The sequence below is a fragment of the Hymenobacter psychrotolerans DSM 18569 genome (assembly GCF_900142395.1).
Classification (GTDB): domain Bacteria; phylum Bacteroidota; class Bacteroidia; order Cytophagales; family Hymenobacteraceae; genus Hymenobacter; species Hymenobacter psychrotolerans.
Genome location: NZ_FRAS01000029.1, coordinates 1 through 41138, shown reverse-complemented (window position 1 = coordinate 41138; position 41138 = coordinate 1). Strand labels below are relative to the sequence as shown.

The 41138-nt window shown below is 62.1% G+C and carries 39 protein-coding genes and 1 pseudogene; 11 read left to right on the top strand and 29 right to left on the bottom strand.

Annotated elements, in window-relative coordinates; translation table 11 throughout:
* The 10 genes from BUE15_RS22665 to BUE15_RS22405 all read right to left on the bottom strand — a co-directional run.
* Nucleotides 1–228 (bottom strand): transposase (locus BUE15_RS22665; protein WP_139252429.1); only part of this gene is annotated, 228 nt, incomplete at its 3' end.
* A gap of 23 nt (nucleotides 229–251) precedes the next feature.
* On the bottom strand, nucleotides 252–449 hold the full coding sequence (locus BUE15_RS18830) for an isoaspartyl peptidase/L-asparaginase (protein ID WP_073288444.1): 198 nt from the start codon (nucleotides 447–449) through the stop codon (nucleotides 252–254).
* Nucleotides 450–640: 191 nt separating this feature from the next.
* Nucleotides 641–2623 carry an AAA domain-containing protein gene (locus tag BUE15_RS18825; RefSeq protein WP_084549182.1) on the bottom strand — a complete coding sequence of 661 codons (1983 nt, stop codon included), beginning with the start codon at nucleotides 2621–2623 and terminating at the stop codon, nucleotides 641–643.
* 71 nt (nucleotides 2624–2694) lie between these two features.
* Nucleotides 2695–3027 carry a DUF433 domain-containing protein gene (locus BUE15_RS18820; RefSeq protein WP_073288442.1) on the bottom strand — a complete coding sequence of 111 codons (333 nt, stop codon included), beginning with the start codon at nucleotides 3025–3027 and terminating at the stop codon, nucleotides 2695–2697.
* Nucleotides 3028–3287: 260 nt separating this feature from the next.
* Nucleotides 3288–3767: a cupin domain-containing protein gene (locus tag BUE15_RS18815; protein WP_073288440.1), complete on the bottom strand. Its 480-nt coding sequence runs from the start codon at nucleotides 3765–3767 to the stop codon at nucleotides 3288–3290.
* A gap of 7 nt (nucleotides 3768–3774) precedes the next feature.
* A complete protein-coding gene (locus BUE15_RS18810; protein WP_073288438.1) occupies nucleotides 3775–4206 on the bottom strand; it encodes a DUF1810 domain-containing protein in 432 nt (143 codons plus the stop codon).
* Between the two features lie 161 nt (nucleotides 4207–4367).
* Nucleotides 4368–5483 carry a VWA domain-containing protein gene (locus BUE15_RS18805; protein WP_073288436.1) on the bottom strand — a complete coding sequence of 372 codons (1116 nt, stop codon included), beginning with the start codon at nucleotides 5481–5483 and terminating at the stop codon, nucleotides 4368–4370.
* 11 nt (nucleotides 5484–5494) lie between these two features.
* Nucleotides 5495–5851: an Imm51 family immunity protein gene (locus BUE15_RS18800; RefSeq protein ID WP_073288435.1), complete on the bottom strand. Its 357-nt coding sequence runs from the start codon at nucleotides 5849–5851 to the stop codon at nucleotides 5495–5497.
* Nucleotides 5852–5890: 39 nt separating this feature from the next.
* A complete protein-coding gene (locus BUE15_RS22660; protein WP_396276182.1) occupies nucleotides 5891–6229 on the bottom strand; it encodes a sensor histidine kinase in 339 nt (112 codons plus the stop codon).
* A 998-nt stretch (nucleotides 6230–7227) separates the two neighbouring features.
* On the bottom strand, nucleotides 7228–8097 hold the full coding sequence (locus tag BUE15_RS22405) for a tetratricopeptide repeat protein (RefSeq protein ID WP_073288432.1): 870 nt from the start codon (nucleotides 8095–8097) through the stop codon (nucleotides 7228–7230).
* A gap of 234 nt (nucleotides 8098–8331) precedes the next feature.
* Between BUE15_RS22405 and BUE15_RS18785 the strand changes: the two genes are divergently transcribed.
* Nucleotides 8332–10935, top strand: a complete 2604-nt coding sequence (locus BUE15_RS18785) for a M1 family aminopeptidase (RefSeq protein WP_073288431.1) — start codon at nucleotides 8332–8334, stop codon at nucleotides 10933–10935.
* A 116-nt stretch (nucleotides 10936–11051) separates the two neighbouring features.
* On the opposite strand, the gene BUE15_RS18780 is transcribed toward BUE15_RS18785, so the two are convergent.
* The 8 genes from BUE15_RS18780 to BUE15_RS18745 all read right to left on the bottom strand — a co-directional run bounded on the left by BUE15_RS18780 (nucleotide 11052) and on the right by BUE15_RS18745 (nucleotide 19866).
* On the bottom strand, nucleotides 11052–13352 hold the full coding sequence (locus BUE15_RS18780) for a DUF5682 family protein (RefSeq protein WP_073288430.1): 2301 nt from the start codon (nucleotides 13350–13352) through the stop codon (nucleotides 11052–11054).
* Nucleotides 13353–13374: 22 nt separating this feature from the next.
* Nucleotides 13375–14073 carry a DUF1963 domain-containing protein gene (locus tag BUE15_RS18775; protein WP_073288429.1) on the bottom strand — a complete coding sequence of 233 codons (699 nt, stop codon included), beginning with the start codon at nucleotides 14071–14073 and terminating at the stop codon, nucleotides 13375–13377.
* Nucleotides 14070–14399 (bottom strand): hypothetical protein, encoded by a 330-nt coding sequence (locus tag BUE15_RS18770; RefSeq protein WP_073288427.1) that lies wholly within the window; start codon nucleotides 14397–14399, stop codon nucleotides 14070–14072. The genes BUE15_RS18775 and BUE15_RS18770 overlap by 4 nt, the downstream gene beginning before the upstream one ends.
* Nucleotides 14399–15499: an ATP-binding protein gene (locus BUE15_RS18765; RefSeq protein ID WP_073288426.1), complete on the bottom strand. Its 1101-nt coding sequence runs from the start codon at nucleotides 15497–15499 to the stop codon at nucleotides 14399–14401. Before BUE15_RS18765 ends, BUE15_RS18770 begins: the two co-directional genes overlap by 1 nt.
* A gap of 216 nt (nucleotides 15500–15715) precedes the next feature.
* Nucleotides 15716–17305, bottom strand: a complete 1590-nt coding sequence (locus BUE15_RS18760; protein ID WP_073288424.1) for a DUF5691 domain-containing protein — start codon at nucleotides 17303–17305, stop codon at nucleotides 15716–15718.
* A gap of 3 nt (nucleotides 17306–17308) precedes the next feature.
* Nucleotides 17309–18706, bottom strand: a complete 1398-nt coding sequence (locus tag BUE15_RS18755; RefSeq protein ID WP_073288422.1) for a hypothetical protein — start codon at nucleotides 18704–18706, stop codon at nucleotides 17309–17311.
* A 57-nt stretch (nucleotides 18707–18763) separates the two neighbouring features.
* Nucleotides 18764–19114 (bottom strand): hypothetical protein, encoded by a 351-nt coding sequence (locus BUE15_RS18750; protein WP_073288420.1) that lies wholly within the window; start codon nucleotides 19112–19114, stop codon nucleotides 18764–18766.
* Nucleotides 19115–19266: 152 nt separating this feature from the next.
* Nucleotides 19267–19866 (bottom strand): hypothetical protein, encoded by a 600-nt coding sequence (locus BUE15_RS18745; protein WP_073288418.1) that lies wholly within the window; start codon nucleotides 19864–19866, stop codon nucleotides 19267–19269.
* Between the two features lie 56 nt (nucleotides 19867–19922).
* On the opposite strand from BUE15_RS18745, the gene BUE15_RS18740 reads away from it, so the two are divergent.
* Nucleotides 19923–20414, top strand: coding sequence for a hypothetical protein (locus BUE15_RS18740; RefSeq protein WP_139252426.1), 492 nt, complete (start codon nucleotides 19923–19925; stop codon nucleotides 20412–20414).
* A gap of 77 nt (nucleotides 20415–20491) precedes the next feature.
* On the opposite strand, the gene BUE15_RS18735 is transcribed toward BUE15_RS18740, so the two are convergent.
* Nucleotides 20492–22792, bottom strand: a complete 2301-nt coding sequence (locus tag BUE15_RS18735) for an efflux RND transporter permease subunit (RefSeq protein WP_073288417.1) — start codon at nucleotides 22790–22792, stop codon at nucleotides 20492–20494.
* A gap of 163 nt (nucleotides 22793–22955) precedes the next feature.
* Between BUE15_RS18735 and BUE15_RS18730 the strand changes: the two genes are divergently transcribed.
* The 6 genes from BUE15_RS18730 to BUE15_RS21780 all read left to right on the top strand — a co-directional run bounded on the left by BUE15_RS18730 (nucleotide 22956) and on the right by BUE15_RS21780 (nucleotide 26466).
* The gene (locus tag BUE15_RS18730; protein ID WP_073288415.1) at nucleotides 22956–23195 is read left to right on the top strand and encodes a hypothetical protein; all 240 of its coding nucleotides are present in this window, start codon (nucleotides 22956–22958) and stop codon (nucleotides 23193–23195) included.
* A gap of 77 nt (nucleotides 23196–23272) precedes the next feature.
* Nucleotides 23273–23731, top strand: coding sequence for a DUF4265 domain-containing protein (locus BUE15_RS18725; RefSeq protein WP_084549179.1), 459 nt, complete (start codon nucleotides 23273–23275; stop codon nucleotides 23729–23731).
* 7 nt (nucleotides 23732–23738) lie between these two features.
* Nucleotides 23739–24314 (top strand): TonB family protein, encoded by a 576-nt coding sequence (locus BUE15_RS18720; RefSeq protein WP_073288413.1) that lies wholly within the window; start codon nucleotides 23739–23741, stop codon nucleotides 24312–24314.
* A 500-nt stretch (nucleotides 24315–24814) separates the two neighbouring features.
* A complete protein-coding gene (locus BUE15_RS18710; protein ID WP_073288411.1) occupies nucleotides 24815–25609 on the top strand; it encodes a thymidylate synthase in 795 nt (264 codons plus the stop codon).
* A gap of 176 nt (nucleotides 25610–25785) precedes the next feature.
* The gene (locus BUE15_RS18705) at nucleotides 25786–26160 is read left to right on the top strand and encodes an energy transducer TonB (RefSeq protein ID WP_170865316.1); all 375 of its coding nucleotides are present in this window, start codon (nucleotides 25786–25788) and stop codon (nucleotides 26158–26160) included.
* Nucleotides 26161–26262: 102 nt separating this feature from the next.
* Nucleotides 26263–26466, top strand: a complete 204-nt coding sequence (locus BUE15_RS21780; protein ID WP_139252425.1) for a hypothetical protein — start codon at nucleotides 26263–26265, stop codon at nucleotides 26464–26466.
* On the opposite strand, the gene BUE15_RS18700 is transcribed toward BUE15_RS21780, so the two are convergent.
* The 3 genes from BUE15_RS18700 to BUE15_RS18690 all read right to left on the bottom strand — a co-directional run bounded on the left by BUE15_RS18700 (nucleotide 26463) and on the right by BUE15_RS18690 (nucleotide 29016).
* Nucleotides 26463–27287: an aminotransferase class IV gene (locus tag BUE15_RS18700; protein WP_073288407.1), complete on the bottom strand. Its 825-nt coding sequence runs from the start codon at nucleotides 27285–27287 to the stop codon at nucleotides 26463–26465. The two genes, BUE15_RS21780 and BUE15_RS18700, sit on opposite strands and share 4 nt — an antisense overlap.
* A 91-nt stretch (nucleotides 27288–27378) precedes the next feature.
* On the bottom strand, nucleotides 27379–28518 hold the full coding sequence (gene dprA / locus BUE15_RS18695) for a DNA-processing protein DprA (protein ID WP_073288405.1): 1140 nt from the start codon (nucleotides 28516–28518) through the stop codon (nucleotides 27379–27381).
* A 132-nt stretch (nucleotides 28519–28650) separates the two neighbouring features.
* Nucleotides 28651–29016 (bottom strand): MerR family transcriptional regulator, encoded by a 366-nt coding sequence (locus BUE15_RS18690; RefSeq protein ID WP_073288403.1) that lies wholly within the window; start codon nucleotides 29014–29016, stop codon nucleotides 28651–28653.
* A 245-nt stretch (nucleotides 29017–29261) separates the two neighbouring features.
* Here BUE15_RS18690 and alaS point away from each other — a divergent pair, with 245 nt between their 5' ends.
* From alaS to BUE15_RS18675, 3 genes are all read left to right on the top strand, one after another.
* Complete coding sequence (alaS, locus tag BUE15_RS18685) at nucleotides 29262–31946, top strand: alanine--tRNA ligase (RefSeq protein ID WP_073288401.1); 2685 nt, start codon at nucleotides 29262–29264, stop codon at nucleotides 31944–31946.
* A gap of 345 nt (nucleotides 31947–32291) precedes the next feature.
* Nucleotides 32292–33749, top strand: a complete 1458-nt coding sequence (gatB, locus tag BUE15_RS18680; RefSeq protein ID WP_073288399.1) for an Asp-tRNA(Asn)/Glu-tRNA(Gln) amidotransferase subunit GatB — start codon at nucleotides 32292–32294, stop codon at nucleotides 33747–33749.
* 267 nt (nucleotides 33750–34016) lie between these two features.
* Nucleotides 34017–35162 carry a TlpA disulfide reductase family protein gene (locus BUE15_RS18675; protein WP_073288446.1) on the top strand — a complete coding sequence of 382 codons (1146 nt, stop codon included), beginning with the start codon at nucleotides 34017–34019 and terminating at the stop codon, nucleotides 35160–35162.
* 3 nt (nucleotides 35163–35165) lie between these two features.
* Here BUE15_RS18675 and BUE15_RS18670 read toward each other — a convergent pair whose 3' ends face one another.
* From BUE15_RS18670 to BUE15_RS22100, 7 genes and pseudogenes are all read right to left on the bottom strand, one after another.
* Nucleotides 35166–35531 (bottom strand): hypothetical protein, encoded by a 366-nt coding sequence (locus BUE15_RS18670; protein ID WP_073288397.1) that lies wholly within the window; start codon nucleotides 35529–35531, stop codon nucleotides 35166–35168.
* 40 nt (nucleotides 35532–35571) lie between these two features.
* A complete protein-coding gene (locus tag BUE15_RS18665; RefSeq protein WP_073288395.1) occupies nucleotides 35572–37353 on the bottom strand; it encodes a HAMP domain-containing sensor histidine kinase in 1782 nt (593 codons plus the stop codon).
* A gap of 37 nt (nucleotides 37354–37390) precedes the next feature.
* Entirely contained in the window at nucleotides 37391–38566 is a 1176-nt protein-coding gene (locus tag BUE15_RS18660; RefSeq protein WP_073288394.1) for a histidine kinase, read from the bottom strand.
* A gap of 32 nt (nucleotides 38567–38598) precedes the next feature.
* Entirely contained in the window at nucleotides 38599–39708 is a 1110-nt protein-coding gene (locus tag BUE15_RS18655; protein WP_073288392.1) for a porin, read from the bottom strand.
* A gap of 268 nt (nucleotides 39709–39976) precedes the next feature.
* Nucleotides 39977–40537 carry a potassium-transporting ATPase subunit KdpC gene (gene kdpC, locus BUE15_RS18650; protein ID WP_073288390.1) on the bottom strand — a complete coding sequence of 187 codons (561 nt, stop codon included), beginning with the start codon at nucleotides 40535–40537 and terminating at the stop codon, nucleotides 39977–39979.
* Between the two features lie 155 nt (nucleotides 40538–40692).
* Nucleotides 40693–40857: pseudogene (locus tag BUE15_RS22105) on the bottom strand (HAD-IC family P-type ATPase); the annotation flags it as partial.
* 5 nt (nucleotides 40858–40862) lie between these two features.
* Nucleotides 40863–41018 (bottom strand): hypothetical protein, encoded by a 156-nt coding sequence (locus BUE15_RS22100; RefSeq protein ID WP_170865158.1) that lies wholly within the window; start codon nucleotides 41016–41018, stop codon nucleotides 40863–40865.
* Nucleotides 41019–41138: the final 120 nt, after the last annotated feature.

Genomic DNA, 41138 nt, shown 5'->3' with positions numbered 1-41138 from the left:
CTGCCAAGTGCCATCGGCGGTCCACTTGCCGAAATAATAGTACACCGTAGGCCAGGGAGGAAAGTCTGCCGGCACGTCGCGCCACACACAACCGTTTTTGAGCACGTAGAAGATGCCATTCACCACCGCGCGCAGCGGCCACTTACTCGTGCGCTGCACCACGAATAAGGGCGCTAACTTCCTCCACTGACGCTCCGTTAAGTCTGAACTATACCGCTTCTGCTGCATCAAGCAAAGCTAATCCCAGCTGATTAACTTAAACAGCTTCTTAGATGTTCGCATATCTCTGACTTACCACGCCGGAAGCAGCGGCAGCCGTGCAGCACTTCCCAGCCGGCCTGCAGGGCCTGCGCTAGGCCTTCGCGCTGGGCAGCTTCCTCCTCTGCCGATAGCTCGCTGGGGTCCATCGTGACGGCCCCGCCGTGGATGACAATAGCATATTTTTTCATAAGTAAGCGGGTTGGGAAAAGGCTGACTACCGATAATACGGACGCAGAAAAGCCCCGTTTTTGAAGACGGGGCTTTTCCGTGTTTGTACGCTACGAGTATAAATACGGAGTCAACGGCAGTGCGCCAGCCGCCCGGGCCACCGGGTGCATTGGCGCTGAACCGGAACCGTTCGGTTGGTTTCCGGAAGACGCTACTGCAGCTCCCAGGCCGTGCGGTAGGCCCCGATGCTTTCCACGTAGTCGAGGAAGGCCTTGTAGAACGGGTGCCCGCCCAGCGTGCTGGAGTCGCCGACGAGCAGCAGCTTGCGCCGGGCGCGGGTCATGCCCACGTTCATGCGGCGCACATCCGACAGAAAGCCGATTTCGCCCTGCGGATTGCTGCGCGTGAGGCTGATGGCAATAATGTCGCGCTCCTGGCCCTGAAACGAATCTACGGTGCCGATGCTGAGCATGCGGTGCTCCATCAGGCCCACCAGCTCGTCGTTGTCTTCTACGGCGTCCTTGAGGTAGTTGATCTGGGCGCGGTAGGGGGCAATAACGCCGATGGTGAGCAGGTCTTCGGTGTGCTCGGCCTGGTCGTAGGGCTCCAGCAGCTGCGCGAGGCGCTTGAGCAGCAGGTCGGCTTCCTCCGGGTTGGCGGTGGAGCGGCTTTCCTCAATAGTCAGCTCCTGGAAGCCAAAGCCGGCCGTATCCAGGAACTCCACGGCCATATCCGGGGCGAAGCGCAGGTCGTAGTCGGGCAGGTCGGCGTGGGCCACGGTGGGGGCGGCTTTCAGGCGGCCTTCGTAGAACTGCTCCGAGCTGAACGCCATAATCTGCTCGTGCATGCGGTACTGCACTTCCAGCATGCGGGCCGTATCGGGCTGGCGCCGGATGCACTTCTCGAACAGCGTTTCGCGCAGGCCCTGGGCAGCGGCTTTTTCGCTTTTCACGGTGGGCGGCAGCTGCTGATGGTCGCCGGCCAGCACCACGCGGTTGGCTTTGGTTATCGGAATCCAGCAGCCCGGCTCCAGCGCCTGCGCAGCCTCATCAATAAATACGGTTTCGTAGGTGAGGTGGCGGATGGCGCGGTTGCTGGCGCCCACCAGCGTGCAGGTAATGACCTGTACTTTGTCGAGCAGGTCTTCGGTGATGTAGCGTTCCAGGTTGTCGGAGTCCTGCAGCATCAGGTGGGCCTGCTCCTTCAGGTGCCGCCGCTGCTCCCGTTCTTCCCAGCCAAAGTGCCGCTTGAACTTGCTGGCCTGCTCGCGGTACTGCTCGGCGGTCTGGCGCATGCTTTTCAGCTCGGGGTAGCTCCTGTGGGCCATAATCTGGGCATCGAGCGTGTGCTCCAGCAGCAGATCCGACACGCGCGACGGGTTGCCCATCCGAATGACGTTCACGCCGCGCTCGGCCAGCTTTTCGGTGAGCAGATCCACGGCCGTATTGGAGGGGGCGCACACCAGCACCCGCCGCTCCCGCCGGATGGTTTCCAGAATGGCCTGCACCAGCGTAGTGGTTTTGCCGGTGCCGGGCGGGCCATGAATGATGGCCACATCCTGGGCCGCCAGTACGTGCCGCACCGCCGACAACTGGCTGTCGTTGAGAGGAGAAGGATAGTAGAGCTGCACTTCCGCCTCGGGCTTGTAGCGGGCCGGTTTGGCGCCCAGCAGCACGTCGCGCAGCTCGGCCAGCCGCGAGTCGAAGGCGCCCATCACCTTGCCCAGGGCGTACTCCATCTCACGGTAGCTCACCTCATCAAAGGTCAGGTCTACGCCCAGCTTGCCCTCGTCGACCCAGTCGGGTAGGTCTTCCTTGGTGGTGGCCAGCAGGATTTTGTTGCGCTTGACGCTGGTAATGACGCCGTTGAGCGTGGGGCGGTCGGAGCCGCCGCGGCCGGGAATATTGCCGAACAGGGCCGCGTTTTTGCCCACCTGAAACAGGTGCAGCCCGCTGGCACCGGCCGGGCGCTCCAGCTCCAGCACCAGCTTGCCGCCGAAGCCAATGTCTTCCTTCGTGATTTTGACCGGGTACCAGGTGAGGCCCCGCTTCTGGCGCTCGGCAATGGTAGCCTGCGCGCTTTTGATTTTGAATTGTTCGAGGTCCTCCTGCTGCTCAAGCTTCATGAGGGCCTGCACCTTGCGCAGCTCTTTTTCCAGGGCGTAAGGTTCGGTATAGGTAGGTTGTTCTGCCAACTGATGGGTTCTTTTGCGAATCGTTGGTAACAACGAAACCGGGGAAAAGGTGGCCGAAGGTCGGGAGGAAACTATGAAAAATACTCTTTGAATAGTCTGTCTGCTCTCTTCCAGTTGTCTTGCTCTTCGCCGTCAACCTCGCCTTCCTGCTGAACCCGTAGTGTGCAGTTATGGCAGAATTTTATAGGCTTGTCCCTAACGCATTGCAATGTTCGGCAATAATGCAGTGCTTGTCTGGCCTGTTGCAGCGTGATTTCATAATCCTGTAAAGCTTCGTAGATGGTTGAATTTATGTCTACTTGGCTCACAATGTCGCCAACTGCTAACCTCCTGCCTTCTAATCTTGGCTGGCCCCAGAGTATATTTTCAGTAATAACTATCTCAGGAAATTGCTTGTAATCCATAGAATTCCATGCCTGTTCAAATTCTTCTCTTGTGATTTCACAGGGAGTAAAGCCTTCGTCAAGTGGTGCATCGGAAAGCCCTCCCAATTTATCCTCCGCGTATTCTGTATCATATTTTAATACTTGGCCATTTTCAAAGAGTTGGAGTTGTCTGGTATCCCGTAATTGGTTATCGGCTTCAAAGTAGAAACAGGAGAAGCCCTAAGTATTAGTGAGTTCATCTCCGGTAGTTTCCTGCCAATGCCGTTTATAGTATTTCATTACAGCCTCGTAAACCGCTCCACCACCTCCGCCGCTTGCGGAAACTCCCGCAGCAACGCGGCCCGCTCGGCCAGCTCAAAATCGGCGAAATCGAAGCCGGGGGCCACGGTGCAGCTGACGAGGCCGTAGCCGGGGCGCTTGAGCTGGGCCGCAAACCACACGCCCGCCGGAACGACGGCCTGGGGCAGCTCGCCGGCGGCAAAGTCGGGGCCGAGGGTGAGGCGGGTGGGCTGGCCGGGCGTGAGCAGGATGATTTCCAGCGCCTGCCCCTGATGGAAAAACCACAGCTCATCGGACTTGATGCGGTGGAAGTGCGACTTGTCCTCGTTTTCGAGCAGGTAGTAGATGGCCGTGCTGACGCTGCGGGTGTGGCCCTCGGTGGTGGTCAGGGTGTGGGCGGAGCGGTAGGTTTCCCGGTAGTAGCCGCCTTCGGGGTGGGGCAATAGCTGCAGGTCACGGATAATGTCGGAAGCCGTCATAGTAAAGCTATGGGTGCTGTTGCAGGAGCTGCAGGGTTTTCTCGTCCGGCGCGCCGCCGAAAAACTTGTCCAGCACTCGCTGAAAAACCGGATTGGCGCCTTTCTGTGCGGCAAACAGGGTCATGGACGACCGTAACTTCATGTCATCCGGGCTGCCCATGATGCGAGTGGCGTCGGTACTGTCCAGCTCCAACAATGCCGCGCTAATTTCCACCAAGCGCGGGCCCAGCACCGGGTGCTGCACATACGCCGCAGCTTCCTGCTGGCCCTGGATGGCGTAGAAGCGGGCGGTTTCGCTGTTGCCCAGGCCCTGAATCTGAGGGAAAATATACCACATCCAGTGGCTGCGCTTACGGCCCGCCTGAATTTCGGCCAGGGCCGTAGCGTAGTCGCGCTGTTGGGCATCAAGGAAGCGCTGCAGGTTTGGAGATTGGGGCATATAGTGCAGGATTGAGCGTTGGGATAACCTTGTACGTCATTTCGAGCGTCGCCGCAGCATTCGTTTAGCGGAAAGTTGAATGGCGGCCGTTTGTACGTTTTCTGCTGGGTGCTTCACCTTGAAGGTGTCCGGCACCGGGAGGGTGCTGGGCAGGGGCGCCGCTACACCTGCAGCTTCTGGCCCTGAATGGCCGCCGCCATCAGCCCCGGAAACTGGCCCGGCGTGCAGGCAAACGAAGGAATATCGAGAGCCGCAAACTGCTCGGCCACGCGCCTGTCGAAGCTGGGGGCGCCGTCGTCGGCCAGGGCCAGCAGGGCCACCACCGTGACGCCGGCGGCGCGCAGGGCGGCGGCTTTCCTGAGCATTTCCCGCTCGTTGCCGCCCTCGTACAGGTCGCTGATGAGCACCAGAATGGTATCGGTGGGGCGAGTGATGAGCTGCTGGCAGTAGCCCAGAGCCAGGTTGATGTCGGTGCCGCCGCCGAGCTGCACGCCGAACAGCAAATCCACCGGGTCCTGCAAATCCTCCGAGAGGTTTACCACGCTGGTATCAAACACCACCATGTGCGTTTTCACGGCCTTGATGGAGGCCAGCACCGCCCCAAACACGCCCGCATACACCACCGACGAAGCCATGGAGCCGCTTTGGTCCACGCACAGCACGATTTCCTTGAGCGCCTGCCCGCGCCGCCCGAAGCCCACCAGCCGCTCCGGAATGATGGTGCGCTGCTCGGGCTGATAGTGCCTGAGGTTGACACGGATGGTAGCGGCCCAGTCGATTTCGCGGTAGCGGGGGCGGGGGTTGCGCACGGCCCGGCTGAGGGCGCCCTGCACCGCCTGCCGCAGCGGGTTCGAGAGTTTCTGCTCCAGCTCCTTCACCACCTTGCCCACCACCTCACGGGCCGTGTGCTTCACCTTCTGCGGCATCACCCGGCTCAAGGACAGCAGCGTGCCCACCAAATGCACGTCGGCCTGCACCGTGCGCAGGATTTCGGGCTCCATCAGCAGCTGCTGCAAGCCCAGGCGGTCCATGGCGTCGCGCTGCATCACGGCCACTACTTCGGAGGGGAAGTAGGTGCGGATGTCGCCCAGCCAGCGGCTCACGCGCGGCGCGGAGCCACCCAGCCCCGCCTTGCGCTCAGGCTGCTGGTCGTAGAGGGCCGTTAGCACGTCGTCCATGCCTTTATAGTCGGCGTCGAAGGAAATCTGGTTCTGGGCGTCGGCTTCGGAGCCCAGCACCAGCTTCCAGCGGGTGGCGTTGTCGGTAGCGGGTTTCATGGGGCAGTTAGTTACTCGAAAAAGTCGCCGGGGTCGGCTTGGCTGAGGTACTTGTTGAGGCTGCCCAGGTCACCGAAAATGGGCTGAATCAGGCGCAGAAACTGCGCGGTGGTGGCGGGGCCGTCGGTGAAGACCAGGAAAACTTCGCCTTCACCGGCCATTTCCAGGTGGTCCAGCAGCTCGGGGGCGTATTCTTCCAGAATGGTTTCGATGTGCTCGGCCCAGCTGGCGCCGTTGCCGCTGTAGCCGTACTTCTCGAACACGTTGTAATAGTCGTCCATCTCCGACAGATTCACCAAAATGCGCTGCTGGTGCTCTGGTGTGGGCTCGGGTAGGTCGGAAACGATAAAAGGGAAGGTAGAACTCATGCGGGCAAGGTAGGGCAAAATACCCGCTGGTAGGGCTGGCTACGCCCCCAGCGTCATCACAAATTCGGTGAATTCGCCCGGCTGGCTTTGCACCTGCAGCTGGCCGCCGTGGCCTTTCTGGATGATGTCGTGGCTGAGCGAGAGGCCCAGGCCGGTGCCTTCGCCGGCGGGCTTGGTGGTGAAGAAGGGCTGGAAAATCTGCTGCTGTACTTCCTCGCTCATGCCCAGGCCGTTGTCGCGCACCCGTATTTCAATAGCGTCGCCCACCTGCCGGGTCCGGACTTCTACCTGCGGCGTGTAGCCCGATTCGGTGGTATTGGCGCGCTGCTGCACCGCATAAAAGGCATTGATAAGCAGGTTCAGCAGGGCCCGGCCCATATCCTGCGGCGCCACTTCCAGCAGCGGCAGCTCGGGGGCCAGGTCGAGAGTCAGGGTGGCTTGAAAACCAGGGTGCTGCGCCTGCAGGCCCTGGTAGGCCAGGTGAGCCTGCTCCGTTACCAGCGCGTTCAGGTCGGTGGGGTGGCGGGGGCCGGTGCCGGCGCGCGAGTGGGCCAGCATGTCGCGGATGATGGACGAGGCGCGGGTGCCGTGCTGGCTGATTTCCTGCAAGTTCTGCTTGAGGCCCGCCATAATATCGTACTCCAGCCCGGCGGGTGCGTGCTGGTCCATCCTCTCCAGCATGGTAGTACTGACGTCGGCAAAGCGCTTCATAAAGTGCAGCGGATTCTGCAGCTCGTGCGCTATGCCCGCCGACACTTCTCCCACAAACGCCCATTTTTCGGCCGCTACCAGCTGCTGCTGCGTGGCCCGCAGCTGCGCCAGCGTGCGCCGGTTGAGGCGCAGCTGCCAGTAGAGCACTCCGCCCAGGCCGGCCAGCAACACCAGCGCCCCCGCCGCTCCGCCCGGCAGCAGGTTGCGGTGGCGCAGGCGCAGATCCTGCACGGCCTGCGCCTGTTGTAGCCTGGTAATCTGGGTGCTTTGGGCCTGCTCCAGCCGTTCGCCTTCGTACTGAGCCACGTAGAAACGCCCCTGGCTGCGTACCAGCGAGTCGGTGAGGGCCAGGTAGACGCGCGTGTACTGCTGGGCCTGCTCCGGCTGCCGGCGGGCGTCGTAGAACCGGATAAGCTCCTGCAGCAGCTTGGGACGCAGCATATTCAGGTTGCTGGCCGCGGCTTTTTGCAGGGCTGTGCGCCAGTGAGCTTCGGCCGGCGTATACTGCTGCCGGGCCACGTAGTAGCGGGCCCAGGCCTCGTCAAGCATAAACTCGCCGGGCCGCCCCGAAATGTCCAGGTGCAGCGAATCGGCGAGCTGCTGGCTGCGGCGCAGCAGCGGATACGCCTGCGCCAAGTGGCCCTGCTGCAGCAATACGGCGCTTTTCAGCACCAGCGCATAGGCCATATAGGTGGGCCGGTTGGCAGAGTCGCGGTAGGCCGCCTGCAGGGCCAGCTCGGCGTAGCGCAGGGCGTGAGCTGACTGCCCCAGCTGCTGGTGCAGCCTGGATAGGGCGTTGAGAATATAGACTTCCTGCAAGCCCTTGAGCTGGTAGTGGCGGAGGAGCTGGTCGGCCTGCTGCAGGTAGCGAATGGCTTTGCATGGTTGCCCCATTCGGCATAGGTGCTGCCGGCCACCATCAGCTCATTGGCGTAGAGCCGGCGGTCGAAGTGCCGGAACAGGTCGGCGGCGTGCAGGTAGCAGCTAATGGCCTGGTTGAAGTCGCCGGGGTGGCGGTAGCTGCCGCCCAGCACCAGGTAGCAGGCCGCCGTATTTTCGCGGTAGTTGCGGAGGCGGTAGTAGGCCAGCTGCTGCCGGAAATACGCCAGCCGGGCCTCCGACTGGTGCATGCGGTTGTAGAGCGGAGCCAGGTCGAAGAGGCTGACGGCCTGGTGCAGCTCGGCCATGGCCCGGGCGTCGGTGCCGCCCTGCACCCAGAGCCCAAGGCCGGTGCGCAGGTGGCGGTAGGGCCGGGCATCGAGGAGCGGCAGCCGCTGGTTGAGGGCCAGCAGCTCATCCAGCAGGGGCAGGGCCTGCTGCCGGCGCTGGGCGTCGCTGAGCTCCGTGATGTCGAGCAGCTGGGCCAGGGTGCGCAGGCGGGCCGTATCGGTGGGCTGCTGCGGCAGGGTGCGGCGCAGCGAGTCGTAGTTGGTGTTCCAGTAGTTGCGAGGAAGCGCCCGCGCCGGACGGCTGCTTAGCAGCCCGCCTAGCAGCAGCAGTACGCTTAATAATAGCCTCGCCTGGAAAAAGTACACAAAAAGGAAATAAGGGATGAGACGCTGGCGACGGAACGCCAACAAGTGGCATAGGCTGCTCAGTGGTTGCGCCTGACTGGGTTAACCATCAAAAATACGGAAGCAGGACAGAAGAACGGAATCCTTGTCAGAAAGAATTGCCCGCCGCGCCTTTCAAAAGAGTTCAACTTCTCTGATTAGCCTGCTGCGGCCGGTAGTTGGCCGGCGCCGTTTTTCGCCCGACCTTGCCGGGGCATGACTACTTCGGCCTTTTGCGCGCACGGCGCCCGTTTTTCGTTGTGGCTGGCGCTGCTGGCCTGTACCAAGCCTTTGGCAGTGCCGGGCAGCAGCCCACCGCCCGCTGCACCCGTGGCCGGCGTGGCCGTGGTACCGGGCGTGAGCCGGGAGCTGGCCGACGACCGGGCCCGCCGCATCTCCCGGCTCGGCTACCAGCTGGCGCTGGCCGTACCGCCCCAGAAAACCGAGCCTATTGCCGCCTCAGAAGTCATTCGGTTTCATTTATCGGATGCCAGCCAGCCGGTGCAGCTTGATTTCAAGGAGCAAGCCGACCACTTGAAAAGCGTAGCCGTCAACGGAAAGGCTGTGGCCATTGATTTTCGGGCGGAGCATCTGGTGCTGCCCGCCGCCAGCCTGAAACCGGGCGCGAATGAGGTTGAAATCAGCTTCGTGGCCGGCAACCAGAGCCTCAACCGCAACGACGACTACCTGTACACGCTGCTCGTGCCCGACCGTGCCCGCACGGTTTTTCCAGTGTTCGACCAGCCCAACCTCAAGGCCTCGTTCACGCTCAGCCTCACGCTCCCGAAAACCTGGCAGGCCCTGGCCAACGGCCCCTTGCAGGATTCCACCGGTGCGGCTGCCAGCAAAACGTACCGCTTCGCGCCCTCGGACACCATCAGCACCTACCTGTTCTCGTTTGCAGCCGGCGAGTTCACGCGTGTTTCCCGGACTATGGCGGGCCGCCAGATGCAGTTTCTGCACCGCGAAACCGACAAGCACAAGCTGAAGCTGAGTCTGGGCCCCATCTTCCGGATTCACGCCGACGCGCTGCAGTTTCTGGAGCAGTACACCGGCATTCCGTACCCGTTCCGCAAGTTCGATTTTGTGGCGCTGCCTGATTTTCAGTACGGCGGCATGGAGCACGTGGGCGCTATCGACTACAAGGCCAGCACGCTGTTTCTGGACGAAGGCGCGACGCAGGACCAGAAAATAGCCCGCTCCAACCTCATCAGCCACGAAACCGCCCACATGTGGTTCGGCGACCTGGTGACCATGCAGTGGTTCAACGACGTGTGGATGAAGGAGGTATTTGCCAACTTCATGGCCGACAAAATCACGCAGGTGGCCGTGGCGGGCTCCAACTACGACCTCAAGTTCGTGGTGGACCACTACTCCGCCGCCTACGGCGTAGACCGCACCGCCGGCGCCAACCCTATCCGGCAGGAGCTTGATAATCTGCAGGATGCCGGCTCGCTCTACGGCAACATCATCTACCACAAAGCGCCCATCATGATGCGGCAGCTGGAGCTGCTGATGGGAGAGGAGCCGTTCCGCCAGGGCCTGCAGGAGTACCTGCGCAAGTACGCCTACGGCAACGCCACCTGGCCCGACCTCATTGCCATACTCGACGCCCGCACCCCCGCCGACCTGCAGGCCTGGAACCAGGTGTGGGTAAACCAGCCCGGCCGCCCCGTGTTCAGCTACCGCCGCGGCGGGCACGATGGGCAGACTATCCTGGAAATAACGCAGCAAGCCGAGGATGGCTCCGCCCGCCTGTGGCCCCAGGAATTTACGGTGCTGCTGGAGTTTGAGGATGGGCGCACGCAGGAGAGAACCGTGAAAATGACCGAACGGGAAGAGACGCTGAAGGTGTCGGGCAACCCCCGGCGCATTGTGTTCAATTCCACCGGCATTGGCTACGGCGTGTTCCCGGTTGCGGTGCCGTCGGCCGCGGAGCTGGCGAGCTTGCAGAGCCCCGTAACCCGTGCTGCCGCCTACGTGAACCTCTACGAAAACATGCTCAACGGCCGCACCCTCGCGCCGCGCCAGTTGCTGGACTTATACCGCCGAGTGCTGCCCCAGGAGCCGGAGGAACTGAACATCAAGCTGCTGACCGGCCAGACTACCGACATTTTCTGGAAACTGCTCACGCCCGCGCAACGCCTGGTCCTGGCGCCGGCCCTGGAAAAAGAGTTGTGGGCGGCTATGCAGCAAAATCCGGCGCCCAACTCCAGGAAGCTGCTGTTCAAAGCCTACCAGTCGGTGGCCCTGACCACGGAAGCGCAAACCCGGCTCTACAGCATCTGGCGCAAGCAGCAGGCCCCCGCTGGCATCAAGCTCACCGAAGACGACTACACTGCGCTGGCTTTGGCCCTGGCCGTGCGCGACTACCCGGCCGCCCAGCCCATCCTACCCGCGCAGCTGGCCCGCATCCTAAACCCCGACCGCCAAAAGCGCCTGCAGTTCCTGCTGCCCGCCCTGGCCCCCGACGTAGCCACCCGCGACGCCTTTTTCGCCTCGCTCAAGGATGAAAAGAACCGCGAAAAAGAGGCCTGGGTGGTGTCGGCGCTGGGGTATCTGCACCATCCGCTGCGCGCCGCCACCTCCGAGAAGTACCTGCCCGCAAGCCTGGCGCTGCTCGAAGAAATCCAGCAGACCGGCGACATTTTCTTCCCGTACTCCTGGCTGCAGGCCACGCTCGGTTCCTGCCAAACGCCCACTGCCGCCCGCACCGTGCGCGAATTCCTGGCCGCGCACCCGCAGTACAACCCCAAGCTGCGCGCCAAGCTCCTGCAAGCCGCCGACGACCTGTTCCGCGCCGAAAAGCTGGTGAAGTAGCAACGTTGTTGCCACGTACACCAAAAAACGGCTGTCATCCTGAGCTTGCGAAGGACCTTCTATCGTTCTGCGGATAGAAGGTCCTTCGCAAGCTCAGGATGACAGGTTGTCGAATTTTAAACACCCAGCAATTCCCGCAGCACTGGCAACACCCGCCGGCCCCGTTCCAAGTCGAAGTCCTCCGCCACAGCCAGTGCAGCTACCGGCTGGCCACCCTGCACGGCCAAGTCGAGTAGCTGGCGGCGTTCGGGCAGGCTGAAATCGGTGAAGGCGCGGCGTAGCAGGGGCACGATTTCGCGGAAGGTGGCTTCGGGCAGCTCCCCGAGCCAGTCGTTGAGCAGGTCGAACAGAGGGCGGTGGTGGAGCAGGAGCAACCCACTGCCGCTGAGGAAGCCCTCTATCCAGGCGGTGGCGTAGTCGGTGGGCTGGGCGGGAGCCAGGGCCAGGCCGAGGGCCGTGGCGGCTTCGTCCGGAACCAGTTGGTGGGCATCGAACAGCAAGCGCCCGGCGGCTCCGGCCAGTAGCCCCGAGGAGGCCGGATTGCGCAGCACCACGGCCAGGGCCGCGTACCAATCGGCTTCCTGAGCTTCATCCTGCAGCAGCCGAATGGCCTGGTGGGTGCCTTCGATGTGAGGCAGCAGCTGGCGGGCGGCGTCGTAGTCGAGGCCCGTGCAGGCCTGGGGCAGCCCGATGCACAGGCGCGGCACGAGGTGGTGCACCACGGTGGCTACCTGGGCGGTTTCGGTGCGGCGCACGTTGCCGTAGCGTAGCACATTCACCAGCGGGGGCAGGGCGGCCAAAAGGTGCGTTACGTCGCGGGTGCCGGCCGAAAGGGTTTCCAGCCGGGCCACCAGCGCCCCGATGGCCGGGCCAAGGTCGGCTTGCAGGGCTTCTTCCAGCAGCTGGCTCACGGCTTCCAGATCAGGCGCTTCGGCGGCGCGGGCGGCGGCTTTGGCGGCGGCAGCGGCCAACACGGTGTTGCCCAGGCGGCCGGCATCCAGCACGTTGAGGGCGTATTCGGGCTGCCACTGCAGCTCCCACAGCTCGTGGAAGGTGCCGGCTTTGCCCTGCGCCCGGCGCGGCTCGCCCCAGCGGATATCCAGCAGGCGCAGGCGGTGCAGCAGGTGGCTGCGGCTCAGGTCCAGCTCCTTGCGCAAATCCAGGTCGAGGGTTTTGGCGGTGGCTTCGGGCTTGAGACGGGTGGCTTTCTGCTGGAGCTGCAAATCCTGCTGCAACGGCGTGGCGGGCTGCTCAGGCGGTACCGCGCCCAGCCGCTCCCCAATCACTAGCTCCCGCTGCACCATATCCAGGGCCTCAGCGTAGCCCCCACCCAAAATGGCCACGGCGGCTTCCTGCAGCTCCTCGATGCCCGGCAGCTCCCGGCCGCGCACCACGGCCAGGGTTTCGGCCAGGCGCACGCCCTCAATGGCGTGGGCGGCGGAGGCGTCCAGGTCGCGGGTGCGCAGCAGGCGGGCGGCGCGCACCATCCAGTGCGTCACCACCTCGGCGCGAGGCACTGTAAACAGCAATTCGTACCAGGCCGGCGACAACACGCCCGCCCCGTAGCCCGAGGCGTAGGACAGCCGCTCAAACGTCCAGGGAATCCAGGTAGCGGCGGTGGGTACTTTCCTGAGGCCCTTGAGGCGGGCTTTGTCTTCCTTCTTGAGCAGCTCGGGCCGCAACACTGGGGCGTGCCAGGCCCCGCACACCACGGCCACGCGCTGGTAGCCTTGTTGCAGAGTCGCACGCAGGGTTTCGCGCATAAAAGCCTCCCGGAGCAGGGTTTCCTCGGTTTCGGGCAGGTCCAACTCCTCCCGCAGGGCCGTCATCATGTCCAGCACCACCGCGAAGGTATCGGCGTGACCGGGGGCATGTTCCAGGCGCAGCTCCCACCACCGCTCCCCGTCGGCGTACCCGTCCAGTTCGGCGAGGTAGGAAATGGGGTCGGATTTGGGTGAGGGCAGAGGCTGTTCGGCTGGTTTCAGGGTATCGAGCGGTTCGGCTTCGGGCTCCGACGACTGGGCTTCAAGGGATGCTTCCGTTGCGGGGGGCTCATCGGGAGCTGCTGCCGCTGGGGTTTCTATGGCTTGCTCCTGAGCAAAGCGCATGCTCGCCGGCAAATCAAAGCAGCGCAGGTGGGCGCCGTGGCGGTAGCACCACTGCATGGCCTGCCACTCCGGCGAAAACTCGGCAAAGGGTAGAAACGAGGCCTGCTGGTGCTGCTTGGGGTTGTACACGAGCAGGGCCACCGGCGGCACCATCTCGGGGTGCGTGGCTGCGGCCAGCGCCGCTTCGGCATCGGCGGGGCACTCCAGCAGCACAATGTCGGGCTGGTAGGCGTCGAGGGCGTGCACGAGGCTGGCGGCGCTGCCGGGCCCGTGGTGGCGGATACCGAAAAGGCGGAGGTCGGTGGGCATGAACGATTTTGAAATTAAGTAGCTATGATTGGCCCCAAGAAAATTCGCAATTATCGAAAATTAGATTTCGCAAATCCTCCCGCTCAATTAGCACACTTAACACGCCCTCTTCTGTAAAGTCTTCGCCAATTTGCAAAAGAAGTGTTTTAGAGGAAAAAGCTATTTCTTCGATTTCCTCTTGTTGCAATTGACAATGTGTATAAATTCCGAAAATCTTCGATTTTTCGCTTCCAGCGAAATAGCCCCATCCGGTATCATCTTCATCTTCGATTGATGATGGGTCAAATCTTTCGGACATAGTTTCAGTCTCAGTGCTGAAATTGGTGATTAATTTACCATTCCAGAAACATTCTTCGTGTTCCTTAATTGTTCGGACCAAATTAGCATTAGCAGAAATTGTATGAACAACTTTTCCTTTTTCGAGGTCGGTAAAAAACAGCAATTGCCCGTTCTTGGGTAATAGCCCGGTGGGGTCAAGTGGCGAAATTGCTGCTAAATCAAGTTGGCAGGCAAAGTATAAGTCAGGCGGGTATTCCATCCCTGCAGGTAAATCAACAACTGGTCCGCCAATACGAGACTGACCTAGTGAGATACTTACTTTTGGATGAGGTACAAAATTCTGCTGCTGTAATATAGACGGGATACTTACAGAGGCTGGATAATAATCAACAGAATCTGGACGCAAGCGGATGATTTCAAACGGTGATTCAAGACTTTTCATACTTGGCTTTTGTAATGGTTTTTCAAGCGAATTTCAATAATGCGTTTGACCTCCGTGTCGTCAGCCACGAGCAGAATATCATGCAGTGCCTCAGCGGAAATAGCCTCTGCAGCATGAATCAATGACCATTCTATTCCATGTGCCGATGTATCGCGCGGCGCCCCCAGATTGATTAGGGTTAGAGAATGACTTGGTTCCAGTGGCTCAGAAAGTTGCTGCACGAGCTCATCAAATTCCTCCAAGGGAAAGTCGTCAACGGCAGGCGTACTATCGTCAGGCAATGAGCCTAGATTGCGCAAACGGGCGATGATAGTGGCGTTATCCATTATTCCACCACCTCCCGGCAGGCGCGGTACAGGTCTTTCCAGCCGTCCCGCTCTTTTACCACGGTTTCGAGGTATTCGAGCCAGACGGTGCGGTCCTGCACGGGGTCTTTCACCACGGCGCCGGTGAGGCCGGCGGCCAGGTCGTGGGCGCGCAGGCTGCCGTCGCCAAAGTAGGCGGCCAGGGCCAGGCCACTGTTCATCACCGAAATGGCCTCGCCGGTGCTGAGCGTGCCGCTGGGGCTCTTGAGCTTAGTTTTGCCGTTCTCCGTCACGCCCGAGCGCAACTCCCGGAAGATGGTGACGAGGCGGCTGATCTGCTCCAGAGCCGGCGCTTCCACGGGCAGCTGCAGCGCCTTGCCCTGCTTTTCCACCCGCGTCTGCACGATGCGCACTTCCTCCTCCGCGGAGGTCGGCAGGGGCAGCACCACCGTGTTGAAGCGGCGGCGCAGGGCGCTGCTCAGCTCGTTCACGCCCTTGTCCCGGTCGTTGGCGGTGGCAATGACGTTGAAGCCGCTGGTGGCCTGCACTTCCGTGGACAGCTCCGGGATGGGCAGCACCTTTTCCGAGAGCATGGTGATGAGCGTATCCTGCACGTCGGAGGGGATGCGGGTGAGTTCTTCGAGGCGCACCAAGCGGCCTTCCTGCATGCCTTTGAACAGGGGCGAGGGCACCAGCGCGCCCAAAGAAGGCCCTTCGGCAATGAGGCGGGCGTAGTTCCAGGAGTAGCGGATGGCATCCTCAGAAGTGCCCGCCGTGCCCTGCACCAGCAAATCCGACCGGCCGCTGATAGCCGCCGTCAGGTGCTCGGAAACCCAGCTTTTGGCCGTGCCCGGCACGCCCAGCAGCAGCAGGGCGCGGTCGGTGGCCAGGGTGGCCACCGCAATTTCCATCAGCCGCCGCTGCCCGATGTACTTGGGCTCGATTTCAAACCCGTTGTCCAGCTTGCCGCCCAGCAGGTAGGTGACGGTCGCCCAGGGCGAGAGGTGCCAGTTCGGGGGCTTGGGCCGGTCGTGGTCGGCGGCGCGCAGAGCGGCCAGCTCTTCGGCGTATACATCCTCGGCGTGCGGGCGCAGAATGGTGGTAGGAGCAGTGGTGGACATGTTGGAGTGGGGCCTCACCCCCCGGCCCCCTCTCCCGTGGAGAGGGGGAGCCTGACGACTTGTGCTACGCAGCACTTTCGGCTCGCGCCTCAAGTACTGCTACCGGGAAGATGGATGGTGAAAGGTGGAAAATTAGTGGTTTGTAAAGTAGATAGTATGTAGTGTTGCCTGCCGGTCGGATACCTACAGCATCGGACCGGCAGACGACGGCAGGCCCTAGCCAGGGGCGGGCGGTTCGTGGAGGGCCTCGGCCAGCTGCTGGCGGAAGTGCAGGGTGTTGAGCAGGCGGGCGAGGCTGTTGTGCAGGTAGGGTACGTCCTGGAGCAGGGGTTGCAGGGCCTCGGCGCAGAGGCCGTATTGCGCTGCCGGGACTACGCGGGCCATGTGCTCCAGCAGCTGGGAGGCGGCGTACTGAATGCGGTACAGCTCGGTGGGCTGCCGCAGGGCCCGGCGCAGCAGCTCCACCACCCGGCGCGTGAGGGTTTCGGGCCAGGGCGCGGGGACCAGCTGCAACAGGTGCTGCCAGGGCGCATCGGTGGAGAAGTGCGGGGTGGCGTTGAGCAGCGGCAGCACCAGCTCGGTGAGCTGGGCGGGCGGCAGCACGGCCGCCAGCCGGGCTACTGGCAGGCCGGGCGCTTTTTTGCGCGGCTGCGCGTGCAGCCACTCCAACAAGGCGCGGGCCCACCCCGCATCCTGGTGCAGTACCGCCGCCTCCGACCAGGCCGTGAGCAGCAACTCCGCCCACTCCGTGTCGGCGGCCAGGTCGATGATTTTGGCGGGAGTGAGGCTCCAGTGCTCGGCCCAGCGCTGGGGCGGAATCAGGGCCAGTAGCTGCCCGAGTAGCGCGGCTTTTTCGCCGGGGAAGCGGCTGTCTTTCTGCTCGATACCGTCGAGGAGCCAGGTTTTGTCCCAGTCGGAGGCCGGTAGCTCTACCAGCAGTTTCTTGCTCAGGAGGTTGCTCTTGAGGCGCACTAGCAACTCGGCGCGCTGCCATAGTCGCTCCAGTACCGCGCTGTCGGGCAGACGCACCAGCAGGGGCAGCACCGTTTGGCGTACTTCTTTGCTTTTGGCGGCGAGGTACTGCGTCAGCAAAGCGGCATCATCGGTGGAAAGCTGTTCCTGCAAGGTTTCCAGCAACTGGGCCTGATGCCTGGCGGGTTCCTGGGGCAATACCGCGGCCAGCAACTCCCGAGCCTGGGTCGGGGCCCGGCGGCGCAGGGTTTCCAGGTAGATAGTGCGCTGCGCGATGGTGCCGGTTTCCCAGGCGGTTTCCTCGGTGGCCTGCTCCGAAGCGGCCAGAAATATTTGCCAGGCCGGATTTTGGACAGCCAGCCAGGCGCCGCGCTGCCCCAGCACGGCGGCCGCGGGCCGGTGCAGCGCGGAGCGGGTGCGGGCGTATTCCAGCAGCGTTACCAACAGCTGGTGCGGCACCCGGCGTTGGTTCTCGGCCAGGGCTACCAGGAACTCCGGCAGCAGCTCCGGATACTGGCCCTCCAGCAATTGTTGCAGCAGCTGTGCCCCGCTAACTCCCAACGCCGCCTGCGTTTCGGGAGCGGCGGGGGGTATGGTAGCGGCAGTAGCGGCAGCAGGCTGGTAGCCGGCCTTGCGGATGGTGCTGAGTACGCCGGCAGACAATAACGCCTGCTTTTCGCGGTGGTCGGGCGCGTCTTCGGGGAGGGTGAAGCCGGGCACGGCGGGTAGCTCGTCGGGGCTTTGGCGGGTGCCGAGCAGGGCCACGCGCTGCAGGCGTTGCCAGTCGGCAGCGGGGCGTAGGGCGGTTTCCGGGGTGGGGTGGGTTTCGGGCATCAGCTAGGCAGTTTGTAGTTCAGCCACCGTATCCCAGCCCACCAGAGGGCGCAACCCCTGGCCGGTCCATTCGCCAAAAACCGTGAGCGGGAAGCCCCCGCTGATGGCGCGCAAGTCCCAGCCAAACTGGTCGTCGCAGAGCAGGCGGAGTTCGGTGGGGTTGCTGGTTGGTGAACCGGCGCCCGCCATGTCCGACGCATCGGTTTCAGCCGGAAACTGCAGCAACCAGCCTTCGGCGGCGGGCGTGGGCACGCCGCCGCTGAGCAAAGCCGGCCACTCGCGCAGCCAGGGCTGCCGGGCCAGGGCCGTGGCGTAGTCTTCCAGCAGCTGGCCGGGGCCGATGCTGCCGGTGGGTACCGGGTTGCCGGGCTGAACACCTTTGAACGTAAGCTGCCCCGGAATGGCCCGCAGGGGCAGCAAACCCGGATAAAACGTCAGCTCACCGGTATAGGAGCCATCGGGCACCAGCGGCGTGGCGAAGGGCTGGCCGCCGAAGGAAAACTCCACGACCAGGGCCATCCGGCTGGTTTGCTGGCCCCGCAACCAGGCGCGGCGCACGGTCAGGCGGTCTTCTTCGGTGGTGGTCAGGTCCAGCACGCGCCATTCATCCAGCACGGCGGGCTGGGTGGCCTGCACGTCTTCTTTTTTGAGATTCACGCCCACCAGCTGCAGCACTTCCTGGCGGGCATTTTCGCTCAGCTCGGGCAGGCGCTGGAAGGCCCGCACCAGCAGATATAGCTCCCCCAGCCGGGCCAGCAGCCGGGCGGGCCAGTCGGCACCCTGGTGGCGGAAGGCAGGCAGCTCGCGCACCACCGTGGCCAGGCCGGGCAGCTGGTTGTCGACGAGGCGGGCGGCCTGATTTTCCCAGAAGCTGCGGGGCTGCTGGTCGGTAGCGGCCAAACCGGCCCGCACGACGTCTACCAGCCAGGTTTCCAGCTCCTGCGCCCCGCGCTGCATGCGGCTCTGGCGCTGGGCCTCGCGCTTCTGGCGGGCAACTGCGGCGGCGGCTTCGGTGGCTTCCGAGTCGGCCGCCGCCGCCGTTTCAACGGCTTTGGCTACTTGCTTCTCCTGGGTTTGCTGACGCTTTTCCAGCCACTCGTGCAGCCACTCGGGTGGGGTGGTGCCGCTGAGCAGCTGGGGCTGGCGGGCCAGCAGCAGGAGCAGGCCCGCGCCGTGCTTGCAGGGAAATACGCGGCTGGGGCAGCTGCACTTAAAGGCCGGGGCGGTCAGGTCGATGCCGGTTTGGTAGGGTTTGCTGCCGCTGCCTTTGCACTCGCCCCAGGCGGCGGTGTCGGTCTGGCCCAGGTTGCCCCACTTGGCAGGGGCGGCCAGTTCCTGGCCCCGTTTCAGGGTGCCGGAGTCGGTGATGAGGGCGCGGGCCTGTTCTTCGGTCCAGGTCAAAACGGTGTCACGGTTAGATTGGCCGGAGCAGGCCGGTTACCGGGGCAAAGTAGGGGTTCAGACCGGAAATACCGCGTTACATTTCGGGCATTCCAGCAGCGTGGTGCCCGCATACACCACTCTTTTCCACCACGCCACCCGCGCCAGCGGCTCCGCTCCCTCGGCCCGGCAACGCGGGCAGCGCACGGCTTTGGGGGCAGTGCGCTCTGCCTCAAAGGCTTCCACCGTGGCTTGCGCCATCGGTACGTCGGCCTCCTCAATCAGCAGCTGGTAGTACATCCCGTCGCCGAACGGGAAGGAAGGCGGCCCGCAGGTTTTCACCAGTGCGTCTACCTCCATATCCTTCAGCTGATTGTACAGCTCCACCGCCTCGGCGTAGGTCAGAAACTGGGCGGCGGGAATGAGCATGGAGGGAGGGAATAAGTGGCCGCCGGTTGGACGCCTCCGGCGTCCGACCGGTTTCCGAGCGCACCGCGTGGGGAGGATCTGGCTTGAAACCGCCGGTTGTCAGCACGAAGACAACCGGTCGGACACCTCCGGCGTCGGACCGGGACTAGGGACTACTTTCGCCGCTTGGCTGTGGTGCTGTGCTGGCCGCGCAGCTTGAGCACGTACACCAGCAGGCCTGCCGACAACACGGCCAGACCGGCGGCCAGCAGCTCGCGGGAGGTGCGGGCGGCGGTGGCTTCGTCGGCGGTGGCTTGCAGGTCCTGGAGCTTCTTGGTGCGCTGCCGGTCCCGCTCCTGGAGGTTGGCAATCTGGTTTTCCAGGTCGTGGAACCGCTCCCGGGTACTGCTCTGGTCGGTTTGGGCCACGGTGGCCAGCTGCTTCACCTGCTGGTTTTCGGCCACTACGGCGGCGGTTTTGCGGAGGGTACCGGCCTGCACGGCCCGCACAATTTCAGTGTCCTTGCGGATGATGCCTTTCAGGGCGTCTATTACTTCCTGCAGGTCTTTTTTGCTGGGTTTATTGGCCAGAAAGGCATTGCGCTGGGCAGCGGCAGCCTCATACTGCTGCACCATTTGCTGGCGCTCCTGAATCAGGCGGGGCAGCGGGTCGTTGTCAGGGGTAGCAGCGGCGGGCGTCTGGGCGAAGGCTGAGCAGGAAAGCAGCGTCAGGCCGATACACAGGGGCAACTGGAAAAAGCGGGTGGGCAGCAAGGCAGAAAAATTGGGTAGTGAGAGGAAATGGATGGTAAATAGTGTATCTCGGGGCTATGAAACGAATATTCTATCTGTTAAGTCTATCCGCGGTGCTGGCCACGCCGGCCTGCAAGACCGCCAAACCGACGTCCGGCACCAATGAAAAGCCGAACATCACGGGTTCCACCAACTTGCCGCAAAGCTACTACGACAATGCGCGCCAAACCGTAGCCCCGGCTTCCGGCCTGGCCGTAGCCACCGACCCGGAATACGGCGTAACGCAGCAAAAACCCATTTGCGTGGGTGGCAAAACCGACTCGGGCGCCCGCAACCAGCAGCGCTACCTGAACGCCCTGCGCGGCCCCGGCGGCGAAGAAATCAGCTACCGGCGGCGCGGAAGCTGCTGCGCTTTCAAAACGCCTAACGGTATTATCGGCGGAATGGGCATGCTGGATGTGTACGAGGTAAGCTGGGCCGGGAGTGCCAAGCCCATGCTACTCTACCTCAATTTCTACGACGACGGGCCGCTGCTGGCTCCGGTAGGCCTCACGCTTGCCCAACCCTGATCAGCCACGAGCCAGCAACAAAAACGGCCGGCCTGCTTGTGGAAGAGCAGGCCGGTCGTTTTTGTCCGGAGGTAGTTCTACCCGCCCAGTGCCGGCACTGGCTGCCGGATTTCTTTGGGCTTGTGGCGGTAGAAGGCCAGAATCAGAATCGGCAGCAACGTCAGCTCGGCTACTACCCCGAACAGCAGCGTCAGGCCGATGAGCAGGCCCACGTAGAACGTGCCATCAAACGAGGAGAAAATCAGCGTCGAGAAGCCACCCACCAGAATCAGGGAGGTGACGATGACAGCTTTGCCGGCCATCAGGTAGGTTTTGCGCACGGCTTTGAACAGGCTGGGCTCCTGGAGCAGCACCAGCTTCAGCTTGCTGATGAAGTGAATGGTATCATCGACGGCAATACCGAAGGCAATGGTGAAGATGATGCTGGTGCTCACCTTCATGCTCACGCCGGCCGCGCCCATCACGCCCGCCACAATCAGGATAGGCACCAGGTTCGGGATAAGCACCACCAGCGTCATGCGCAGGCTGCGGAACAGCAGCAGCACAATCAGCGTCACCATCACAATGTCGATGCTCATGCCCGTAATCATGTTGCGGGTGAGGGTTTCGTTGTTTTTGTCGATAAGGTTGGCCGAGCCGGTGAGGCGGGTCTGCAGCACCGTGCTGTCCACGGAAGTGCGCAGAAACCGCCGCAAATCGGCATTAAGCGCATCAGCCCGGATGCTGCCCACATCGGGCATGCGGCCCGTCAGGCGGCCTTCCGTGCCATTGGGCAATGCCAGCGCCCGAAACTCCTGCTTCTTGCGAAACAGCTTCACCTTGCGCGTCAGGCGCGCCAGCTCGGCCTCCGAGTCAGGCAAACGGTACTCTTCCAGCAGGCCGCCATTCAGAGCTTTGCGCACCGATTTGATGATGGTAACCGGCGAAGCCACGAAGTTCAGGCCGTAGGTCTGTTGCAGGTAGCCTTCAATTTTCTCGGTCTGCCGCAGCACGTCCAGGTCGTAAATCGTGCGGCCGGCTCCGGGCTTCAAATCCAGCTCAAAGGGCCGCACGCCGGCAAAATGCTGCTCGAAAAACCTGAAATCCAGCTTCACCGGGTCGTTCTGGGACAGGTCATCCAGCAGGGCCGAGTTGATGCGGATGCGCGAGGCCGAGGCCACCGACAGCACCAGCACCAGCCCGCTGATGGCCACCACCCAGTGCCGCCGCGCCAGCACCGTCCGGAACAGGCGGCCCAGCACGCCGTCCCAGCTGCGGCCGGTTTCGCGCGGAATGCGCAGCTGAGGCTTGCGCAGCAGCAACAGCATGGCCGGCAGCAGCGTGAAGCTGAGCGCAAACGTGAGCAGCACCGCAATGCCCGTAAACAGCCCGAAGTTGTAAATCGGCCGGATGGTGCTGGTCATCAGCGTGAAGAAGCCGATGCTGGTGGTGAGGGCGGAAAGTCCCGAGCCGAAGCCCGATTCCTTTAGCGCAATCAGCAGCGAATCCCGCTTGCTGGCCCCGTAGCCCAGCTCCGTGACGTAGCGCGTGATGATGTGGATGGTATCCGACATGCCCACCACGAACAGCATCACCGGCAGCAGCGCCGTCATCAGGTCAATACTCACCCCGAAAGCCGACATCACGCCCAGCCCCCACAGAATCGAGCCCAGCACCACCACCAGCGGCAGCACCACGCCCCACCACGTCCGGAACGTGAGCCACAGCAGCCCCGTCACCAGCACCACCGAGAGGCTCATAAACACGGCCAGCTCCACCTGCAGCCGGTCCACGAACACCGACTGGGCCACCATTTTGCCGGCCATGTGGTACTCGTTTTCCGCGAAGCCCTGCCGCGTCAGCTCGGTACGCACGGCCGCCAGCAGCGAGTCGCCCGGGGGCTTGCTGAGGTTGGGTGAGGTCTGGAACAGGATGGTGGCCGCCCGGGCGTCCCGCGAAATCAGGTTGCCCACGAGGCCCGGCGTGCGAAACACCAGCGCCGAGTCCTGGGCGCGCCGCGCCGGCTCCTGCGGGTGCAGGTAGGGTACGTTGAACACGCCCAGCCCTTCCACCACCGGGTTAGTGGCGTTGGTCGGCGAAGACACCTGCGTGACGTGCCGCCGGCCCTGGATGAACCGTGTCAGCGAATCGACGCGGGTCAGGAATCGGGGCTCGAACACGGTCTGGCCGGCCGGGGCCTCCAGGCCCAGCAGCACGTAGTCGTTGTCGTTGCCGAAGCGCCCGGAGTACGCCATGTAGTAGTCCAGGTCCGGGTCGCCGGCGGGGTAGAAGTCGTTGAAGTTGTAGTTGAAGCGCAGCTGCGCCACGAAAAACACGGCCAGAGCCGACAGCAGCCCAAGAGCCAGTAAGGTAAAATGCGCGAGACGTCGGAGGGGCATAGAGAAACGGTAGCGGCCACCGGGGCCGGGCTGAGGCGGCCGGGAGGAAATTTCAGGCCGGCAACTGCCGAAGCTTCTGTTACATTTCCTACCTTAGGGGCGGCGCCAAGCCAACCACTGTTTTCCCGCTTTTGTTTCCTCTGGTTTCATCTTCTACCTGCCCATGAAAAACGCCCTGCTCGCCCTCGCCCTGTTTGCCTTCGTTGGTTCCGCCTCCGCCCATGAAGGCGACAAAGCTGCCAAGAAAGGCAAGTCCAAAGAAGCCTGCTCCACCGAAATGAAGGCCAACTGCGCCAAGGAAGGCAACACGGCCGGGACGCCTTCGTGCTGCATGAAGAAAGGCGCCAAAACCGCTGCCGCTACGCCCGCCACTCCGGCGGCTCCGGCCGTGAAGACGATGTAAGAATCTTATACTTGACACGGAAAACACCCTAGAAGCTTACGTTTCTGGGGTGTTTTTTATTTTCAGTCAGTAAAGGCATGAGCTTAATAGAAACCACAACTGCTGTCAAAGTAGTTTTTAGGTTCTTCAACACTGTACTTGATGAGGAGTACGTTGAAAGTATGTGGGCGCAAGTAGTTGCTCAAGAGCAGGGGCACTATCGGTTAGATAATATCCCTTTTTTTGTCACGAGTTATGCTTTGGGTGATGTAGTGCTGGCTGAAGACGAAGATGGCGAATTAGTAGTGCAGAGCCTTGTCGAAGAGTCTGGCAATACGACAGTACAGATTGTTGTTATGCAGGCAGATACAAGTGGCAGCATACAGCAGCGCTTGGAGGAGCTAGGCTGCAGTTGGGAGAGGAGCCATCTGCCTGATTACTTTTCCTTTAATGTGCCTTCAAAGGTCAGGTATAGTCCTATTAAAAGATACTTGAAAAAGGCCGAAAAACGGGGCTTATTAGGTTTTAGAGAAGCCTGCTTGGCACACACCACATAACCAAGCTATGCTAACCAAGATGCTGATGAAGCTTGGAGTGATATCATTCCTGCTGCTTACCGCTGAAGAGAAGGCCCGGGCGCAGGCTACGTACAACCGCTGGGAGGCAAGTCCAGTAGTTCCCTCACAGCCTCATGTCACCGTTGCCCAACGCGGGCCACAGGTCATGCGAGCAAAAATTCGGCAGGATTCGCTGAATCGTCTACAGGCGTTGCGCCGGGATTCAATACGCATTGCCATTTCTGCTACCGGAGTGCCCCTTCTGCAACGTGGTATCGGGCAACGCATCAAGGAGAGCAGAACGATTCCGGAAGACAACAGCTATTATGATTATTTAAGAAAAACCATTCGCTACCCAGCTCAGGCGCTTCGGGCACAAGTAGAAGGAAAAATTACAATGCGCCTGACCATTAATGCAGCCGGCCAGGTAAGCAGCTTAAGCGAGGTAGAAAATACAATACCTGCAGGAGCAACAGGACGGGATGAGATGGTGCAGCAGGCTGCGGTACTGCTACGCCAACTGCGCTTTCAACCCGGGACAACCACTCAGGAGGAACTTACGATTACATACCAATTCCTGTAATTCCAGACACATGCCGGTTATTGAAATTCTGACCCTCATCAACGCTCCGCAGGAACGCTGCTTCCAACTAGCTTTGAGCGTTGATTTGCACCCCATATCAGCCGGCCAAACCAAGGAAGAGCTTATAGGAGACATTTATAGTGGTATTCTGCAACTTGGTGACTCCGTTACGTTTCGGGCCCGACGTTTCGGCGTGTGGCAGACGCTTACGAGCATCACTTCCTGCCAGTTGAATCAGGCACCATTATGCGGGACGTATTCCAGTTTGCATCTCCGCTGGGTTGGTTAGGCCAGCTAGTCGATGCATTGGTGCTGAAACGCTACCTGCGGGGTTTTCTGGAAGAGCGGGGACGTGTAGTAAAGCACTATGCCGAAACAGAGGCTTGGCGGGAAGTCCTGCCAGAAAGCACCGAATTGCCCTCGTTCTAGCCACAACTTTGCGCCTACGGCTACCGGAGTTTCTTTACTTTTGGCGTCTGTTTCGACCAGCTTTTCTCCCCATGCACCAGTACCACACCCTGCTCCAGCACATTCTCGATAACGGCACCCGGAAAACCGACCGTACCGGCACCGGCACGCTCTCGGTGTTCGGCTACCAGATGCGGTTTGACTTGCAGCAGGGTTTCCCGCTGGTGACCACCAAGAAAGTGCACCTGAAAAGCATCATCCATGAGCTGCTGTGGTTTCTGCGCGGCGACACCAGCAACCAGTCGCTGGAGGATGTGGGCGTAACTATCTGGCGGGAGTGGGCCGACGAAAACGGCGAGCTGGGGCCCATCTACGGCAAGCAGTGGCGCAGCTGGCAGGCTCCCGACGGCCAGAGCATCGACCAGATTGCCCAGATGGTGCAGCTGCTGCGCACCCAGCCCGATTCGCGCCGCATGGTGGTATCGGCCTGGAACGTGGCCGAGCTGCCGCAGATGCGCCTGACACCCTGCCACGCGCTGTTTCAGTTCTACGTGGCCGATGGCAAGCTCAGCTGCCAGCTCTACCAGCGCTCCGCCGACGTGTTCCTGGGCGTGCCCTTCAACATTGCCAGCTACGCCCTTCTCACGCTTATGATGGCGCAGGTAACCGGCCTGGAACCCGGCGAGTTCATCTGGACCGGCGGCGACACCCACCTCTACAGCAACCACCTGGAGCAGGCCCGTTTGCAGCTCACCCGGGAGCCCCGCCCGCTGCCACAGATGCGCCTGAACCCCGCAGTAGAGGACATTTTCGCGTTTCAGTACAACGACTTCACGCTCGAAAACTACGAGCCCTGGCCCGCCATTAAGGCGCCGGTTGCGGTATAGCCGAAGCCAGGCGGCCGGCCATCGGTAGAGCAGGCGTATACTGCTTCACAATGAATAAGAGGGCCGCGCTGCTTTTTGGGTTGGCTTGTGTGGCAGGGCGGCCTGCCAGTGCCCAGAGTGCGGTATACAACCGGTGGGAAGCCCGGCCAGCGGCTCCGGTCAAGCCAAAGCCGCCGGTGCCGCCGCCCGCCGCGCTACGGCTGCAGCGGGGTATCGGGGAGCGGCTGGCCAGCCAGCGCCGCCTGCCCGTCGATTCGCTGTTCTTCCGCTACATGTGGGGCAAAATCAAATACCCAAGCGCGGCACTACGGGCCGGGCTGGAAGGCCAGGTTTCCGTGCGGCTCACCATTGCGGCTGATGGTACCGTGGCTGATGCGCAGGGGGCTGGCACCCGTTTGATGCCGCTGTTTGGAGAAATCACCCCGCAGGCAAAGGCAGAAGCGGAGGCCCAGCTGCTACAGGAAGCGCGCCGCGTCCCGAGTGGATTGCTGTTTGAGCCGGCGGCGGCCAGCACCAAGGAAACGCTTACCGTAAACTACCTCATCCGGTAGCGCAGCGGGCTGCTGTTGCACTTACGAGAGAATAAATGTTCTTAGTATAATTTAATTGTACTTCATAAAATCCAAATAAAAAGCAGTGCCGTATGTGCCTGCATGACAGTAACTGCCCTTATCAGTCCGCCGTCCAGCTCTCTGTCTCGGCAGCACCGCGCCTGGATTGCGCTTTATTCGCTGGATTCCTATCACCGCAAGCGGGAGGAGGTTTTGCGCCTCAACGACGTCACGGAAGAGGATTTGCAGGAGTTTGAGGAAAGCTGGCTGAAGCTGCGGTGCCGGCCGGTCGGTCTGGCTCGCTAAGGAAGCCGTTCAGCCCGCCGCAACTCTACCAGCAGCGGGTGTTCAGCGGCATAGCGAGTTGCGCCGAGGTGCCGCACCGCTTTGATACCCGCCACATTGGCGGTGAATACTGCCTCCGCCGCCAGCAATCCGGCTGGCTCGGTCAGCACTTCGTAGGCCGCCAGGCCTTGCTGCCGGGCCACCTGCAGCAGGTGGGCGCGCCGTACGCCGGCCACGCAGCCGGTTTCCAGGGAAGGAGTGAAAAGCTGCCCATCCCGGAGCCAGAAAACCGCCGCCGCCACACTTTCCGCCACGTGGCCGGCCGCGTCCAGCAGCAGCAGCTCGTCAAGGTTGCGGTGTTGCCGTTCGCGCGCCGCCAGCACGTAAGTCAGGGCGTTGGGGCCTTTGCAGAAGGACACCGGTGAGGCCTGCGTCCGTACCGTTTCGGCAAAGCCACAGGAAGTCACTGCCGTTTCGGTTTCGTGGAATGGCCGGCTGGTGGCCAGCCATTCCACGGCCTCGGTTTCGGGAGTGTAGAGGCCGCCACCGCCGCGCCAGAGCTGCAGCCGCACGCGGTATTCCGCCGAAATAGAAGTCTGAGTAGCTACGAGCTGGCCCAGCGTAGCCATAAGCGCCCCGGCGGTGGCCAGTGCTGCCGGCAGCTCCAGGCCCAGGGCAGCGGCCGCCTGCTGCATGCGGGCCAGATGCTGCGGCAGGTAGCGCACTGCGCCGGCTGCCCACACCATCGTCTCAAAGAACCCATCATTGAAAAACAGGCCCCGGTTGGGCAGCGGCAACGCAAAATCGGCTTCAGGAAGTAGCTGGCCGTTGTGGAGAAGCATAGGTGGTGGTTGTCGGGTGCTGGTTGCTGGTTGTCAGCTGTTAGTTATTATCGGTCTGACAATCAGCAACCAACAACTGACAATAAAAAAGCTAAACAAGCACAAACCGTTTGCCCGGCAGCGCCTTCACTAAGCTCCGGAACTCCAGGCCCAGCAGCAGCGACGCGGTGGTGTGAATGGGCAGCTGGGCTTTCCAGGCCAGATTGTCGAGGTGCTCTTCGCGGCCCGGCGCGGCCTGCAGCACCGTCACCAGCTGAAACTCCTCGGGGCTGAAATCCAGCGCATCGTAAGTGGCGGGGCTTTTAGGCTTGCCGGACAGGTGCAGGGCCAGGTCCCAGTTGAGCAGCTGCTCCACGTCCTGCGGCTCGGAGTAGAGCGCGGCGCGGTTTGCTTTGATCAGCTCGTGGCAACCTTCTGAAGCCGGGGAGCCCAGCGGCCCGGGCACGGCCAGCACGTCCCGGTCGTAGCCCTGGGCCAGGTCGGCCGTTATCAGGGCGCCGCCTTTGCGGGCTGCTTCTACCACTACCGTGCCGTCGCAGAGGCCGGCAATAATGCGGTTACGCGCGGGAAAATTGTACTTGTCGGGGGGCGTGCCGAAGGCGAATTCCGTGAGCAGACCGCCCTGGGTGAGCATTTTTTCGGCGGTTTTGCGGTGGGCGTGGGGGTAGAGCACATCCAGGCCCGTGGCCATCACGCCCACGGTTTCCAGCCCATGCTGCAGCGCGGCCCGGTGCGCGGCAATATCAATGCCGTACGCCAGTCCGCTCACTATCAAAGGCCGGTGCGACGCCACGCCCTGCACCAGCCGCTCGGTTTGCTCGCGGCCGTAGTCGGTGGCCTGCCGGGTGCCCACAATGGCCAGGGTTTTGGCCTGGTTCAGGTCGGCGGTGCCCTGGTAGTAAAGCAGAGTGGGCGCGTCGGGGAGCTGCTTGAGGCGCGCCGGAAACTGCTTGCTGGTGTAGAAGAGCAGCTGCACGCCTTCCTTCTCGGCTTTTCGCAGGCTGTCCTCCGCCTGCTTCAGCGCTTTGGTTCGCTCCCCGCCGGTCAGGATGGCCTCCGTAGCCGGCCCGATGCCCGGAATCTTGCGCAGCTTGCCCGGCGGCAGGTGCAGCACGTTTTTGGCCGAGCCGCCGTAGCTCATCAGCTGCCGCGTCAGCTGCGGCCCGATGTTGGGGAAAAGCGTCAGGGCGACTTCGTGGAGGAGGGTATCGTCGGGGGTAGAAATAGACATAGCGTAGTATTAAGTTAAATCGTCACCCTGAGTGCAGCGAAGGACCTTATCACGTCTGGGCTACTATCGAACAGCTACTGTTCTGACGTGATAAGGTCCTTCGCTGCGCTCAGGATGACGGGTCGAATAAAATTACCCCTCCTGCTGCGCCTTACCAATGGCGTCGAGTTCCTTTTTCATGGTCACCATGAACTTGCGGATTTTCTCCAGGCTCTGAATCACGTCGATTTTTTCTTTGAGCTGCGGGCCTTTCTGCTTGAGCAGCTCACGAGCGCCGGGAATGGTGTAGCCGCGCTCCTTCACCAGGTGGTAAATCGTGCGGAAAATATCCACGTCCTGGGGCGTGTAGAGGCGGTTGCCCTTTTTGCTTTTGCGCGGGCGCAGCTCCTCAAACTCGGTTTCCCAGAACCGAATCAGGGATGGGGCCACATTGAACTGCGCGGCTACTTCGCCAATGGTGAAGTACTGCTTCTCGATGTCGCGCTCTTTGTAGGGCATGTTATAGAACTCAGAACTGAGAGGATAGAGCAAAGAAGGCCATAGCAGTGAAAAGAGAAGCGCTGAAAAAGAATCTAAGCTCTAGCTTCTCATTTCTCACTTCTATAAAGTCGGCTAACTTTGCCCGAAGCGCTTTTCCGCCGGAAAGGCGAAAAGTAACCAAAATACCGGCCGCCGCCAATTTGGGGCAGCCCTGTTTCCACCGATTCCTATCAACTCCCGGGTTCAGGCCTGGTGTTCCGCTTATGTCACTCCCTACCGCCAGCCACGTCCGCCAGCAGTTCCTGGATTTCTTCGCCTCCAAAGGCCACCACATCGTGCCCTCGGCGCCCATTGTGGTGAAGGACGACCCCACGCTGCTGTTCATTAACAGCGGCATGGCCCCGTTCAAGGACTACTTCCTCGGCAACAAGCCCGCGCCCTTCAAGCGCATTGCCGACACCCAGAAGTGCCTGCGCGTATCGGGCAAGCACAACGACCTGGAAGAGGTGGGCTACGATACCTACCACCACACCATGTTCGAGATGCTCGGCAACTGGTCGTTTGGGGATTATTTCAAGAAGGACGCCATTGCCTGGGCCTGGGAGCTGCTCACGGAAGTATATAAGCTGCCGAAAGACCGCCTCTACGTGACGTATTTTGAGGGCGACGCCGGCGACAAGCTGGCGGCTGACACCGAGACGCAGGAGCTGTGGCGCCAGTACACCACCGACGACCGGATTCTGCCCGGCAACAAGAAGGACAACTTCTGGGAAATGGGCGATACGGGTCCTTGCGGCCCCTGCACCGAAATCCACATCGACCTGCGCGACGAGGCGGAAGTAGCCCAGAAATCGGGCCGCGAGCTGGTAAACGCCGACCACCCGCAGGTGGTGGAAGTGTGGAACAACGTGTTCATGGAGTTTCAGCGCCTCGCCGACAAGAGCCTGGTGAAGCTGCCCGCCCAGCACGTGGATACCGGTATGGGCTTCGAGCGCCTGATGATGGCCGTATCGGGCGTGAAGTCGAACTACGACACCGACGTATTCCAGCCGCTCATCCAGTTCATTGCCAATGAGGTAGGCATCAAGTACCACGGCACGGCCCCGGCCACCGTGAACGACCAGCCCGCCACCGAAAACGAGAAAACGGACATTGCCATCCGCGTTATCGCCGACCACATCCGCACCATCAGCTTCACCATTGCCGACGGCCAGCTGCCCTCGAACGTGAAGGCCGGCTACGTGATTCGCCGGATTCTGCGCCGCGCCGTGCGCTATGCCTTCTCGTCCTTGAACCAGAAGCAGCCCTTCCTCTATAAGCTGGTGCCCGTGCTGGCCGAGCAGATGGCCGGTATTTTCCCGGAGCTGAAAGCGCAGCAGCAATTCGTGCAGCGCGTGATTGAGGAAGAGGAAATTGCCTTCCTGAAAACGCTGGAAAACGGCCTGCGCCGCCTCGAAACGCTGGAAGAGGGGTTCCGCCAGAACGGCAACCGCATCGACGGCAAAACGGCTTTCGAGCTGTCCGATACATTCGGTTTCCCGCTGGACCTCACCGCTCTCATTGCCCGCGAAAAGGGCCTGACGGTGGACGAGGAAGGCTTCAAGAAGGAGCTGGATGCTCAGAAAAACCGCAGCCGCAACGCCCAGGAGGCCGAGCAGAGCGACTGGACCATCGTAAAAGAATCGGAAGAGCAGCCCGCTTTCGTCGGCTACGACCAGGAGGAGGCGCCGGCCCGCATCCTGCGCTACCGCCGCACCGACCGCAAAGGCAAAACCGAGTACCAGGTCGTGCTCGACCAGACGCCGTTCTACGCCGAATCGGGCGGGCAGATTGGTGACACGGGCTACCTGGAGTCGCCGCTGAGCAAGGTGCGCGTGCTGGACACCAGGAAGGAAAACGACCTGATTGTGCACACCGTGCTGGAGCTGCCGCAGGATGTGGAAGGCGAGTTTCTGGCCCGCTACGACCACGCCCGCCGCGCCCAGATTCAGCGCAACCACACGGCCACGCACCTGCTGCAGGCCGCGCTGCGCGAAGTAGTCGGCTCGCACGTGGCTCAGAAAGGCTCGTTGGTGAACGAAAAGCTGCTGCGCTTCGATTTCAGCCACTTCACCAAAGTAACCGACGACCAGCTGCGGCAGGTGGAAACGCTGGTAAATGCCCGCATCCGCCAGCAGATTCCGCTGGATGAGCGCCGCAACGTGCCCATTGATGAGGCCAAAAACCTGGGCGCTACCGCGCTGTTCGGCGAGAAATACGGCGAGTTTGTGCGCGTCATCACCTTCGACCGGGACTTCTCGGTGGAACTGTGCGGCGGCACCCACGTGCGGACCACCGGCGACATTGGCTTCTTCAAAATCACCTCGGAAAGCGCGGTAGGAGCCGGCGTGCGCCGCATTGAGGCCGTCACGGCCGAAGCGGCTGAAGCCTTCGTGAACCAGCAGCTGGATTTGCTGGCGCAGGTACGCGAGGCCCTCGGCAACCCGCAGCACCTCATTCCGGGCATCGAGAAGCAGACCGAGGAAATTGCCACCCTGCGCAAGCAGATCGAGCAGTTTGCCCAGCAAAGCATCAACCAGCAGAAAGACCAGCTGGTAGGGCAGGTGAAGCCCCTAGGCGGCGTGAGCTTCCTGGCGGCCCAGGTGCAGGCCACTTCCGCCGACGCTCTCAAAACCCTAGCCTTCAACCTGCGCCAGTCGGTGCCCAACCTGGTAGCGGTACTCGGCGCCGAAATCGACGGCAAGCCGCAGTTGGCCGTCATGCTCGATGATGAGTTGGCCAAAGGCGGCAAGCTAAACGCCTCTACTCTGGTGCGCGAGCTGGCCAAGGAAATCCAGGGCGGCGGCGGCGGTCAGCCGTTCTTCGCCACGGCCGGCGGCAAGAATGCGGCCGGTTTGGGTGCCGCTATAAGCAAAGCCGAGGAGCTGATCAGCAAAAGCTTAGCGTAATACTTGGCGGTATTTTCGAACTTGAGGCGAGCCTGCTTGTAGGCTCGCCTCTTTTTTATGCCCTTATGGAACCGCGCACAATTACGGAAGTCATTGCGGCCCTCGACGACATTGTGCGGCACTGCCAGCAGCGGCGCGACCGGGCCGGCTACTCGCCTGATTGACACCACTGTAGTCCGTTAGGGAAGAGGAGTGAGGGCCCCACTGATCAGAGCTGGATCTTCCGCCCGGTTGCTGCGGCTCACTGCCGGGGGCCGAAAAGCTATTGAGGCTTCGGGCGGGCAACTTTTCTCAGGCAGATAGTTTTAACTTGCAGCCCCGGCGGCCAACCCGCCTGATTTTTCTATGGACGACAACATCAAAGCCAACTACCAGCCTGTCATCGGCCTTGAGGTGCACGCGCAGCTGCTCACACGCAGCAAAATGTACTCTTCCGACGAAAACGAGTACGGCGCGCTTCCCAATAACAACCTGAGTGTCATTACGCTGGGCCACCCCGGCACGCTGCCGCGCGTGAATTACTCGGCCGTGGAGTTTGCCATGAAGATGGGCCTGGCTACCAACTGCCAGATCCGGCGCGACAACCTGTTTGCCCGCAAAAACTACTTCTACCCTGACCTTCCCAAGGGCTACCAGATTACGCAGGACAAAACCCCGATCTGCACCGGCGGCCATGTGGAAATCCGCCTTTCCGACGGTTCCACCAAGAAAATCGGCATCACCCGCATCCACATGGAAGAGGACGCGGGCAAGAGCATGCACCTGGCCGGCGAAGTGGAAACCCTCGTGGACCTGAACCGGGCCGGTGTACCGCTGATTGAAATCGTGTCGGAGCCCGACATCCGCAACGCGGAGGAAGCCTACGCCTACCTGGCCGAAATCAAGAAGCTGGTGGAGTACCTGGGCATCTGCGACGGCAACATGGAAGAAGGCTCGCTGCGCTGCGACGCCAATATTTCGGTGATGCGGCGCGGCGCCGACAAGTTCGGCACCAAGGTGGAGGTGAAGAACATGAACTCCTTCCGCAACGTGCAGCGCGCCATCGAGTACGAAATCGAGCGGCAGATTCAGCTGGTAGAAGCCGGTGAAATCATCGACAGCGAAACCCGCGGCTTTGATGCGCAGACCGGCACCACCAACGGCCAGCGCAGCAAGGAAACCATGAACGACTACCGGTATTTCCCGGAGCCCGACCTGCCGCCCGTCATCATTGATGATGCCTGGCTGCACCGGGTGCAGAGCGAGTTGCCGGCCCTGCCGCAGCAGCTCTACGCCCGTTTCACCGGCGAGCTGGGCCTTTCCGACTACGACGCCACGGTGCTGACGGCCGAGAAAGAGCTGGCCTTGTATTTCGACGAGTTGACTCGCCTCACGCCCAACGCCAAAGCCGCCGCCAACTGGGTGACGGGCCCCGTAAAAGCCTACCTCAACGAGCGGGCCCTCACCCTCGACCAGTTCCCGCTGAGCCCCCGGCACCTGGCCGACATCATTCAGCTCATCGACGACAACAAGGTGGGCCACTCGGTAGCCAGCAAGCAGCTGTTCCCGTACCTGCTCGACAACCCCACGCAAACTGCCGCCGCCGCGGCCGAAGCGCAGGGCTTGTTGCAGCAATCCGATGCCGGGGCGCTGGAAGCCATGGTGCAGCAGGTGCTGGATGCCAATCCGGGCAAGGTGGCCGAGTACCGCGCGGGCAAAAAGAGCCTCACGGGCATGTTTATGGGCGAGCTGATGAAGCTGACCGGCGGCAAGGCCGACCCCAAGCTGGCCAACCAGCTCCTGCGCCAGAAGCTCGACGCCTAGCCACCAACCATAAGCGGTAATGACCCTAAGGTCGTTCTGAGGCATGAAAACGCAGCAGGACGACCTTTTTGCCGAATAGTTTCTAGCAGCCGCACGCTAGAGCCGGCCCTCCGTCGTTAGCGGCAGCGAACCAGCCCGGCGGCGGCGCTGTTCTGAGGCCCGGGCCGGGGGATGTTCCCAAATCCGGCCGAAATCGGCAACTTGCAGCCGCAACCCTCGTCTTTTGCGAAACCAACGCCGGCAGGCCTGCCGGCTTTCCTCCTGAATATGTTGAAAATGAAAAGTCTGCTGTTTGTTGGGGCTGTGCTGGGCATGGCCAATGCCTGCACCAAAAACACGACGCCTACTACCACCGGAGCCGCCGGCGACGCGGGCTACCAGCTTAGCGGCCAGCTGACTAACGCCCCGGCCGGCACCAAAGTGTATCTGGCCGAGTTGGGCGAAACGCAGTTCATCTCGCGCGATACGGCCTCCCTCGACGACAAAGGGCAGTTCCGCTTTACGGGCACCGTGCCCGAAGCCGGCCTCTATCAGGTGAAAACCTCCGACCAGAGCCAGGTGCTGCTGGCCCTGAGCAACGGCAGCAAAGTGGAGCTCAGCGGCGACGCCCAGAAACTGGCCGAAACTTACACCGTGAAAGGCTCCAAAGACTCCGAATTGCTGCAGCAGCTGAACCGCACCATGCAGCAGTCGAAGGAGCAGATGGGCCGGCTGGAGCAGCGCTACAACCAGAACGCGCAGGCCGGCCGTGCCGACTCGATGCAGGCGCTGGAAAAGCAGTTCTACGCTGCCCAGGCCCGCAGCACCAACAGTGTGAAGGCGCTGGTGAAGCAGAACCCCAAGTCGGTGGTGTCGGCCTTCGTGGTGGCCAACCTGATTAACCCGGAGGAGCAGTTCGGCTTCGCCGACTCGATGGCCACGCAGTTCAAAACCACACTGCCCGACTCGCGCTATACCAGGGCGCTGGTCGCCAAGATAGAGCCTATGCGCGCCACTGCCGTGGGTTCGGCCGCGCCGGAAATCAATCTGGCTGCGCCCGATGGCAAAGCCGTAGCTCTGAGCAGCCTGCGCGGCAAGTACGTGCTGATTGACTTCTGGGCCAGCTGGTGCGGCCCCTGCCGCCGCGAAAACCCCAACGTGGTGAAAGCCTACAACAAGTACAAAGGCAAGGGCTTCGAAATCTACGGCGTGAGCTTCGACCAGGACCGCGACAAGTGGCTCAAAGCTATTCAGGCCGACGGCCTCACCTGGAAGCACGTTTCGGACCTGAAAGGCTGGGAAAGCGCCGCCGGCCAGACGTACAGCATCAAGTCCATCCCGGCCTCCATTCTCCTCGACCCACAGGGCCGCATTATCGGTAAAAACCTGCGTGGCGAGGCTCTGGAAGCCAAGCTGGCTTCGGTGCTGAAGTAAGCACTAATATTTCCACAAAAAAGGCCGGCCCCACATGGAGCCGGCCTTTTTTTGTGGGTAGTGACTATATAAAAACATCCGCTGCATCGGCTGCCAGAGTTGCTTTTTGCGGCCGGCGTCGTATTCGAGCATCTTGATTTCGCTGGCCCCGAGGAAGGCGGTATTGCCGTAGAGCAGCACCGGCTCATAGGGTTGGGTGGTGTAGACGGCCAACTCGAGCAGGTTTTTGCCGAACGCCAGGAACTGCCGGGCCGCCAGTGTCTGGCGCAGGCTGCAGAGGGCCACCGGAAACTTCTCGTGCTCCACGTTCACCAGCACCACGTCTTCCATCACCAGCCGGATGGCCTTGAGGATGTTGTTGAGGAACACGTTGCGGGGCAGCTTTTTGAAAAGAAGGCCGCCCAGGCGGCTATACTGTGGGCAGGGTGAAGTGGAATGTGCTGCCGGAGCCCGGCTCGCTTTCCACCCACAGCCGGCCGCCCTGGGTGGTGATGAACTCGCGTGCGATGCTCAGACCCAGGCCGGAGCCGCCGCGGTAGCCGGTTTTGTCGGGAATCTGGGCAAAGCGCTGGAAGATCCGGTCGTGATGGTCGGCCGCTATGCCGGGCCCGTGGTCCTGCACGCTCACCTGTACGAAGGCGCCGGCCGGGGCGGCGCGCACGGTCAAGGCCTCGCCCACCGGCGAGTAGCGGATGGCGTTGGCCAGCAGGTTGATGAGCACCCAGGTAGTTTTTTCCACGTCGGCGCGGGCAGCGGGTAGGTTGGTGGGCAGCAGCAGGTCAAGGCGCAGGTGCTTGTCGGTGAGCTGGGCCTGCACAGTGGCGGTGGCGTACTGCACCACGTCGGCCAGGTTAGTGGGGCGCAGGTCGAGCTGGATGCCGGCGCCCGCGTCGAGGCGCGAGACATCGAGCAGTTCAGCCACCATGCGCTGCAGGCGCTGGGTTTCCTGCCGTACCTGGCCCGTGATGCGTAGGCGCTCGTCGGCGGGCAGGCGCTCATCCTGCAGCAGCTTGAGGTTGATATTCATGCTGGAAAGCGGGGTTTTCAGCTCGTGCGAGACGGTGGCCAGGAAATTGGATTTCACCTGGTCGAGCTTTTTGAAGTCCGACACGTTGCGTAGGGTCAGAATCTGGCCCACAAACTCGGTTTTTTCAGTAGCCTCGTTAAAAGACACCAAGTCCTGCACGGCCAGGCGGTAAAAGGCTTCCTCGCCGCGCTGGCTGATGCGTAGCAGCGGTGCTTCGGCCACGGCCGCCGCCCGGTTGGGCGCGTCGAGCGGGGTGAGCAGTGCTTGCAGCAGGTCGTTGTGCAGGCGCACCAGGGGCGCGGGCTGGCCCACCAGCTTTTCGGCCGGCAGCCCCAGCAGCTCGCACATCACGGGGTTGGCCAGCAGAATGCGGCGGTGCTCATCCAGTAGCAGCAGGCCTTCGTCGAGGGTATTCACGATGCTGGCGGCGCGGTTGCGCGCGGTTATCAGTTCGGCTGCCGTAGAGCTGCGGTATTCGCGCAGCTGGCTCAGCATCTGGTTAAACGCCCGCGCGACCTGCCCGAACTCGTCGTGGCTTTCCTGCGGGATGGTGGCTGAAAAGTCGCGCTCCGTGGCGTGGCGCAGGGCCGCCGTGAGCTTGCGCAGGGGCTGCACCGCCGCTTCGGGCACGCTGGCTACCAGGCCGAGGGCCAGCAGGGTCGCCAGGGTGAGAAAGGTCAGCAGGTTGCGGTTGGCCTGGTCGGCGCGGCGGTTGGCCGCTTCGGTTTTCTGGTTCAAAGCCCTCGTGTTCAGCTCTATCATTTGGTAGGTGAGGCGGCGCAGCGCGGCGGGCTCCGGCGAGGCAGCGGCCGGGCCGGAGCCCGCCCGCAAGGCATCCTGCTGCTGGCGTTGCAGCTGCCGTATTCGTCGGTTCATTTCGTCCACGAGCCGCTGCTCGCCGGGCTCGGTGATGTTGCGCGCTTCCTGGTCGAGGGCCGCCACGAAGCGGGCCGTGCCCGCCGTATCGGAGAGCGGCTGCCGGCCGAGCTGGTCGAGGGCGCGCAGCATCTGCTGCCCCAGGTTCACCGAGTATAAGTTGGCCGTAAGCACATTTCGCGAGTTGCGGTCAAGCTGGTGCAGCGAATAGTAGCCGTAGCCCCCGATGCTGAGCAGCAGCAGCAGCATGGCCAGGAAACCCAGAGTGATTTTGGTTTTGAGGTTCATGTTTTGGGCTATCCCAGTTTTATAGAACGGTCAGGCGCTAGTAACTGATTAAGTACACGTCCAGATCAGTATCGTCACGAGCTACGGCCCGCAGCAGGTCGTAGGTTATGCCGCGGCGGGATACCCGCTCCCAGGCGCTTTTCTCGCGCGTGATGCCGCACACGAGCAGCGTAGCGTTTTTTTCGCGAGCCACGCGGCGGATGCTCCCCACCACATCGTCATCCTTCACCCGCAAAATCTGGGCCCCCAGTTCGGTGGCCAGCTGCAGGTTGTTGAGCAGATGGCGCTGAGTAGCCAGGCCGATACGGTCGGCGGTTTCGCGGCCGGTCTGCACGTAGAGCACATACCAGGCGGAGGCTGAAAAGCGCGCCGCCAGCCGCGAGGTTTTGCGGATGATTTCCTTGGCCGCCCGGTCGTTGGAGTTGATGCAGGCCAGCAGGCGGTCTGCGTTGCGGCGCTCCGGGGCCACGGCCCGGGCCCCACCCGCGTCGCTCTCAATCTGAAAGCCCAGCGCGTGCGTGACTTCGCGCAAAGCCAGCTCGCGCAGCTGCAGCAGGTGCTCGCGCTGGAAGAAGTTGGTCAGTGCGGCCGGCACCTTGTCGGGGGCGTAGATTTTGCCGTCCTGCAAGCGGATCCGCAGCTCGTCCACGGTCAAATCCACGTTGATGACCTCGTCGGCGGCCCGCAGCAGCACATCGGGCACGCGTTCCGTGACGTCGGTGCCGGTGATGCGCAGCACTTGGTCATGCAGGCTTTCCAAATGCTGCACATTCAGGGCCGTGATGACGGAGATGCCGGCGGCCACGATTTCCTCTACGTCCTGCCAGCGCTTTTCGTGGCGTGAGCCGGGCACGTTAGAGTGAGCCAGCTCATCGACGACAACCACGGCCGGGCGCTGCTGCAGGATGCCGTCCAGGTCCATTTCCTCCAGCGCCCGGCCCTTGTAAAATACGCTTTTGCGCGGCAGCACGGGCAGGCCCGCCACCTGGGCCACCGTGTCAGCGCGGCCGTGGGTTTCCACGTATCCGACGAGTACGTTCACACCGTGGGCCAGCAGGTCGTGGGCTTCCTGCAGCATCCGGTAGCTCTTGCCGACCCCGGCGGCCAGGCCCAGGTAGATTTTCAGCCGCCCGCGCCGCCGCTCCTGCACCAGACGCAGAAACCGCTCGGCGGACTGGTCGCGCAGCTTGTTTTCGTCGTCAGGAGGAGACATAGCCTGGGAAAGATGACCGGAAAGAACTGGTGTTAAAACGAAATGGCCACGCTGCTGGTCATGTTGCCGTAGTTGCGCGTAGGGTTGCCGTTACGGTCAGTGAGAAATGGCTGGCGGCCGTGGAAGGTGCGGCCCTCTACCCGGAACGTCATGTTGCTAGTGGGCGCGTAGTCGAGGTTAAGTGAGGCGGCCTGCACCTTGAAATCAGTGGCAGCGGCTACCGGCGAAATGGTGCTGATGATGACGCCCCGGTCGGCGCTGTAGTACTCGGCGCGGGCGGCGGCGGTCCACTTATCGGTCAGCTTATAGCGCACAAAGGCCGCGCCGGTGTGCCAGGTATCGGCGCGGCCGCCGCGCCGCTCGCTCTCCTGCTTGCCCACATCGAACACCAGGGCCAGGCTGAGGCGGTCGGTGGCGGCGTAGCTCACGTAGAAATCGTGGAAGTAGCGGCGGCGACGCACCGAGTCCTGGGGCTGCTCGTTGCCGTAAAAGGTGCTGCTGTTAATGAGCAGCTTATCAGTGGGCTTCCACTGAATCTGGGTGCCCAGAGCCTTGGCCTGGTTATTTTCGCGGATGTTCTGCCAGCCGTTGAGCACCAGCCCGGTCAGCGTCAGCTTCGGCGACACCTCGTAGGTAAACCGAGCGCCGGCCTCGTAATAGGGCGAGTTTTCGGCCATCAGGGAGCGGGTCAGTGTCCAGTTGTCCTTGCTCATGGCCGACTCAAAACCAATATGCGACCCGAAAATTCCCACGTCCAGCCAGGCTTTGCGGAAGGGCCGAAAGCCCGCGTAGACCTCGTAGAAATGCTTAAGTACCTGGTCCTCGGCCGCGTAGTTGGCCGATACGTAGGTGCCCGCGTGCAGGCCCAGCGCCCCGCGCACCTGCCCGTTGTCGTAGCGAAGCCCGATGATGGCGTTGTTCACCGTAAACTCGTTCTGGCGGTTGTGCGAGTACAGGAAGCCGGGGCGCTGGTTGGTGGCTGCGTGCTTGAAATCATAACCGTAGTAGCCATCCACAAAGCCGTAGGTGGTCAGCGGGTTGGTAGGTGGCACCGGGGCGGCAGTGGAGTCAGGCGTAGTTTGGGCCGATGCAGCCGAAGCCGTAAGCAGCGCAGCAGTTGCGAGTAGAAACAGTGGTTTCATGGAGGGAAAAGCGCCTGGTAACGCGGAGCGCGTAGAAATAGAGAAGTAAAGCAACGAAATCCGGCTGGCAACGCTGTGCCTCAATTCCTTTCGGGCTAAGAGCGAAGCCAACCAAGTGAATGTTCCCAGTGCCATCAGGCTACCAGCTCCAGCAGCAGCCACAGCAGCGCCAGAGCCAGTAAGGTATAGCCCGGCCGGAAGTGGCGGCCCCGATGCCGATGGGCCCGCAACCGCCAGTGTGCGCGGGCCCGATAAGGATGCACCACCATTAGCGGTTTTGCAGGTCGTCGAGGGCCACGTTCAGGCGCAACACGTTTACCCGGTCAGGACCGAAGGCGCTATGCTGGGTTTGCTGGGCTACCAAGGCCTGCACCTTGGCAAGCTCCAGGCTGCGCGCCCGGGCCACACGGGCTACCTGCACGGTGGCGGCGGCCGGCGAGAGGTGCGGGTCGAGGCCCGAGCCGGAGGCAGTAAGCAGCTCGGCCGGCACCTGGGCCTTGGTTACGCCGGGGTTCTGCACCAGAAACGTATCCAAGCGGGCCTGCACGGTAGCCAGGTAATCGGGGTTGCTGGGGCCTTTGTTGGAGCCGGCCGAGCCGGCGGCGTTGTAGTCCACGGCCGAGGGGCGGCCCTGGAAGTACTCAGGCCGGGTGAAGTTCTGGCCCACGTTGTCGTAGCCCACCACGCGGCCGTTGTGGCTGATGGTTTCGCCCTGGCCGCCGCTCGGGGCCAGTTGGGCGCCGGCCCATACCAGCATCGGGTAAATCAGGCAGCACACCACCAGCAGCACAAGGGTCAGGCGGAATGCGGGAAGCAGGTTTTGTTTCATGTTGATTTGGTGTTGTCTGTCATGCTGAGCTTGCCGAAGCACCTCTACCGCTTCGTTGAATCGGTATTGAATACTACTGCGGTAGAGATGCTTCGACTTCGCCTCCGGCTTCGCTCAGCATGACATTCTTTTTTATCTATTCAGACTTAAGCTTTCTACAAAAACAGCCCCACTACCAGGTCAATCAGCTTGATGCCGATGAAGGGCACTAGCACGCCGCCCAGGCCGTACACCAGCAGGTTGCGGCGCAGCAGGGCCGAGGCCCCGATGGGCTTGTAGGCCACCCCACGCAGCGCCAGCGGCACCAGCAGCGGAATAATAAACCTTATTCGGACAGTTTGGGGAATTTATCGGGCGCGTAGAGGCGCAGGGGACTGCGCACGCGTAGGTTGTGCAGCCCGCAGGCGACCACGATGACCGTGTCGCGCCGCCACTGGCCGCGCAAGCGCAACGTGTCCTGTACCATGCGCAAGCGCTTCATTCCGGTGGGCATGCTCGATGACCACGCGTAAGGGGCTCAGCAAGTGGTTGTACAGCTGCTGAGCGAAGGTCAACTCCCGCTTCGGCGGCTTCTTGTGGGGCATCTCCACCACCACGCCGG

Coding starts and splice junctions, on each gene's coding strand:
- BUE15_RS18830 (WP_073288444.1), bottom strand. CDS start 449: ATGAAAAAATATGCTATTGTCATCCACGGCGGGGCCGTCACGATGGAC.
- BUE15_RS18820 (WP_073288442.1), bottom strand. CDS start 3,027: ATGGATTACAAGCAATTTCCTGAGATAGTTATTACTGAAAATATACTC.
- BUE15_RS18815 (WP_073288440.1), bottom strand. CDS start 3,767: ATGACGGCTTCCGACATTATCCGTGACCTGCAGCTATTGCCCCACCCC.
- BUE15_RS18810 (WP_073288438.1), bottom strand. CDS start 4,206: ATGCCCCAATCTCCAAACCTGCAGCGCTTCCTTGATGCCCAACAGCGC.
- BUE15_RS18805 (WP_073288436.1), bottom strand. CDS start 5,483: ATGAAACCCGCTACCGACAACGCCACCCGCTGGAAGCTGGTGCTGGGC.
- BUE15_RS18800 (WP_073288435.1), bottom strand. CDS start 5,851: ATGAGTTCTACCTTCCCTTTTATCGTTTCCGACCTACCCGAGCCCACA.
- BUE15_RS22660 (WP_396276182.1), bottom strand. CDS start 6,229: ATGGGCCGGGCCCTGCTGAACCTGCTTATCAATGCCTTTTATGCGGTG.
- BUE15_RS18785 (WP_073288431.1), top strand. CDS start 8,332: ATGACTACTTCGGCCTTTTGCGCGCACGGCGCCCGTTTTTCGTTGTGG.
- BUE15_RS18780 (WP_073288430.1), bottom strand. CDS start 13,352: ATGCCCACCGACCTCCGCCTTTTCGGTATCCGCCACCACGGGCCCGGC.
- BUE15_RS18775 (WP_073288429.1), bottom strand. CDS start 14,073: ATGAAAAGTCTTGAATCACCGTTTGAAATCATCCGCTTGCGTCCAGAT.
- BUE15_RS18770 (WP_073288427.1), bottom strand. CDS start 14,399: ATGGATAACGCCACTATCATCGCCCGTTTGCGCAATCTAGGCTCATTG.
- BUE15_RS18765 (WP_073288426.1), bottom strand. CDS start 15,499: ATGTCCACCACTGCTCCTACCACCATTCTGCGCCCGCACGCCGAGGAT.
- BUE15_RS18760 (WP_073288424.1), bottom strand. CDS start 17,305: ATGCCCGAAACCCACCCCACCCCGGAAACCGCCCTACGCCCCGCTGCC.
- BUE15_RS18750 (WP_073288420.1), bottom strand. CDS start 19,114: ATGCTCATTCCCGCCGCCCAGTTTCTGACCTACGCCGAGGCGGTGGAG.
- BUE15_RS18740 (WP_139252426.1), top strand. CDS start 19,923: ATGAAACGAATATTCTATCTGTTAAGTCTATCCGCGGTGCTGGCCACG.
- BUE15_RS18735 (WP_073288417.1), bottom strand. CDS start 22,792: ATGCCCCTCCGACGTCTCGCGCATTTTACCTTACTGGCTCTTGGGCTG.
- BUE15_RS18730 (WP_073288415.1), top strand. CDS start 22,956: ATGAAAAACGCCCTGCTCGCCCTCGCCCTGTTTGCCTTCGTTGGTTCC.
- BUE15_RS18725 (WP_084549179.1), top strand. CDS start 23,273: ATGAGCTTAATAGAAACCACAACTGCTGTCAAAGTAGTTTTTAGGTTC.
- BUE15_RS18720 (WP_073288413.1), top strand. CDS start 23,739: ATGCTAACCAAGATGCTGATGAAGCTTGGAGTGATATCATTCCTGCTG.
- BUE15_RS18710 (WP_073288411.1), top strand. CDS start 24,815: ATGCACCAGTACCACACCCTGCTCCAGCACATTCTCGATAACGGCACC.
- BUE15_RS21780 (WP_139252425.1), top strand. CDS start 26,263: ATGACAGTAACTGCCCTTATCAGTCCGCCGTCCAGCTCTCTGTCTCGG.
- BUE15_RS18700 (WP_073288407.1), bottom strand. CDS start 27,287: ATGCTTCTCCACAACGGCCAGCTACTTCCTGAAGCCGATTTTGCGTTG.
- dprA (WP_073288405.1), bottom strand. CDS start 28,518: ATGTCTATTTCTACCCCCGACGATACCCTCCTCCACGAAGTCGCCCTG.
- BUE15_RS18690 (WP_073288403.1), bottom strand. CDS start 29,016: ATGCCCTACAAAGAGCGCGACATCGAGAAGCAGTACTTCACCATTGGC.
- alaS (WP_073288401.1), top strand. CDS start 29,262: ATGTCACTCCCTACCGCCAGCCACGTCCGCCAGCAGTTCCTGGATTTC.
- gatB (WP_073288399.1), top strand. CDS start 32,292: ATGGACGACAACATCAAAGCCAACTACCAGCCTGTCATCGGCCTTGAG.
- BUE15_RS18675 (WP_073288446.1), top strand. CDS start 34,017: ATGTTGAAAATGAAAAGTCTGCTGTTTGTTGGGGCTGTGCTGGGCATG.
- BUE15_RS18665 (WP_073288395.1), bottom strand. CDS start 37,353: ATGAACCTCAAAACCAAAATCACTCTGGGTTTCCTGGCCATGCTGCTG.
- BUE15_RS18660 (WP_073288394.1), bottom strand. CDS start 38,566: ATGTCTCCTCCTGACGACGAAAACAAGCTGCGCGACCAGTCCGCCGAG.
- BUE15_RS18655 (WP_073288392.1), bottom strand. CDS start 39,708: ATGAAACCACTGTTTCTACTCGCAACTGCTGCGCTGCTTACGGCTTCG.
- kdpC (WP_073288390.1), bottom strand. CDS start 40,537: ATGAAACAAAACCTGCTTCCCGCATTCCGCCTGACCCTTGTGCTGCTG.
- BUE15_RS22100 (WP_170865158.1), bottom strand. CDS start 41,018: ATGAAGCGCTTGCGCATGGTACAGGACACGTTGCGCTTGCGCGGCCAG.